The organism is Nonomuraea sp. NPDC049152 (assembly GCF_040648355.1).
GTDB lineage: Bacteria > Actinomycetota > Actinomycetes > Streptosporangiales > Streptosporangiaceae > Nonomuraea.
Window position 1 is genome coordinate 507419 of the sequence record NZ_JBEZDO010000002.1, and the last position, 57671, is coordinate 565089.

The following is a 57671-nucleotide window of genomic DNA, read 5'->3' on the forward strand; positions in this document are numbered from 1 at the left end:
CAAGCAGCTCCCGACACCGGCGCCGCCCGAACTGGCCAACCTGCTCAACGAGCTGGCCGTCACCTGCAAACATACCGGCCACTTCACCGAGGCCGAACAGCTCTACCACCAGGTCCTCGCACTCCTGGAGCGGGCGCTGAGCTCGTACCGTCTCGACCTGGCAGCCGTCCACCACAACCTCGGCGGGCTCGCCCACGCCAGAGGCGACTTCGCCGCCGCCGAACCGCATGCCCGCCGTTCGCTGGCGTTGAGCGAGCACGCCCTCGGCGCCGATCACCCCGTGACCGCCGCCGACCGCGCCGCCCTGGCCGCGATCCTGGACGCCCTCGGTCGGCACGACGAAGCGGAGACACTATTGCTGCAGGCGCTGGAGGTCTTCACCCGCGTCTACGGTGACGACCACTACGAAATCGCGGGCACCTGCAACAACCTGGCCGCGATCGCCTACCGGCGCGGCGAACTGGCCAGGGCCGAGCAGCTGTACCGGCGCTCCTTGGCCATCAAGGAACAGACGCTCGGCACTCTGCATCCCGAACTGGCGCCGACGCTCAACAACCTGGCGCTGCTCAAAGAAGATCAGGGGGACCGGCCAGAGGCCGCGGCGCTCTACCAGCGCGCCCTGGCGATCTTGGAGGGCTCGGTCTCACCTGACCACCCCGTGCTCGCCGCCTGCCGCGCCAACCACGCCGCGCTCCTAGGCGCGCAGCGCGGTCAGCGCCCAGTCTGGCCGGGCGGGGGGTAAAGGGGGTCGGGGGCCGTTCCTCGGGTGAACGGTCCCGGGGGCGGTTATAGGGAAGGTCATGCGATGCCCCAGAATGTCGCTCTTTGTGGCCCGGGTGTGCTCCTCGGGGCCGTTCGCCCAGGTTGGCGCCGCGATCCGCGCCTAGCGTTGAGACAGTACGCCGCCAACTCATGGTGACGCCCGAGCGAGGAACCGAGACTAATGAAACACATCGCGCTGGGCGGACTGGACGTCTCCCGCATCGGCCTCGGTGCCATGACGATGTCCGCCTACTACACCGGCGCCAACAGCGACGAAGCCGAGGCGATCCGCACCATCCACCGGGCGCTGGATCTGGGTGTGACGTTCCTGGACACCGCCGAGATCTACGGGCCCTACCTCAACGAGGAACTCGTCGGCAAGGCGCTCAAGGATCGTCGCGACGAGGTCGTCCTTGCCACGAAGTTCGGCCTGGTCTCGCATGAGGGCGGCGGGCCCGGCGTCCTGGACAGCAGCCCCGCGAACATCCGGATCGCGGCCGAGGGCTCGCTGAAGCGGCTCGGCACCGACCACATCGATCTGTACTACCAGCACAGGGTCGACCCGAACACGCCCATCGAGGACACCGTCGGAGCCCTTTCCGAGCTGGTCGAGGCCGGCAAGGTCCGCCACATCGGCCTGTCGGAGGCGGGCGTGGAGACGATCCGCCGCGCCCATGCCGTGCATCCGATCACCGCGCTGCAGACGGAGTACTCGCTGTGGACGCGTGACCCCGAGGCGGCATTGCTCCCGGCGCTGCGCGAGCTCGGCATCGGCTTCGTGGCGTACTCGCCGCTGGGCCGCGGCTTCCTGACCGGCTCGATCCGATCGACGGACCAGTTCGCCGCCGACGACTTCCGGAGGGACAACCCGCGGTTCACCGAGGGGAACTTCGAGCGGAACCTCCGCATCGTCGACGAGGTGGAGGCCGTAGCCCAGGAGGCGGGGGTCACGCCCGCGCAGGTGGCGCTGGCCTGGCTGCTGTCCAAGGGCGACGACATCGCGCCCATCCCCGGCACGAAGAGGGTGTCGCGGTTGGAGGAGAACGCAGCGGCGGACGCCGTCCGGCTGACGCCGGCGCAGATGGAGCGGCTCGACGCGATCACCCCGCCCGTGGGCGGCCGGTACCAGGACGAGCAGATGCGCGCGGTCGAGGACTAGCCCGGGATCGGGGGGCGGCCGGTGGGCGGCGCCCCCGGCCCATGCGTGGCGGGCATGGCAGCTGTGCGGGATGGTCGTTTGTCGGCCGCGGCCCCGGCCGCCTACCGTTGCCGGCATGAGCAAGATCGCATTGGTGACGGGCGCGAACCAGGGACTGGGCTTCGCCCTTGCAGAGGGACTGGCCCGGCGGCTCGGCCCCGGCGACGTCGTCTACCTCACCGGACGTGACGCGGGCAGGGTGGCGGAGGCGAAGGAACGGGTGTCGGGCGCGAAGGCCGAGGTCCGGGCGCGCCTGCTGGACGTCGGCGACGCGGACGCGGTGGCGGCCTTCGCGCGGGAGCTGCGGGACCGGCACGGGGGCGTGGACATCGTCTTCTCCAACCACTACCTGCGTACGGTGCCGCAGGACGTGCCGGCCGAGGTGATCGACGCCTACGTGGACGTCAACAACCTCGGCACGACGCGGATGACGCGCGCGTTCCTGCCCGTCCTGCGCCAGGGAGGCCGGTTCGTCGTCGTCTCGAGTTCCCTCGGCCGCCTGCGCGAGCTGCCCGAGGAGCTGCGGCCGCGCTTCGACGAGGCGGAGACTCCGGAGCAGATCGACGCGATCATGCTGGCGTGGCGCGACGCCGTACGGGAGGGGCGGGCGGAACAGGAGGGCTGGCCCGCGTTCATCAACATTCCGTCGAAGGTGGGGCAGGTGGCGGCGGTGCGGGCCGTCGCGCGGCGGCGGCGCGCCGAGGACCTGGCGCACGACCGGCTGGTCGTCGCGGTCTGCCCTGGCATGATCGACACCGCCTCGTCGCGGCCGTGGTTCGACATGACGGGGGCGCAGACGCCGGAGCAGGCGGCCGTCGCGCTCCTCGACCTGGCGTTGGAGCCGGGCTTCGACCCGGCGTTCTACGGCGAGCTGGTGCGTTTCGGCAAGGTGCTCTCCTGGCCGTGAGGCTAGGCCCGCTCTCCCCTGAGCGCCCTGACGATGGTGGCGGACGGCGTGGCGCCACGCGTCGACAGCCATGCCAGGTCGTTGCGCGTCGAGTACCACGACAGCTTGCGCGCGTCGAGCAGGCTGAGGCTGTCGGGATCGGCCAGTACCGCGGTGAGCGCGATCCGCCGCCACGCCTCTGCCGCGTCGATCGCGAGGACCTGCGCCAGCTGGCTGCGCGCGGCGCGGACGGCGGCGGCCAGTCGCCGCATGCGGCCCTCGCCCGCGGTGTGGGGCTCGATCGCGGCCAGCAGGTTGACCGTGTCGATCTCCGCGCCCGCCGCCGTGGTCTGGCGGAGCATCTCCACGTCGGTGGGCGACAGGCCCGAGGGGCTGAGAAGGACACTGAAGGTGACCGCGAGGTCCTTGTCCCGCCGCAGGTCGGCCAGCGCGCGGGCCCTGCGCCGTACGGCGGACAGGTCGCCGCCGTCGCGGATCTCGAACTCCACGAAGGAGACGCCGAAGGCGCCGATCACCCTGCGGTAGGCGGAGGTGAGCGCGCGCTGGTCGGCACAGGCGGCGGCCAGCTCCCTGCCCACGGGGCCGCCGAAGGCGAGGCCCGCGTGGCCACCGGCCGTCCGCAGTTCCGGGACGCGGTTGGCGACGGGGTTGCGGCCGGGGTCGAGCGTGCCGCCCCACTTGGGCGCGCAGCCGCTGGGGCCCGCCATCACCCGGCCGAGGGAGAACCACCGCACGCCGGTACGGCGGGCCGCTCCGGGCAGGTCGAACCCCGGGTTCACCGCCGTGTCGACGAAGGCCACGTAGCCGGAGGGGCTCGTCTCGGCGGGCCCGGACGGGGGAGGGGGCGAAGGGGAGGCGGCGGCCCGGCCGGGCGGCCTCGCGGCGGCCAGGGAAGCCGACCATTCGGGCGTGACCTGGGCCGGCAGGAACCAGACCGCCACGCCTGTCACCCCCGCCAGGCCGAGCCCTGCCAGCACCACGAGGGTGCGCGGCGGGGTGCCTGGCTCTCTGTGACGCGCCATGCTCACCTACCGTGTCAGGTTGATGACCGATGGTGAACGCTAGCAGGGCTCGGGGAGGGGTGGCCGGATAATGGCGGTATGAAGCTAAGGATCTTCACCGAGCCCCAGCAGGGCGCGACCTACGACGATCTGCTGGCGGTGGCGAAGGCCACCGAGCGGCTCGGATTCGACGCGTTCTTCCGCTCCGACCACTACCTGCGCATCGGCTCCGGCGACCCGGGGCCCGGCTCGACCGACGCGTGGATCTCCCTGGCGGGACTGGTCAGGGAGACCTCGACGATCAGGCTGGGCACCCTGGTCACGCCCGCGACCTTCCGCCTGCCTGGACCGCTGGCCATCAGCGTCGCCCAGGTGGACCAGATGAGCGGCGGACGCGTCGAGCTGGGCTTCGGCACCGGCTGGTTCGAAGGCGAGCACCTCGCGTACGGCATCCCCTTCCCGCCCCTCGGCGAGCGGTTCGCCCTGTGGGAGGAGCAGTTGGAGATCATCACAGGGCTGTGGACCGCCGACAAGGGCTACTCCTTCGAGGGCGCCCACTACCGCGTGGTCGACTCGCCCGCGCTGCCCAAGCCCGCCCAGCGTCCCCGCCCGCCGATCATCATCGGCGGGGTCGGCGCCAAGCGCACGCCGCGCGTGGCCGCCAGGTTCGCCGACGAGTACAACGTGCCCTTCCACTCGGTCGAGGAGACGGGCGCGGCGTTCGACAGGGTGCGGCGGCTCGCCGAACGCCCGATGATCTACTCCGTCGCCCAGACCGTCTGCGTCGGCGCCGACGAGGCCGAGGTGGAGCGGAGGGCGGCCGCCATCGGCCACACCGCCGCCCAGATGCGCGAGGGAGGTCTGGCCGGCACGCCCTCCGAGGTGCTCGACAAGATCGGCCGCTTCGCCGAGCTGGGCGCCGAGCGCATCTACCTGCAGATCATGGACCTGTCCGACCTGGAGCATCTCGAGCTGATCGCGGCGGAGATATCGGCGCACACCTGACGCCTCTTCCCGGACGGCACCCAGGTTGACGTCGGCCAGGGTGCCGTTCGAGCCCCCACGTGCATGTCGGCTGAATTATGAGATGGCGGCCGAAATCGGGCTACGGCACACTTGACGGGTGCTACTGACGATCTCGACCACCGCCACGCCGGCCACCGACCTGGGCTTTCTCCTCCACAAGCATCCCGACAGGGTGCAGCGGTTCGCCCAGTCCTTCGGAACGGCCACGGTGTTCTACCCAGAGGCGGGCGAGGACCGGTGCACCGCTGCGCTCCTGCTCGACGTCGACCCCGTCGCGCTGGTGCGCACCAGGGGCCGCACGTCGCCCGACTTCAGCCTGTCGCAGTACGTCAACGACCGCCCCTACGCCGCCTCCTCGCTGATGGCGGTGGCGATCGGCGACGTCTTCCGCACCGCGCGCAGCGGGCGCTGCAACGCCAGGCCCGAGCTGGCGGCGGGGACGCTCCCGCTGGAGATCACGCTGCCCGCGCTGCCGTGCAGGGGCGGTCCCGACCTGGCTCGCAGGCTGTTCGAGCCGCTCGGCTGGGAGACGGAGGCGAGGGCCGTACCGCTGGACGAGGCTTTTCCCGAGTGGGGTGACTCGCGGTACGTGCGGCTGCGGCTGCGCGGGCGGCTGCGGCTGGCCGACGCGCTCAACCACCTGTACGTGCTGCTGCCCGTCCTCGACGACGGCAAGCACTACTGGATCGCCCCCGACGAGGTGGACAAGCTGATCCGCGCGGGGGAGGGCTGGCTGGCTCAGCACCCCGAGCTGACGCTGATCACCCGCCGCTACCTCGGCCGGCGCAGAGCCCTGGAGCGTACGGCCTTCGCCAGGCTCGCCGAGCTCGGCGACGAGACCGAGGAGGCGCTCGAGCCGCGCATCGAGGAGGACAAGGGCGGCCCGCTGGAGGAGAAGGCAGTCCCGCTGAACACGCGCCGCCGCGAGGAGGTCGTGAAGACGCTGGAGGAGCTGGGCGCCTCCTCAGTCATCGACCTGGGCTGCGGCTCCGGCCAGCTGGTCGGCGCGCTGCTGGCCGAGCCGAGGTTCGCCAGGGTCGCCGGCGTGGACGTCTCGACGCTGGCGCTCGGCATCGCCGCCCGCAAGCTCAAGCTGGAGCGGATGCCGGACGCCAAACGGGCCAGGCTCACCCTCTTCCAGGGCGCGCTCACCTACACCGACCCGCGCTTCGCCGGATACGACGCCGCCGTGCTCATGGAGGTCGTCGAGCACGTCGACCCGCCAAGGCTGGCGGCGCTGGAGCGGGTGGTGTTCGGCCACGCGGCCCCGCAGCACGTGATCGTGACCACGCCCAACTCCGAGTACAACGTCAACTACGAGTTCCTGACCGGGATGCGCCACCCCGACCACCGCTTCGAGTGGACCCGCGCCGAGTTCGCCGCGTGGGCCGGCCGGGTCGCGCGGGAGTACCGCTACACCGTCACCTTCAAGCCGGTCGGCGACGAGGACCCCGACAAGGGTTCGCCGACGCAGATGGGAGTCTTCACCCGTGAGCACTGAGATCCGCATCCCCGAGCTGTCCCTCGTGGTGCTCGTCGGCGTCTCGGGCAGCGGGAAGTCGACGTTCGCCGCCAGGCACTTCAAGCCGACCCAGGTCATCTCCTCCGACTTCTGCCGTGGCCTGGTCTCCGACGACGAGAACGACCAGTCGGCCACGCAGGCCGCCTTCGAGCTGCTCGACCACATCGTCGCGACCAGGCTCTCGCGCGGCCTGCTGACCGTCGTCGACGCCACCAGCGTGCAGTACGGCCCGCGCCAGACCCTCATCGCGCTGGCCAAGAAGCACGACGTGCTGTGCGACGCGATCGTCCTGGACGTGCCCGAGGAGGTGGCGATCGAGCGCAACGCCGCCCGGCCCGACCGCGACTTCGGCGCCGGCGTGGTGATCAGGCAGCGCAAGGACCTGCGCCGCTCCCTCGGCAGGATCAACAGGGACGGCTTCCGCAAGGTCCACGTGCTGCGCGGCGTGGAGGAGATCGACACCGCCACCGTCGCCTACGAAAGGGCGTGGACCGACAAGAAGGACCTCACGGGCCCGTTCGACATCATCGGCGACGTCCACGGCTGCCGCGCCGAGCTGGAGTCGCTGCTCGCCGAGCTGGGCTGGGAGCTGACCCGCGTCGACGGCAAGGCGGTCACCGCCACGCATCCCGAGGGCCGCACCGCCGTGTTCGTCGGCGACCTCGTCGACCGCGGCCCCGACTCGCCCGGTGTGGTCCGCCTGGTCATGGGCATGATCGCAGCGGGAACCGCCGTCTGCGTGCGGGGCAACCACGAGGAGAAGCTGGTCAAGGCGCTCAAGGGCCGCAAGGTGCGCGTCGCCCACGGCCTGGAGCAGTCGCTCGAGCAGTTCGCCGCCGAGACGGAGGAGTTCACCCGCGAGGCGACCGCGTTCCTCGACGGGCTCATCAGCCACTACCAGCTCGACGAGGGCCGCCTGGTCGTCGCGCACGCCGGGCTGAAGGAGTCCTACCACGGCCGTGCCTCCGGCAGGGTCCGCTCCTTCGCGCTGTACGGCGACACCACGGGCGAGACCGACGAGTACGGACTGCCCGTCCGCTACCCGTGGGCGCAGGAGTACCGGGGCCGTGCCATGGTCGTCTACGGCCACACCCCGACGACCAAACCGGAGTGGATCAACAACACGATCTGCCTCGACACCGGCTGCGTGTTCGGCGGCAGGCTGACCGGGCTGCGGTACCCGTCGCGGGAGATCGTCTCGGTGCCCGCGGAGAAGGTCTGGTACGAGCCGGTCAAGCCGCTCACCGCTCCCGGCTACCGCGACCCGGTCAGCCTCGACATCGGCGACGTGCAGGGCACCCGGTACGTCGAGACGCGCTTCGGCGCCAGGGTCAAGGTCATGGAGGAGAACGCGGCCGCCGCCCTGGAGGTCATGAGCCGCTTCGCCGTCGACCCGCGCTGGCTGGTCTACCTGCCGCCGACCATGGCCCCGCCGGAGACCTCCCGGCTGGACGGCTACCTGGAGCACCCGCACGAGGCGTTCGAGGAGTTCGCCGCCCACGGGGTGCGCGAGGTCGTGTGCGAGGAGAAGCACATGGGGTCGCGGGCGGTCGCCGTCCTGGCCAGGACGGCTGAGGTCGCGGCCGAGCGTTTCGGCGTCACCGACGGCTCCGCGGGCGCCGTCTACACCCGCACGGGCCGGCCGTTCTTCGGCGACCTCGCCCCGCTGGTCGACCGGCTGCGGCAGGCGTGCGAGCCGTTGTGGGCCGCGCTCGGCTCCGACTGGGTGGCGCTGGACTGTGAGCTGCTGCCGTGGTCGGCCAAGGCGGGCGAGCTGATCCGCACGCAGTACGCCTCCGTGGGCGCGGCGGCGCGCGCCGCGGTGCCCGTGGCGGTGGAGGTGCTCGAAGCGGCGGCCGGGCGCGGGCTGGATGTGGGCGAGTTGCTGTCCCGCACCCGGCGTCGCGAGGACAACGCTGCCCGTTTTCGCGACGCCTATGCGCGCTACTGCTGGCCGGTCGACGGACTCGATGGTGTACGGCTCGCGCCGTTCCAGATCCTGGCTGTGGAAGGCCGGAACACCGCGCTCGAACCGCACGCGTGGCACCTGGAGCGCCTCGCCCTGCTCGACGACCCGATCATCACCCCCACCAGGCATCTGTTCGTCGACCTCGCCTCGGCCGAGTCGCGGCGGAGCGCGGTGGAGTGGTGGGAGGCGCTGACCGCGGAGGGCGGCGAGGGCATGGTCGTCAAGCCGGCCTCCGCCCACCCCGAGGGCCGGGTGCAGCCGGGTGTGAAGGTGCGCGGGCGCGAATACCTGCGCATCATCTACGGGCCCGACTACACCGAGTCGCTCGACACGCTGCGCCGCCGCTTCCTCGGCAAGAAGCGGTCGATGGCGCTGCGCGAGCACGCGCTCGGCCTGGAGGCGCTGGCCCGTCTGGCCGACGGCGATCCGCTGTGGCGCGTGCACGAGCCCGTCTTCGCCGTGCTGGCGATGGAGTCGGAGCCGGTCGACCCTCGCCTGTGATCGCCAAAGTTTCGCCGCGCCAAGCCGTGCTCGAAGGACATTTGGGTAGGGCTCGGACATGGCGAGCTCCCAGGGAATGCGACAGGAGAACATCGGTCACGTCGTGTTCATCACGGCGGCGGCCGCCATCGGTGGCTTCCTGTTCGGCTACGACAGCTCGGTGATCAACGGCGCGGTCACCGGCATCAGGAAGTACTTCCAGGTGGGCCCGGTCCAGACGGGCTTCGTCGTGGCCATCGCGCTGCTGGGCTCGGCGATCGGGGCATGGCTGGCCGGAGGCGTGGCCGACCGGTGGGGCCGCATCAGGGCGATGCAGCTGGCCGCGATGCTGTTCGCGGTCAGCTCGATCGGCCAGATGCTGCCCTTCGCCCTCTGGGACCTGGCCTTCTGGCGGGTGCTGGCGGGCGTGGCGATCGGCATGGCCTCGGTGATCGGCCCCGCCTACATCGCCGAGGTCGCCCCGCCCGCCTACCGTGGCAGGCTCGGCTCGTTCCAGCAGCTGGCCATCGTGCTCGGCATCGCCGTGTCGCAGCTGGTCAACTACGTCATTGCGCGCATCGCCGGCGGCAACGTCAACAACCACCTGTGGGGGCTGCAGGCCTGGCAGTGGATGCTCGGCGCGTGCGTCGTGCCCGCCCTGCTCTACCTGCTGTTCGCCTCGGTGATCCCCGAATCGCCGCGCTTCCTCGTCGCTGTCGGCAAGACCGCGCAGGCCAGGAAGGTGCTGGCCGAGGTCGAGGGCGAGCACGCCGACCTGGACGCCAGGGTGGCCGAGATCCACGACGTGCTGAAGACGGAGAAGCGCTCGACGATGCGCGAGCTGCGCGGTCCCGCGCTCGGCCTGCTGCCGATCGTGTGGATCGGCATCGGGCTGTCGGTCTTCCAGCAGTTCGTCGGCATCAACGTGATCTTCTACTACTCCTCCGAGCTGTGGCAGTCGGTCGGCATCAACCAGAGCGAGTCGCTGCTGTGGAGCTTCTCCACCTCGGTGATCAACATCATCGGCACGTTCATCGCCATCGCACTGGTCGACAAGATCGGCCGCAAGCCACTGCTGCTGATCGGCTCGACCGGGATGACGGTCTCGCTGGCCACGGCCGCGTGGGCCTTCAGCGCCGCAAGGACGGCGGGCGGGAAGGTCTCACTGCCCGACCTCCAGGGCGCCGTCGCGCTGATCGCGGCCCACACGTACGTGCTGTTCTTCGCCCTGTCGTGGGGCGTCGTGGTGTGGGTCCTGCTGGGCGAGATGTTCCCCAACCGCATCCGCGCCCTCGCCCTGTCGGTCGCGGCGTCCGCCCAGTGGCTGGCCAACTGGGCGATCACGGTGTCGTTCCCCAGCCTGTCGGCGTGGAACCTGCCGCTCACCTATGTGATGTACACGATCTTCGCCGCGCTGTCGTTCGTCTTCGTCGCCAGATGGGTCAAGGAGACGAAGGGCCGGAAACTGGAGGAGATGGGGTAGTACCTGTCCTCGCCGCGAGCGTCGGTCACCCTCCCTCGTCGAATAAAATTCGGAGAAGGAGCGGGAACGCTGACGGAACGCGCAGGACGTTCGCCTCGTCGGCGCGGGGCGAAGGGATCATCACGTGGACGCCGTCGATCAGGCGATCCTCCGTCGGCTGCAGCGCGACGGCAGGCAGACCAACCGCGAGCTGGCCGAGGCCGTGGGGGTGGCGCCGTCCACCGCGCTGGAGCGCACCCGCGCGCTGCGCGCCAGGGGCGTGATCACCGGCTTCCACGCCGCGGTGGATCCCGAGGCCCTCGGGCGCGGCGTGCAGGCCCTGATCTCGATCAGGATCAGGCCGCAGTCGCGCGAGGCCATCGAGTCGACGCGCGACACCATGGCCGCGCTGCCCGAGACGCTCGGAGTGTTCGTCGTGACCGGCAACGAGGACATCCTCGTGCACGTCGCCGTCCCGAGCACCCAGTATCTGCGGGACTTCGTCCTCGACCGCCTGGCGCGCCGCAAGGAGTTCGTGGACGTGCGCACGACCGTGGTCTTCGACTACGTGCAGCCGGTGGAACAGACCGAACTTCCTGTGGCCGAGCCGCGCGGACGCCGAACTCCGTACGCCTGACCCGCTTCCACCCAGCCGACCGTCGAAGGTCTGGCGGCCCTGACCGCATGGGCCGAAGGATCTTCGGCTTATGGGTAGCGCTTCCGCACGAACGCCTAGCGTCCGAGGTGTGAACCAACGAAACAACGCTTCTGGAAGCCTGCTGGTGCTCGGCGCCGGACTCCTGTGGGGAACGGTCGGTCCCGCCCAGGTCCTGGCCGACTCGGCCGCGAGCCCGGTGGCTCTCGGCTGCGCCCGGATCCTGTTCGGCGGCCTGCTCCTGCTGGCCTTTGTCCTGCTCACCGACCGCGCCGCCTTCCGGACCATCACCAGGACGGCCTGGCCGCCGCTGCTGTCGGCCGCCGCGGCCACCGGCGTCTTCCAGGCGGCGTTCCTGACCTCGGTCTCCAGGACCGGGGCCGCCGTGGCCACCGCGCTGGCGTTCGGCTTCGCGCCCGTCTTCACCGGGCTGTGCCAGCGGCTCGTCCTGCGCACCCCGCTCACCAGGACCTGGCTGGCCGGCACGGCCGCCGCGGTCGTCGGCGTCACGCTCATGTCGGCGCCGCCGGGCTCCGTGCGGGTCGATCCGCTCGGCCTGGTCCTGGGCGTCGTGGCCGGCGGCTGCTTCGGCGTCTACACCGTGTCGGCCAAGCGGCTCGTCGACGACGGAGTGGCGATGCCCGCGGCCGTGTCGCTGACCCTGCTGCTGGGCTCGGCGGTCACGCTTCCCTGGCTCGTCGTCGGGCTGGCCCCGCTCGCCGACGCTCGCTCGCTTTGGCTGGTGGCCTGGCTCGCCGGAGCCACCACGGCCCTGGCGTACATGTTCTTCGTCACCGGCCTGCGCAGAGTCAGCGCGGCGACCGCCGCCACGCTCAGCCTCGCCGAGCCGCTGGTGGCCGGCGTGCTGGGCGTCCTCGTGCTGGGCGAGCGCATGTCCGTGCCGGTCGCGGCGGGCGCGCTGATCCTGCTGGGCGGCCTTGCCGTCGTCAGCCTCCCCGCCCGTCGCGACCGGCGACCCGTTGCAATAGTGTGTGACACACACTATTGTGAGTCGCATGCTAAGCGATGAGCTTCTCTCCGTGCACCTGCAGGAGCTCCGGCGGGGAACCGTCGTGCTCGCGTGCCTGCTCATCCTGAGGCAGCCGAACTACGGGTACGCGCTGCTCGACCTGCTCGACCAGCGAGGCTTCGCCGTCGACGCCAACACCCTCTACCCGCTCCTGCGCCGGCTCGAGAAGCAGGGGCTCCTGACCAGCGACTGGAACACCGAGGAGTCCAGGCCGCGCAAGTTCTACCGCACAAGCGACGACGGCGTCGCACTCGCCGACACCCTGAGCCGCGACTGGGACGAGCTCCACACGGCATTCCGCACCCTGAAGGGCGAGTCATGACCACCGCGAGCACCCTCACCGACCGCTACGTCGAGGCGGCCCTGCACCGCCTGCCCGAAAGGCAGCGCCCCGACATCGAGAAGGAGCTTCGCGCCTCGATCGCGGACGCCGTCGACGACCGCCTCGACGCCGGAAGCGACCCCGCCGAAGCGGAACTCGCGGTGCTCACCGAACTCGGCGACCCCGCGCGGCTGGCCGCCGGCTACGCGGATCGTCCGCTCCAGCTCATCGGCCCAGCGCTCTACCTCGACTACACGCGACTGCTGACGGCGCTGTTGGCGACGGTCGTGCCCGCCGTCGCCGCGGCCGTCGGACTCGTACGGACCCTCCAGGGCGGTACCGCCCTCCCCGTGATCGGCGACACGGTCGGCGCGGCGTTCACGGCCGCCGTCCACCTCGCCTTCTGGACGACGCTCGTCTTCGCGATCATCGAACGCACCTCCGCCCCGCGCCGGACGCCGATCCGGCCCTGGACCCCCGCCGCGCTCCCCGAGCCGCCCAGCCGCCGCGCCCGGTACGGGGAGCTGGTCACCGAGACCGTGCTGTTCGTCCTCATCACGACCTTCGTGCTGCTCTCGCCGGTGGTGAGCACCGAGACGGACGCGCACGGCGAGCCCATCGGCGTGCTCTCGCCCTGGCTGTGGGAGACCGGCGTCGTGTACCTCTTCCTCGCCCTCGTGGTCGCGACCCTCGCTTTCTCCTTCGTGAGGTACTACGCACGCTGGAGCGTTCCCGTCGCCGTCACCGGGTCGATCGCCGACCTCGCCGCCGCGATCATGTTGATCTGGCTCGCCGCGACCCACCGGGTGCTCAACCCGGCCTTCGTCCAGGCGGCCGGGTGGCCGTCGAGCGTCCCGCAGTGGATCGACACGGGGCTCGTCGTGCTCTCCGTGGGCACGCTCATCCACATCGTCACCCAGGGGATCAGCCGGGCGCTTCGCCGCTGACCGGTCGCCGACCCACTCTCCACCTCGACCACGCCGTGCGTACCTCGCCGGCGCGATGCCCCCTGCCCGGAGATCGTCCAGATCCGCCACCGACATGAGGAGCACCCGTGAAAGCGATCGTCCACCAGGAGTACGGCCCGGCCGAGGTCCTGCGGTACACCGAGGTCGGCAAACCTTCCATCGGCGACGACCAGGTGCTCGTGCGGGTCCGCGCGGCCTCGATCAACCACGGCGACCGGGTCGCCATGACCGGCACACCCCGCATCGCGCGCCTCGCCTTCGGGCTCCGACGGCCGAGGCAGACCATTTTGGGTCGCGACATCGCAGGGACGGTGGAGCTGGCCGGGGCGAACGTGACCGGCCTCCAGGTCGGCGACGAGGTGTTCGGCGAGATGAGCCAGCGGGGTTTCGCCGAGTACGTGGCGGCGCCGGAACCGCACCTGGCCCCGATACCCGCGGGGGTGACGTTCGAGCAGGCGGCCACCCTGCCGGTGGCGGCGGCGACCGCGCTGCAGGCGCTGCGGCTCGGCCAGGTCGAACCCGGCCGGACGGTGCTCGTCAACGGGGCCTCAGGCGGCGTCGGCACCTTCGCCGTGCAGCTCGCGAGGACGCTCGGCGCGGAGGTGACCGGCGTCTGCAGCACACGGAACGCGGAGCTGGTGCGCTCGATCGGCGCCCACCATGTGATCGACTACGCCCGCGAGGACGTCACCCGTGGTGCGGGCCGCTTCGACGCCATCGTCGACCTCGCGGGCAACCATCGGCTCTCCGCCTTCCGCGGGATCCTCGCGCCGAAGGGGGTCTACGTCTCCTCCAGCGGCGTCGGCGGCGCCGTGCTCGGCCCGTTGCCGCGACTGTTCGCCATCGCGGTGACCTCGCCGTTCGTGAGCCAGAGGCTCCGTGGACTGACGGCGAAGCGGAGCGTCGATGATCTGACGTTCCTCGCCGGGCTCGTAGCGACGGGGAAGCTCACCCCGGTGATCCAGCGCACGTACCCCCTGAGCGAGACCGCGGACGCCATCCGCTTCATCGAGGCGGAGCACGCGCGCGGCAAGGTCGTGCTCACGGTGTGAACCGGGGCGACTCACGCTCCCGCTCGGGATCGACGCATGGCCGGTCTGAGCCATTGGCGGGGCTTTGGCTTTCGGGCCGGAGTCGCCGGTGATTTCCCTTGTCGTGCGAATCGAGCAATCGCGGAACCCGAGTCGCAGCGTCCATTACGGGGCTCGGAAACGGGCCGTCACATTGCGGATGAATATTCCATCGGACTTTCATCGCGGTGTATGGGTGGGTAATTAAGGGACGCGCACGGAAACACGAAGGAATCGCGGGGGAGTGTGGCAGGCCGGGTGCCCGACGCGTCGCTTCGTGAAGGTGGTCCCGGCGGGAATCTCAAACTCCGGGACCACCGACACGACATCGCATCGGGTCGACGCCGGCTCACTGCCGGCAGCCGGCCTTTGCTCGCCGTACCAGGCGAGCCGCCGCACTCCGCCCGCGATTACTCATCAGCTCAGAGGCGTATTCCGTAAGGCGACAGGTTTCTCCCCATGCTTCGGGCAGAGCGCGGGCCGGCAGTGCCGGCCCGCGCGTGATGCACCCTCAGTGCTTAGCTTTCCGTACCGTCGTGGTGGTGACGGGGGTCCTCGTTCTCGTTGTCGTTGTCGTTGTCGTTGTTGTTGGTGTTGTTGTTGTGGACGTTGACGTGGATCCTGTTGTGCACACGGCCGCCGTGACGCCCGCGGTTGCAGCAGCGACGGCCGAAGCCGCCCCAGCCGCCCCAGCCGCGGCCGCAGCCGCAGCCGCGACGGCCGAAGCCGAAGCCGCCGCAGCCCCCGCCCCAGTTGGTCTGGAAGGACACGGCAGTGGTGCTGGCGGCGGCCGCGGTGGTCGTCGCGCCGGCGGCGACGATTCCGCCGGAAGCGGCGGTGGCGAGTGCGAGACCTGCGATGACGCGCTTGAAGCTGGTCATTGGGTTTTCCTCCTGAAAGGACTGACTGCCCGTGAATGACGAATTCAGGGTGGTTGAAATGTTCTAAATGGTCACGAGCGACCATCCCTGCGATGTCATGATTTCCGGGCAGCATGCCAGACAAACGGGTCATCGCCCCATTTTGCTATACATTAAGATGCCTATTGCTCTAATTAAACATCTATCGATCCTTATAGGCCGATTTGCTCCGTTATAACGGGACTGGCGGCCGTGAAAAGTGGCATTTCGCACAAAAAGTACTAATAGGGATATATTCAGACATATCACCCCGGGATGGACTGTCCGCGCCGCCTGCCGGCGCCCCCATGATCGAGCCGCCGGGTATCCCACGCCTGTCCCGGAGCGGACGCCGAGACCCCGCCCCTCCCGAGGAATCCGACCGCCCGCACCGCAGTGCCGGTTCCGCGCCCACGCCGACGCGCCCGCCTCCTCGACGGCCCCGTGGTCCAGGAGGCGGGCGCGATAGCGGAGCGTCTCAGCAGGGACCCTCGCCGTCCTCACCCGCGGGGACCTCCGGTGTGGAGTCGACGATCATGGTCGACATCAGCGCAGTGCTCATCATCAGCGTTTCCTCGACGCTGCCGTCGATCTGCTTGAAGTCCTGGAAGGACCGCCAGCCGAGGAACTTGAAGGTCTCCGGCTCGAAGACGAGCTCCGCCCGTTCCTTGCCCTCGAGTCCGGTCCACGTGATCTCGGTTCCGATCCCGTGACGCCCCGGGGGGTCGGCGAGATCGTAGTTGACCGTCACGGACGGCGTGGTCGACAGCGCGCGGAAGACCGTGGCCCGGGTCTCGGGGGTGGCGAAGGGGATCTGGGCCAGCGAGAGGAGGTTGTAGACGACCTCGCCCTCGACCATGAGCGGAAACCGCTCGGCGGTCAGCGGTTCAAGGCCGTCGGTGAACGCGCGGACCCTTTTCTCGGCGTCCTGGCGGACCTTGGCCATGAGCGCGGCGGGGTCGGTGGGATACGCGGCGGCGTCCCGGTAGAGCGGGACGGTGCGGCACTGGTCGCCGCGGAAGTACTTCACCGTCCCCGCGGGGATCATCTACTTGAACGGCTTGCCGTGCAGCGGGACGTCCTTCTCGAAGATGGAGCGGGTCAGCGCCTCACCGGCGGGCCCTGCGGGAACCCAGAACTCGCGGCGGATGTCCTGCTTCCCGTCGAACCGGCCGGAAGGCCCCCAGGCGACGTAGTACTGGACGTCCTTGCGGTCCTGGTAGATGAACTGGTCGGGGCGGGGGCTGGGGTCCTTCAAGGACGCGGCGGCGGCGTACTGCAGCAGTTCGGCGGCGTTCGCGGGGCGGACCGAGAGCGGCGACGAGCCATCGCCCACCCCCACCACGACCACGCTCACCGCCGACACGAGCGTCACGACGACGCCCGCCCTGAACGCCAGGCGACGCAGGCCGCGACCCGGTGGGCGGGCCGGCCCGGCGAAGGGCGCCGCGTCGACCTCGGCCGCCAGCCGGTTCCACGCCCGCGCCGACGCCTTCACTGAGGGCCCGGTGAGGCTGTCGTGGTAGTCCTTGATCATTTCGAGGTCGTTCTTCACAGTTCCTCCTCAAAGGGTCCGATGACCTTGCGCAGCTTCTTGCGGGCGCGGCTGAGCCGGGAGCCGACCGTGCCTCTGGGGATGCGCAGGGCGTCGGCGACCTCCTCATAGCTCAGTTGCGCGCAGGCGACCAGCAGCAGGACGTCCCTGTCGCCCGCCGAGAGCTTGGCCAGTCCCGCGGCCGGCTTCGGCTGCGTGATCGCGGCGGTGACGCGGCCCGCCACCTGGTCGTCGTGACCGGCGTGGTCGGCCGGCTCGACGCTCCTGGCCATCGCCCTGAAACGGCGGGCCTCGCCGCGGGCGTGATCGGCGATCAGATTGGACGCGATGCCGTACAGCCAGCCGCGCGCGCTGGCCCTGGTGATGTCGAACTGCCTCCTGGCGCGAAAGGCGCGTAAGAAGGTCTCGGCGGCGATGTCGTCGGCGACCGACTCGCCCAGGCGCAGGTGGGCGTAGCGGTGGATGGCGTCGAAATAGCGGTCGAAGACGCCGCCGAAGCGTTCCGGCCGCTCCAGGGACCCGTGGATCAGGTCGGCGTCCGTCTCCTGGAGCACCGGCGGAGGATCTTGCGGGGGGCTGACACGCATAGTGGCCCTTCGGCAAAAGTAGGTGGACATGATTGGTACGGCGCAGCGCCGATGCGTATTCACGCCGAACCGGCGGCGCCGCCTCGGCCTCCGCGACCCCGCCGGCGGGCCGCCTGGCCCGCTCGCCTCGCCTCGGGTTGGAGTTCTTCCAGGACGGCACGCCGAGCGCCATGTCCTTGACCGAGGCCGACCGGCCCGTCACAACCGTCGCCCTCAGGTGCGCGCCGTTCGAGCTGCGCTTCCCCACGCTCGGCAAGGACCGCGCCATCACCACGATCTTCAACGACGGCAATGGGACGCCCATGGCCGAGCAGAGGCAGGACCTCTACCTGGCCGTCTTCGTGGACTTGGACGGGGACGGGGTGTTCAGGACCGCGGGCAGGGGCGAGTACGAGTACCTCGTCCTCGACTTCCCGTCCTGACCCCGAAGCGGATCTTGGCAGGATATGCAATGTTCGTGTCATTGACGCCATCGCGCCGGCGTGACCAGCATGAAAGACATGCAACGACGCGTCGTCATCGTGATCTACGAGGGGTTCCAGCTGCTCGACATGGCGGGCCCCGCCGACGTGTTCGCTCTGGCGGGCCTACTGGCCGGTGACGGCGGCTACCGGCTCGAGGTGACCGCCGTCCGGGCGGGCGGCGTGGCGGCGCACAACGGCATCGCGACCTTCGTGGACACGCCGCTGGGGAGCATCGCCGGGCCGATCGACACGCTGGTGGTCGTCGGCGGCCTGACCACCATGGACTTCCTGCCGGACGGGGAGCTGGTCGGCGGCGTCGGACGGCTGGCGGGTCTGTCCCGGCGGGTCACGTCCGTGTGCAGCGGGGCCCTGCTCCTGGCCGAGGCGGGACTCCTGGACGGCAGGCGCGCGACCACCCACTGGCTGGCCGCCGACACGTTGCGCGCCCGGTACCCGCGGGTCGAGGTGGACGCCGATCCCATCTACGTCAAGGACGGCGACGTGTGGACCTCGGCGGGCGTGACCGCCGGCATCGACCTGGCGCTCGCGCTCGTCGCCGAGGATCACGGGCACCGGCTCGCCAAGGACGTGGCCTGCGGGCTGGTGGTCTACCTGCACAGGCCGGGCGGGCAGAGCCAGTTCAGCATGCCGATGAGCGCGCTGCCGCCACGCAGCGAGCCGCTGCGCGACCTTCAGGCGTTCATCGACGCCAACCCGGCCGACGATCTGAGCGTGCTCGCCCTCGCCAGACACGCGGGGATGAGCGAGCGGCACTTCTCCCGCGTCTTCACCGAGCAGTCCGGCATGTCGCCGGGCCGGTACGTCGAGCGCAGCAGGGCCGACGCCGCCAGGCGGCTGCTGGAGGTCACCGACCACCCGCTCGAGCGCGTGGCCAGGGAGGCGGGGCTGGGCACGCCGGAGACCCTCTATCGCGTCTTCCGCCGCCACTGGCGGATCTCACCGGGCGCCTACCGTCGCCGTTTCCAGACAAAGGAGAGCTGACCATGCATGTCGCCATCCCGCTCTATCCGCGTTTCACCGCGCTCGACGCCGTCGGGCCGTACACCGTGATGGCCTTCGCCCCCGGCTGCACCGTCACGTTCGTCGCCGCCGAACCCGGACCCGTCACCGACGACCACGGCACGCTCACCCTGCAGGCGACGGCGGCCTACGGCGACCTGCCGGACCCCGACGTGGTCATCGTGCCCGGCGGCGTCGGGACCTTCGACGCGCTCGCAGACCAGGCCCTCGTCGACTGGATCGCCGCTGCGCACGCGCACACCCAGTGGACGACGTCGGTGTGCAGCGGATCGCTCCTGCTGGGCGCCGCGGGCCTGCTCCAGGGCAAGAAGGCCACCACGCACTGGGGCATCCTCGACTTCCTGGCCCAGTACGGCGCCGAGCCGGTGAGCGAGCGGGTGGTGACGGAGGGCAAGATCGTGACGGCGGCGGGGGTGTCGGCGGGCATCGACATGGCGCTCACCCTGCTGGCCCAGGCGAGCGACGTGGAGACGGCACAGGCGGTGCAGCTGGTCATCGAGTACGACCCGCAGCCGCCGTTCAACGCCGGTTCTCCGAAGACCGCGCCCGAGGGTATCGCCGAGCGGGCGATGAGCCTGCTCGTCTAGTCGTCGCGTTTCTCGACGGCCGGTCGGAGCTCGCCGGGGTCGTCCCCGGACGCCTACGAGGTGCGTTCGATGGCGATCTCGTAGGAGTAGCGGTCGCCGCGGTAGAGGGACTTGGCCACCTCCACCGCGCGGCCGCGCTGGTCGTAGGCCGTGCGCTCGACCAGCAGCGCGGGCGACAGGGCCATGGTCTGCAGCAGCTCCGCCTCCTCGGGATCCAGGACGGTGGCGCGGATGATCTGGTCGGCGCGCACGAGCCGGATCCTGAAGCGGGTCTCCAGCAGGGAGTACAGCGAGCCCTCCAGGGGGAGGTCGAGGAGGCCGGGCGCGAGGGCCAGGGGGACGTGGGAGGTCTCCAGGCAGATGGGGGCGTCGTCGGCCGTGCGGACCCGGCGGACGCGGAAGACGGGGTCGGCCGGGCTGATGGCCAGGGCGTAGCCGATGCGGGCGCCCGCGGGGGTCTCGACGGCGTCGAGGAGGCGGGATCCGGGGGACAGGCCCCGGCTGCGCATGTCCTCGCTGAAGGACGTGAACTCGATCGTCTTGGTGATGGGGCGCTGGCTGGCGAAGGTGCCTGCGCCCTGGACCCGGTAGACCAGGCGGTCGCTCTCGAGGCGGTCGAGCGCGCGGCGGACCGTCAGCCTGCTGACGCCGAACTCGTCGGCCAGCTCGCGCTCCGTGGGGAGCTTGTCGCCGGGGCGTAGCCGCTCGCCGACCAGCGCGTAGAGGTGCTCCTTGAGCTGATCGGTCTTGGTGAGCCTTTGGTCCGCACCAATTGTCGACATGTCCCGGATCGTAGCAGACGTATTGACGTCTCTTTCATGATTGGGCTATACCAATACCAACTTGGAGGTAGCCATGATCCGACCAATGCTCCGCACCGTCAGCGTCCTTGCGGGGTTAGCGCTGGTGTCCGCCTGTGGCGGCGGGACCGCCGACCCAGAAAAGGGCGGCCCAATCACCATCACCTTCTCCTACCTGTGGGGCGGCCAGGAGGCCCAGGCGCTGGAGAAGATCATCGCGGAGTTCAACGCGAGCCAGCGGAAGATCGTGGTCAAGGGCGTGTCCAGCCCCGACTTCCAGAAACAGCTGGCCTCGATGTCGAGCGCGAAGGGCTCCTTCGACATCTCCGACAACTTCGGCAACGGCGTCGGTTCGTGGGCGTCCAAGGGCATCCTCGAGCCGCTCGACACCTACATGGCCAAGGACGGCTTCGACAGCGCGGACATCGTCCCCGCCGCGCTGAAGCAGATGGTCTACGAGGGCAAGACCTACTCCCTGCCGATCGCCGTCCACTCCTTCCAGCTGCTCTACAACAAGAAGCTGTTCGCCGAGGCGGGTGTCGGGCAGCCGCCCAAGACCACCGAGGAGTGGGCGCAGGCCATCGCCAAGCTCACCAAGAAGGACGCCGCGGGCAACCTCACCCAGCTCGGCCTGGGCAATCCCGAGACCGGCACCACGTTCACCACGATGGGCTACATGTTCGGCGGCGACTGGTTCGACGCCGCGGGCAAGCCCACTCCGTCCAACCCCGGCAACGTGGCCGCGCTGCGCTTCTACACCGACAACGTGACCGCCAGGTACGGCGCCGACAAGGTGCTGAAGTTCACCTCGGGCTTCGGCGAGTACGCCTCGCCGCAGAACCCCTTCTACACCGGCAAGGTCGCGATGGTGATCGACGGTGAGTGGCAGCCGCGCTTCATCAAGGACAGCGCGCCCGACCTCGACTGGGGCGTCGCGCCGCTGCCGTACCCCTCGGGACAGCCGAACCTGGCGGGCACGACCCAGCTCACGGCCAGCACGCTGTTCATCCCGCGCAACTCCGCGCACAAGCAGGAGGCGTGGGAGTTCATGAAGTTCCTCATGGGGAAGAAGGCGATGCTCGACTTCTCCTACGCGTTGGGCAACCTGCCGGCGCGGCTGTCGCTGCTCGACGACCCCAAGTACGCCGACATCCCGCAGTTCAAGGCGTGGGCCGACGCGCTGAAGGCGCCGAACGTCAAGGTGCAGGCCAGCATGCCCTGGGGCCAGCAGTACTCCACCGACCTCAACGCCGCCTTCGACCAGGTGCTGCGCGGCGCCGCCGCGCCTGACAAGGCGCTGGCCGACGTCGCGGGTAAGACCGGCTCCTATGCCAAGTGACAAGCGCCGCCGGCTCCTGCTGGGGCTGGCGTTCGCCTCGCCGTGGCTGCTCGGGTTCGCGCTGCTGATCGGAGGCCCGATCCTCGCCTCGGCCGTCTACAGCCTGACCGACTTCAACCTCTTCCAGGAGCCGAACTTCGTCGGCCTGGCCAACTACCGCGAGATGCTCGGCGACGAGCGGTTCTGGAAGAGCCTGGCCAACACGGCGTGGCTGACCGCGATCGGCGTCCCGCTCAGCCTGGTGCTCTCGCTGGGCTGCGCGATGCTGCTCAACCTGCCGGTGCGCGGCCAGCCGTTGTTCCGCGCGGTCGTCTACCTCCCGACGATCCTGCCGATCGTGGTCACCACCTACGTCTGGCGCTGGCTGATGAACGCCCAGTACGGCTACGTCAACGAGGTGGCCGGCTGGATCGGCCTGGAAGGCCCCGCCTGGCTGGAGGACCCGTCGTGGACCAAGCCGGCGATCCTGCTCATGGGCGCGTGGGGCATCGGCAGCAGCTCGGTCGTCTACCTGGCCGCGCTGCGCGACGTGCCGCGCGAGTACTACGAGGCGGCCAAGGTCGACGGGGCGGGCGCGTGGTCCAGGTTCCGCAGGATCACCCTGCCCATGATCACCCCGGTCACGCTCTTCCAGCTGGTCACCGGCGTGATCGCCTACCTGCAGATCTTCACCCAGCCGTTCCTGCTGGCCCAGACCAGGCTCAATCCCACGGGCGGCGGGCCCGACGACTCGATGCTGAGCTACTCCATGTACCTGTTCCAGAACGCCTTCGTCTACCTCAAGATGGGCTACGCCTCGGCCATGGCCTGGGTGCTGTTCGTCGGCACGCTGGCGATCACCGCGGTGATCGTCCTGTCCGCCCGCCGGTGGGTGCACTATGGCCTCCGCTGAAGCCCTGGCGCGCTCGCGCCGGACGGTGCCGGTACGGCGGCGCCGCGGCGTGACGTGGGCCCGCGGCTACACGGGACTGGCCGTGATGACCGCCGCCTTCCTGCTGCCCTTCGCCATCATGGTGGCCACCTCGTTCAAGAGCCCGCAGGAGGTCTTCCAGTTCCCGCCCAGGCTGCTGCCCGAACGGTACGTGCTCGACAACTACGGCGAGGCCACGAGCGTCATGCCGTTCTGGCGCTACCTCGGCAACACCCTGACCCTGTGCGCGGTGACCGTGCTCGGCTCGGTGCTGTCGTGCCCGCTGGTCGCCTACTCGCTGGCCAAGCTGCAATGGCGGGGCAGGGGAGTGGTCTTCTTCCTGGTGGTGGCCACCATGATGCTGCCGCCGCAGGTCACGCTCATCCCCGTCTACCTGGTGTGGAACAAGCTCGGCCTGGCAGGCACCTACCTGCCGCTGGTACTGCCCAGCTTCCTCGGCACGCCGTTCTTCATCTTCCTGCTGCGGCAGTTCCTGGTGAACCTGCCCGACGAGCTGCTGGAGGCGGCCAGGATCGACGGCGCCTCCGAGTGGGGCATCTACTGGCGCCTCGTGCTGCCGCTGACCAGGCCCGCGCTCATCACCGTGGCGGTGTTCCAGTTCGTGTGGACCTGGACGGACTTCCTGTCGCCGCTCATCTACCTCAACGACACCAGCCAGTTCACCCTCTCCGTCGGCCTGTACAACTTCTTCTCCGAGCACGGCGTGGCCTGGGGGCCGCTCATGGCGGCCTGCGTGATGTTCGCCGCCCCCGCCCTGGTGATCTTCGTGCTCGGGCAGCGCTATTTCGTCGACGGCATCGCGACCAGCGGCCTCAAATGAAACGGAACTCTCGTGACGTATAAGAAGATCACCGGCACGTTCATCGACGAGATCACCGTCGACATCCCCTCCCAGAACTGGGGCCCCGAGGAGTGGGCGCGGGAGTTCGACACCTTCGTCGAGCTCGGCATGGACACCGTGGTGCTGATCAGGGCGGGCTGTGGCGAGCGGCTGGCCTGCCCGTCCAAGGCGGTCTCCGACCGGGTGGCGACGCTGCCGGTCTACGTGGACCTGGTGCGGCTCTTCCTCGACCTTTGCGAGGCGCGTGGCCTGGGCTTCCACTTCGGCCTCTACGACTCCAACCACTTCTGGTACCGCCACGACTGGCGGACCGAGGTGGAGATCAACAAGGGCTTCATCGCGGAGATGTGGGAGCGCTACGGCGACTCGCCCGCCTTCAAGGGCTGGTACCTGCCGCACGAGACCACCGACTCCAGCCTGCGCATCCTCGACATCAACACCGCGCTGGCCGAGGAGGTCAAGAACCTCACGGGGCTGCCCGTGCTGATCTCGCCGTACTACATGGGCCGCCAGGACATCGCGGGCAGCCTGCGCCCGCGCACGCCGGAGGAGCACCTGCGCGTGTGGGAGGAGATCTTCGCCCGCTACGAGGGGCTGGTCGACGCCTGCGCCTTCCAGGACGCCACCACCGACCTGCTCAGGCTGGAGGAGTACACCAAGGCCACGGTCGAGGCGGCGCGCGGGCGGGGCATCGCGATGTGGTCCAACGCAGAGACCTTCGACCGCGACATGCCGATCCGCTTCCCGCCGACCGACTGGCGCAAGCTCGCCCACCGGCTCGACACCGTCCAGCCGTACGTCGAGAAGATCATCACCTTCGAGTCGCCGCACTTCATGAGCCCCAACTCGATGTGGCCGTCGGCCAGGGCGCTCTACCGCCGCTACCAGGAGCTGATCGCGGACCGGACCCGATGACCGGCTCCCTCACGGCGATCCGCGGGGGTCTGGTGGTCTCCTGCCAGGCGCCTGACGGGCATCCGCTCCGCCGTACGTCGGTGATCGCGCTGCTGGCCGAGTGCGCCGAGCGCGGCGGCGCGGTCGGCCTGCGCGTCAACCATCCCGACGACGTGCGGGCGGTCAAGGACGTGGTCAGGCTGCCGGTGATCGGGCTGACCAAGGTGGCAAGGCCGGACGGGCGGGCGCTGATCACCCCGGAGTACGAGCTGGCCGAGCAGCTCGTCGCGGCGGGGGCCGACATGGTCGCCATCGAGGCCACCGAGGAGGTGGCGGCGCTGTACGGGGACCCGTGCGGGCTCGTCAAGCGGATCCGTGACGGGCTCGGCGTCCAGGTCATGGCCGACGTCTCGACCCTGCAGGAGGGGCTGCGGGCCTGGGACGCGGGGGCGGACGTGGTGTCCAGCACGCTGTCCGGATACACGCCCGCCTCCCCGGGCGCGGGCGACGAACCCGACCTGGGACTGGTGGGCAGGCTGGCGGCCAAGGGCGTCAGGACCGTCGCCGAGGGACGGCTCGCCACGACCGGGCACGTGACGACCGCCTTCGCGGCGGGCGCGTGGGCCGTGGTCGTCGGCGGGGCCGTGACCGACCCGCTGGCGATCACCCGGCGGCTGGCCGCGGCGACCCCGCGCGGGACGCCGCGATGAAGGCCGTGCTGGGGATCGACATCGGCGGCACCAAGATCGCGGCAGGGCTCGTGACCGCAGAGGGCGCCGTCCTGCACAGCCGCACGGCGCGCACGCCCGCGCGCGAGGGCGCCGCCGCCGTCCTCGCCCAGGCCTTACGGCTGGCCAGGGCGGTCTGCGCCGACGGGGTCGAGATCATGGCCTGCGGGGTGGGCAGCGCGGGCACCATCGACGCGCGGGGAGTCGTCACCCACGCCACCGGCGCCCTGCCCGGCTGGACCGGCACCGATCTGCGCTCGGCCTTCTCCTCGGCGCTCCGCCTGCCGGTCCAGGTGCTGAACGACGTGCACGCCTGGGCGCTCGGCGAGGCCCGCTTCGGCGCGGCAGCGGGGGCCGCGGACGCCCTGGTGGTCACGGTCGGCACCGGCATCGGCGGCGCGATCGTCCGCGAAGGCCGGGTCGTGCGCGGCGCGACGGGCTCGGCCGGCTCCATCGGCCACATCCCCGCCCCTTCCTCCGTCTCCGCCCCCGCCGCACGCTCCCGTCGCTGCCCGTGCGGGCGGATCGGGCACCTGGAGGCCTACGCCTCGGGGCCCGGCATCCTGGCCACCTTCAGGGAGCGCGGCGGCACGGCCGACGACCTGGCCACGATGGAGGGCGCCCTGGCCGACGAGGTGATCGACGAGGCCGCCACGCTGCTCGGCCGCGCCCTGGCCGGCGCGATCACCGTTCTCGACCCCGAGATCGTCGTCATCGGCGGCGGCGTCGCGCTGCTGGGCGACCGACTGATGCTCCCGCTGGCGCGAGCCGTCGGGCAAGAGGCCCTGCCCGGCCCGGACAGGGTCACCATCCGCCCCGCCGCGCTCGCACCGGCGGGCGGGATCGTAGGCGCCGCGACAGCGGCGATGTAAGGGAGAGATCCATGCGAAGAGCAGTCCTGGCCTTACTCCTGGCCGCCGGAACGATCACGATCGCGGCGCCGCCCGCGCAGGCGGCCGACACGGACCTGCTGGCCGGACGGGCCTACACCGCCTCCGTCGCGGCCGCCGCCGCCTACCCCGACACCGGCGGCACCGAGCTGACGGACGGCACCAGCGCGGCCGCCCTGCTGGCCGACGCCGCCTGGCAGGGACGCAACGGAGCGGCGAGCCACCAGTTCACCGCCGACCTGGGCACGACCTCCAAGGTCGGCTCGCACAGCGCCACCTTCTTCCAGTACACGAGCGCGGGCATCCTGCTGCCCACCCAGGTGACCTACCAGGACTCCCTCGACGGGACCACCTGGTCGACCGCCTGCACCGTGCCCCAGCAGAGCGCCACCGGCACCACCACCAAGGCCTACGCCTGCACGCCCGCCTCGCCGCGCACGGCCAGGTTCGTCAGGATGGTCGTGACCAGCCAGGCCGCGACCTGGTCGTTCGTCACCGAGTGGGACGCCATGGGCTCCTCCGCCTGCGGCACCGCTCCGCACCTGTCCGGCTCGTTCCTGCAGCCCGCACTGGGCGACACGTGGTCGACCGCGCAGTGGGCCACCGAACTCGGCTACCTCAACAGGGCCTGCATCGGTGAGCTCGCCCTGCAGTGGACCGCCGACAGCAAGGCCAAGACGACCGTCTACCCGACGAGCCTGCCCGGCTACACCAAGTCGACGACGAACGACGTGGTGGAGCGCACGCTGGCCGCCGCGGACGCCGCGGGCACCAAGGTCTACCTCGGGCTGCAGGTCAACGACGACTGGTGGCACAAGTTCGCCGGCGACACCGCGTGGCTGAACGGCGAGGCGGCCACGGCCAACGCCCTCGCCTCCGACCTGTGGAGCAAGTACGGCTCGCACCCCTCCCTCACCGGCTGGTACCTGTCGTTCGAGGTCGACAACTGGAACTTCACCACCCAGGCCGGTCAGGACGCGATGGCCGCCTTCTACACGACCGTCGCCGACCACCTGCACACCCTCACGCCGGGCAAGAAGGTGGTGATCTCCCCGTTCTTCAACACCGCGGGCGGCCTCACGGCCACGCAGTGGCAGGGCATGTGGACCTCGATCCTTTCCCAGAGCCCGATCGACGTCATCGCCCTGCAGGACGGCGTCGGAGCCGGACACGCGAGCACCGGGCAGCTGTCGGACTGGTTCGCCGCCACCAAGAACGCCATCAGCGCGGCCAGGCCGTCCACGCAGCTGTGGGCCGACACCGAGACCTTCAACCTCGACTTCCAGCCGATGGGTGTCAAGGACGTGGTGGCCGACATGCAGGCCGTGCAGGCCTCGGTGTCGAAGTACTGGAGCTTCTCCTATGACCACTACCAGAGCCCGCTCCAGGTTCCCGCGATGTACGACACCACCTACCGCGACTACCTGGCCACCGGCGCCGTCGAGAGCACCGCGCCGACCACCCCCACGGGACTGACCGCCACCGCGGCGAGTCCCCTGAGGGTCGACCTGTCGTGGACGGCCGCCACCGACGCCGTCGGTGTCGCCGGCTACCGCGTCACCCGCAACGGCAGCCTGGTCAAGACCCTGTACGGCACGGCCACCTCGTTCGCCGACGCGGGGCTCGACCCGTCCACCGCCTACACCTACTCGGTGGCGGCGTTCGACGCCGCGGGGAACGTCTCCGGCAGCGGCGCCCCCGCGTCCGCGACCACTCCTGCAGCGCCGAGCAACCCGGTCAACCTGGCCGCCGGCAAGCCGTACACCTCGTCGATGGCAGCGGACGCGGCCTACGCCGACGCGGGAGGCGAGCTGACCGACGGCGCCTACGGCACCACGGTCTATTCCGACGCCGCCTGGCAGGGTCGCAACACCGCGGCCGCCCACTCCTTCACCGTCGACCTCGGCGCCACCAAGGCGGTCAAGGAGCTGTCGTCGGACTGGCTGCAGGTGAAGGGCGTCTACATCTTCCTGCCGAAGAAGGTCACCTACGCGCTGTCGGCCGACAACGTCACCTTCACCACCGTGGGGACCGTTGACGCCCCGGCGGTCGCCGCGACCGACCAGTCCAGGAAGTACCGCCTGCTCGGGCTGTCGGCCAACGCGCGCTACGTCCGCGTGACGGTGGAGCCCGCCAGCAGCGCCTGGTCCTTGACCGACGAGATCGAGGTGCGCTCCACCACCCCCTGACCGCACGCGCGGGTTTCCCGTGGCCCGCCCCGGGAAACCCGCCCCGGCCATCCCGCCGCGCCGTTCTGCCGGGACCGCGAGACCGCGAGACGCACTGGTCTCCCGGCCTGACGTCTCGGGGTCTCGGGGTTCCGGAGTTTTAAGGTTGCGGGTCCCGGGGCCGGCCTCGGGGTCTTGGGGTTGCGGGGTTTCGCGGTCACGCGGATTCCCGGCCGCGTCGTCTCCCATGGGACGGTCGTGCTGGGCGGGTCGTCCTGGGGGAGGGGCGCCCGGTGGGGCGTCCCCCTGGTGGGTACTCCTCCTGGGTAGGAAGGTCCCGGGTTCGCGCCGTCGCCGAAGCCGGTTTCCCTCTCGCGGGTGGAGGGGAGGGGACAGTCGTCGGCGAAGTGGGGGAGCCGCCGTGACAAGCCGGGACCCTTGAGCGGGGTGCCGGGCTCCGGTGAGGGCCTTGGGCCGACCGCATTCGCAAACGGGCGGCAGGAGCGGGCCATGGGGTTCGAGGAGTTCAAGAAGCGGCAGAGCGTCGTCTGGGGCACGGGGCCGTACGAGCGGCTGCCCGAGCACTATCAGCCGCTGCTCGACCACGTGGCGCGGGCGCTCGAGGCGGCTCCGGGGGAGCGGGTCCTCGACGTCGGCACGGGGACGGGCGCGCTCGCGACCCTGCTCGCGCGTACCGGCGCGGAGGTCACAGGGGTCGACCTCGCGCCCGCGCTGATCGAGACCGCGAGACGGCTCGCCGCCGACGAGGGTCTCGACATCGGCTACGACGTCGGAGACGCGGAGCGCCTGCCGTACGAGGACGCGAGCTTCGACGGCGTCGCGTCCAGCGTCGGTTCGATCTTCGCTCCCGACCACGCCGCCGTCGCCAGGGAGCTGGCGCGCGTGTGCAGACCGGGCGGGCGCCTGGCGCTCGGTGTGTGGAGCGACGAGCGGGGCGTCGTGGACATGTTCAACGTGATGCGGCCCTTCATGCCCCCGACGCCGCCAGGGGTGGGCTCGCCGTTCCAGTGGGGCAGCCGCGAGTACGTCGAGCAGCGGCTGGGCGGGGACTTCGAGCTGCGCTTCGAGGACGGCGACGCCCCGCAGACCGCCGAGTCGGGCGAGGAGGTCTGGGAGCTGTTCTCCACGGTCTACGGGCCGACCAGAACTCTCGCCGAGTCACTCGAACCAGACCGGCGCGAGGAACTGCGCCGCGCGTTCGTCGAGTTCTACGAGGGCTACCGCACAGCGGACGGCGTGCGCCAGCCCAGGCCGTACCTCGTCGCCATCGGGATCCGCCGCTGAAACAGCAAGATCCCCGAATCCCCTGTGACCACAGTTACACATGTGTAGCTTTTTCACTTTATCCGGTGACTGTGGGGGTGGACATGTCGTCAAGTGGGGGGCTCGCCGAGGCCATGCGGCTGTGGGGAGAGGGCGATCTCGACGGTGCCGCCGTCCTTCTGCGGCAGATCGCCGCCACCGGAGACCCCGAGGGCTCGCACCACCTGGCCAGGCTGCTGGAGGAGCGGGGCGATCTCGAAGGGGCCGAGGCGGCGCACCGGTCGGTGATCCAGTCGGGCCACCCGGTGCTCGGGCAGCACTCGGCGATCTCCCTCGGCATGCTCCTGGTGGACGCGGGCGAGTGGGCCGCGGCCCACCGGGTGCTGACGGTCGCCTCGGACGGCGCCGACTTCGAGATCGCCGCCCTCGCCGACACCGCGCTCGTGCTGGTGCTCAACAAGCTCGGTGACCAGCAGGGCGCGCTGGAGGCGCTGGAAAGGGCGCGGCTGTCCGACAGCCCCTCGGTCGCCGAGCTGGCCGCGCGCCTCGAGTTGCCGGAGTTCGGCGCGCCCGACCCCGCCGCGGCGCGGGAGATGTACGAGCTGGCCAGGCAGATGGACGACGAGGACGCCTTCCGTCACCTGCTGACCTGCGGCGACCCCGAGATCGTGGCGCTGTCGGCGTTCCGGCTCTACACGATCTACGCCGACGGCGAGGACTACGAGGCCGCCCGCGAGGTGTGCGAGCGGGCGATCGCCGTCGGCCACCCCGACCATCTGACGATGGCCTACAAGCTGCTCGGCGCCGTGCTGGTCGACCTGGGGGAGTACACCGAGTCGCTGGAGGCCTACCGCAGGGCGGCGGAGGACGGCAGGCCGGAGCTCCGCCTGCCGGCGCTCATCGAGCAGGCGAAGGTGACCGCGCAGCTCGGCGACGTGGAGACGACGCGCGCCATCTTCCGCCGGGTGATCGCCAGCGGTAACCCGGAGTTCGCCGTCGAGGCGCACGCCTGCCTGGGCCAGATGGCCGTCGAGGCGGGACAGTACGCCGAGGCGATCGAGGAGCTGCGCGCGGTTCTCGACGCGGGGGAGTCGGAGTGGTCCTCGATCACCGTGACCATGCTGGGCATGCTGCTGGATCAGGCTCCGGGCCACCGTGAGGACGTCCTGGCGATCCTGCGCGCGGCCACGGAGCACGCGGACCAGGACGCGGCGTTCAGGGCGGCGCTCGTCCTGGAGCACGCCGCGTTCCAGGAGCCGCTCGCGGACCCGGTCGAGGAGCAGGCGCTCCAGGACACCGACGCGGGCTTGCACCTGCTGAAGGAGGGCGAGCTGGACGGGGCGCGCAGGCTGCTGCGCCGGGCGGCCGACTCGGGAGCGCGGGAACAGTCCGTGCGCGCCATGATCGCGCTCGCCGAGCTGGAGATGGCCGAAGGCGATCTGGAGCAGGCCGACGAGCTGCTGCGGTACGTCGCCGAGGGCGACGACATCCGCCAGGGCCTGGTCTGCGCCGTCTTCCTGCACCTGCTGGAGCAGCAGGGCGACGGGCTCCATCCCGTGCTGCGGGCGGTCGTGATCCATCAGCGGCTGGGCAGGCAGGAAGGACTCGCCGCCTACCAGGAGGCAGCCGAACACGCCGACCCCCGGGTGGCGGCGATCGGCACGGTCTTCCTCGCCCAGATCCTCGCCTCGTTCGGCTTCAACCTCTCAGACGCGGCCGAGCTGTTCGTTCGGGCCGCGGACTCGGGCGATCCGTTCGCCCTGTCCTATACGGCGCTGATCTACAGCGAGGTGCTGGCGGGACAGGAGAAGGACGAGGCGCTCGCGCTGCTGCGCCGCGCCCACGCCGACGGGCACCAGGCGCTCGCGCCATGGGTCGCCTACGAGCTGGGCCGGATGGTCGGCGACGACGAGGACGGCTGGGCCGAGGCCCGCGCCGCCTACGGTTCCGCGCTCGACGCGGGCCACGCGGGGCTGCGCTTCGAGTCGGCGGCCGCGCTGCTGCAGGTGCTGGAGAACCAGCAGGACCTGCTGGCCGCGTGCGCGCTGCACGAACGCGTGATCGCCCAGGGCGACCCGGTGCAGGCGCCACGCAACGCGCTGCTGCTCGGCCTGACACTGCTACGGCTGGACGAGGTGGAACGCGCACGCGCGGCCTTCGAGCTGGTGCCGGAGAGCCACGACGAGCTGTCGCACGATGGCGTCCACGCTCGCCGCCTGCTCGGCCGCGACTTCGGGGGCGCCTCCCGGGCGCTCGTCCTGGCGGGCGGCGGCTGGGTGGCGACCATGATCGCGATACAGACCGCGCACGCCTGGCAGCGCCGCGGCGAGATCGCGGCCGCCGACGGGGCGCTGTCGGTGGCGCTCGAGGCGGGTCACCCGTCCTTCCGGCAGGAGGCCGCCGTATACCTCGGCACGCTGCGGAACGACGCGGGCGACAGGCGCGGCGCGATCACCGCGTGGCGGCAGGGCGTCGACGGCGACAGCGAGCGGCTGACGAACCTGCTCCTGCACCGCATCGGCACCGCCGCGAACGCGCTGGGCGAGCACGACACCGCGGCGGAGGCCTTCAGCCGCGTGCTCGACGAGCAGGACGAGGATCACGCACGCGACGTCGCCGGCGGTCTCGGCCAGGCGCTGGTCGCCGCGGGCCGGATCGACGAGGCCCGCGAGGTGCTCTCGCGCGCCTTCGGCGACCAGGCGCCTTTCCACCTCGCCCCAGAGCTGGACAAGGCGGGACGCGTCGCCGAGGCGGTCGCGGAGTACCGGACGGTCGCCCATCACCCCGAGTTGGCCGGCCCCGCCTCGATGAACATCGCGGTCCTCCTGCGCGCTCACGACGACCTGCCCGGCGCCGTCGCCGCGGCCAGGGCGGCCGTCGCGCGCGCGACCGGCGAATGGATGGCGGAGGCGGCGCGGACACTCGGCTCGCTGCTGGCCGAGGCGGGCGATCCGGCGGGGGCGAGCGCGGCGTACGAGCGGGCCGCGCTGGCCGACCAGCGGTCGGCGGGCCAGAGCCTGCTGGAGCTGGGCCGTGTCCTGGAGGAGGCGGGGGAGCTCGAGGCCGCCAGGTCGGCCTACGAACGAGCGGCGGCGCAGGAGGACGACGAGCGGGCCGCGGCCATCGCCGCCTACCGGCTGGGCAGGGCCACGCCGCAGGAGCGTCCGTGGGCCATGCTGGCCGAGGGCGACAGGACCGGCGCCCTGGCGGGGCTCACCGAGCTCACCGGATCGGCGTCGCTTGCCGAGCTGCTCCTGGCCCTCGACGCGGACGACGTGCCCGAGGTCGGCAGGCTGCTGACCCCCGGCTCCGGCGAGGACTGCTTCGAGGAGACGATCCAGGCGGCCCGCGCGGGCGAGGACGACCTCGCACATGCGCTGCTGCGGCTGGTCATCGACCGCGGCGGACCGGTCCAGGCGGCGAAGGCCAGGCTGATCGTGGCGGGCATGCTGGCCGAGGACGGGCACCCGTGCAGGGCCGAGCTGTGCCTGATCCCCGTGACCGGGTGCGGCGACGCCGAGTTCGAGCGGTACGCGTGGAAGAACATCGGCGTCCTGCGCGAGCGGCGGGGCGACGTCGACGGCGCCATCGAGGCCTACAGGGCCGCGATGCCCGGCACCGTGTCTCAGGTGGTGCGGCTGCTGGAGGCGCGCGGCGACGAGGACGGCGTCCTCGAGACGCTGTACGGCGGCGCGGACGCGGGTGACCTGGAATCCCTGCGGTTCCTGCCGGGCCACCTGCTCATGCGCCAGGACCACGAGCGGGCCGCGGCCATGGCCGAGCGGGCCGTCGCCACCGGCGACACGGAGACCGTGGCGATGGGCTACTGGACGTGGGGCGACGTGCGCAAGGCGGAGGGCGATCCGGCGGGCGCGGTCGTGATGTACCGCAAGGGCATGGAGGCAGGCGACCCCGACAGCCTCGAACCCATCAGGGTCGACCTCGGGCAGGCGCTGCACGCCCAGGGCGACGTCGAGGGCGCGCGGCGGGAGCTGTGGCGGGCGATCGAGTCGGACGTCCCCGACGCCGTGGCCAGGGCTGGAGTCACGCTGGGCATGTGGTCCTACGAGGACGGCGACCTGCTCGGCGCCGCCAGGGCCTTCGCCCACGCGGCCGCCACGGAGAGCCCTTTCGCGCGGAACGCGCTGACCAATCTGAACGCCGTCGCCTACCAGGCGGCCGAACAGGGCGACCACGCGCTCGCGGTACAGGTGCTGGAGCTGGTGGGCGCGGACGCCGCCGGCACGGCCATGGACCTCGCCGCCGAGTGCGCCGACCCCGAGGCTGTGCGCGCCTACTACGCGGTGGCCGGCGCGGACCCGTACACCGAGCTGGGGCTAGCGGGGCGGCTCGCCGAGCTCGGCGAGAGCGGCCAGGCGCGCGCCGTCTACGAGCGGCTGCAGGAGCACGACGACCCGGAGATCAGGTTCATCGCCGGCAGCCAGGCGCTGTCGATGCTCGACAAGGACGAGGACGGCGAGGCCATCTACGAGCTCACCGCCCGGCGGGCAGGCGACGCCGACAGCCCGCTCCAGGACGTGTTCGGCAGCCTGCTCGGCCTCCTGCAGAGCGAGCGGGGCGACACCGAGGACTCCCTGCGCACGCTGCGGGCCGCGGCAGAGGGCGGCGCCCCGATGGCGCTCAGCGTGCTCGCGCAGGCGCTCGTCGCGGCGGGCGAGGTGGACGAGGCGCGCGAGGCCTACGCCCGCGTGGCCGAGGGTGACGACGCCGACCTGGCCGCCAGGGCCATGATCTCCATCGGGCAGACCTACCACGACGAGGACGAGGAGCGGGCGCGCGCCTGGTACCTGCGCGGGGTCGAGGCGGGGCAGGGCCACACGGGCGCGGTGGCCGCGATGTACCTGGGCGCGCTGGCCAAGCGCGCCCGCGACTTCCCCGAGGCGCTCACCTGGTACCAGCGGGTGCTCGACTCGGGTGACTCCGAGTCGGGGATGGCCGCGGCGCACCTGGGCGAGCTGTGCTACTGGCTGGGCGACAGGGACGGCGCGCTGCGCTTCTACGAGCTCACGCTCGCCCTCACCGAGCAGCCGGACCTGGTCGCCGAGGCCGCGCACCGGCTCGGCGAGATCCGCTTCGCGCATGGCGATCTCGCCACGGCCCGCCGCATGCTGGAGATCGCGGTCGAGACCGGCGACGCCGCCTTCGCGCCCCCGGCACGTGAGCTCCTGGCGCGCCTGCCCTACGCGTGATCTTCGATGTCCAGCGCGACGGCAGGACGCCCCCTCACCGGCAAGACGCCGATCCGCAAGAGCGTCGTCTACGAGGACATGATCTACCACGCCGGCGGCGGGACCGCCTGCTCCGGCCGAGGCCCGGATCCTGTACGGCCCGCGCGAGTCGCGCGGGCCGTACGGGAGATCACTTGCGCACCGGCAGCCGCACGGGCCGGTGGACCAGGTTGCCCTTGGTCCACGGCAGGTCGTCGGCCGGCTCGGTGAGCGTGACGCCCGGCAGCCGCTCCACCAGGACTCCCAGGATCTCCTGCAGCTCCATCCTGGCCAGGTTCGCGCCCAGGCAGAAGTGCGCGCCGCGGCCGAACGTGATGTGCTGCGGCCCCTTCCTGTCCAGCACCAGGGTCTGCGGGTCGGGGAAGATCGACGGGTCGTTGTTCGCGCCGACGAAGGCGGCGATGACCCCCTCCCCCTTGCCGATCGTGCCGGAGGGAAGCTCGACGTCCTCGGTGGCGACCCTGATCATCGCCCCCTCGCCCGGCGTCTCCAGGCGCAGCAGCTCCTCGACGGCGGTCGTGACCAGCTCGGGCTCGGCGGTGAGCCGTTCGTAGCCCTCGCGCGGGTCGAGCAGCCTGAGCATCGACCTGGCCAGCACCGAGCCCGTCGTCTCGTGCCCGGCCAGGAAGAGCCCGACGGTCATGCGTACGAGCTCGTCCTGGCTCAGCTGGTCGCCCTCGTCCCTCGCCTCGATCATCGAGGAGAGCAGGCCGTCACCGGGCTCGTCCCGATGGGCGGCGATCAGCTCGGCGGCGTAGGTGTAGAACTCCATGGCGGCCGCGAACTTCTGCTCCGAGGTCAGGCTCGAGGTCGACAGCATCGCGTCCGACCAGCCGCGCACCCGCTCGGTGTCGATCCCCGCCACCCCCATCACGTCGCAGATCATCTGGACGGGGAGCGGGAAGGCCAGCTCGCCGACGAAGTCGAACTCGTCGGGCAGAGCGTCGATCAGCTCGTGCGTGAGCGCCCGCAACCGCGGCCGCCAGGTGGCGACCTGGCGCGGGGTGAAGGTGCCCGACAGCAGCCTGCGCAACCTGGTGTGCTCGGGCGGGTCGGTGTTCATCAGGCTGCCGGGGGAGTCGGCGATGTTGTAGCCCTCGAACATCCTCGGCGCGCCCGGATAGTGCAGGTCGCGGCTGAACCGGGGGTCGCTCAGCACCGCCACGACGTCGTCGTACCTGGTCGCCAGCGCCACCACGTCGCCGCTCGGCAGCCGGACCCTGCCGAGCGGATCGCTCTCCCGCCGCTGCGCGTATCGCGCGTGAGGACACCCACGGGGGCCGGTCAGGAAGGGATAACTCTCGAGTTCGGCCATGATTCGGACGGTACCCAGCGATCTGCGGGCTGCCTAGCCTTCGCCCCGCTTCGGCGATCGTGTCGGGGCCGGCCCTCCGGCGGCTCGCCGGGTACGGCCGGCGGTCAGGGGCCGAGGCGGCGCGCGTGGAAGCGGCGGTGCGCGAAGCCGAACACCATCGCGGCCACCCATACGAAGAACAGCACCTTGAGCACCGTGAACCCGCCCACCGCGAGCCCGATGACGAGCGCGACGAGCAGGATGGGGGCGAGCGGGCCCGGCCCCCTGTGGTGGCGGTGGGCCCTCATGTGGGCCTGGCGCATGTGGCGCATCCGGTGCGCGTGCACGCGTCGCAGGTGCCGCTGGTGTTTCGGGTGTGCCATGGCCCAGTTCGGGCCGTATCCCTCGGGCCCCATGGGCCAGCCGTAGCCGAACTCCGCGGGGTCGGGGTGCCGGCCTGGCCCGCGCCGGTCGGCGTCGTACGCCGCCACGGGGTGGCGCCCTGGGCTCGGCAGATCGACGTGGACGCGGGACAGGTCGCCCACGGTCCGCGCCGACAGCGCGAGGTCGAGCCGCTCGTCGAGCTCCTCGCGGGTCAGTCGGCCCTGCGCGAAGTGCTCGCGCAACGCCTCCATCGTCTCGTCGCGCTCGGCGTCGCCGATGCGCAGCTGGTCATCGGTGCTCATGCGTGGCTCCTCTCAGGAGCTCCTTCCAGGGCTCCCGGCCTGCGCTTTGTCTGGACTCCATATGGCCTTTGCCCGGTGTGCGCGCGTCCCGAAGCGCTGCCTGAAGGGCCGCCTCGAACCGCGGATCCCGTACGGGCCCGCGGTTCGAGGCGGCGGGTCTCATCGGACCCGTCAGGGGTCGGGGCGCGGTGCCGCGGATCATGGCCAGGGGTCACTCGTCGTCGCCGTCGGCCAGGATCTGGTAGAGCTTGCGGCGCGTGTCGATCAGCGCCTTGCGCGCCTCGCGGATCTGCGACTCCGTGCCGCTGTGCAGGATCTGCATCATCGCGAACGCCGACTGCTTGGCGATGTCCATCAGTTCTGCCGAGTTGTCGTCGATGTCGGGACGCATCTCGTCCCACGGCGCGCGCACCTCGTCGGGGTGCTCGGCGATGTAGGTCGTGCCGGCCTCGGTGAGGCGGAAGGTCTTGCGGCCCTCGCTTTCCTCCGCGATGACCAGCCCCTCGTCGGTGAGCTGCTGGAGCGCCGGGTAGACGGCGCCGGGGCTGGGCTTCCAGCCGCCCTCGCTGCGCTCGGCGATCTCCTGGATGATCTGGTAGCCGTTGCGCGGCTCCTCGGCCAGGAGGGCGAGGATGGCGGCGCGGACGTCACCGCGCTTGGCCTTGCGGGTCCTGCCGCCGAACCCGTGGCGACCGAAGGGGCCGCCGGGGCCGCCCCACGGGCCTCGCCCGAACTCGAAGGGGAAAGGATTTCCTCGGCCCCTGCCGCGCTGCCTGTGGTCGTGCGGGCCGCCCTCGCCCGCGGGCTGCGGACCGCGCCGGGGGTGGTGGTGATGCCCGCCGTGTTGCTGCCACGCCTCGGACATCATCCGGAACGCCTCGCGCGCGGCGCGCCTCATCTCTCTGGCGTCGGCCCACTGGCCGCCGCCCGCTGCTTGTGCGGAAGTCATGCTGTTCTCCATCCGTCTGCGATCGACCTTCGAACGCTCTCGATGCTTCAAAGATATATCGCTAACGTGTCGACAGCAACCTTTCATTCCGCCGCACGTCACGCCTTGGCCAACAGAGTGAGCTAGATCACGAAAAAGTCGCGGAAATCGGGAACATGCTTGGGGATGGAGGCCGTTAACTAGAGCAGACGAGGTCGTTCCGCGTCGGCAGGGCTGGGGGGTGCTGTCGCCGTAGGTAACGACCTCGTCTTTTTGTCGTCCGAGGCCGGTGGCCGCGATCCCGCCCCTGTGAGCCCCGCGTGGCGCGGCGATTGTTCGAACGCGTGGCGCGCGCTTTGCCCTACGATGACGTAGCGTGATCTTGACATGATGGGGCACACGCACGCGATGACCGGAGCCGCCGCCTGGCTGGGCCTCGCGCCCGCGCTGGCCGTGCTCCCGTTGGTGAATGAGTCGAGCAGATTCATCGAGACCGGCATCATGGCGGGCGCGCTCAGCCCCGCCGAGATCATCGCGGGCGCGCTGGTGTGCGCGGGCGCGGCGATGCTCCCCGATCTCGACCATCCGAGCGCGACCATCGCGCAGACCTTCGGGCCCGTCACCTGGGTGCTGAGCAAGGCGGTCTCGTGGCTGTCGGGCGGGCACAGGGGGGCGACGCACTCCCTGGTGTTCGCGGTCGCGATGGGGTTCGGCGCGCACTGGCTGGCCGGCGCCTATCCGATCGGCAGGGACATCATGGTCGTCCTGCTCATCGGGCTCGCGTTACGCGCGATAGGGATCGGCATCCCCGGGAACAAGCTGGGCTCCGCGATGGTCAACATCGGGCTCACCGCGGGGTTGTACGTGGTGTTCATGTCGATGGGCGTGGGCTACGCCTGGCTCGGCCTGGCGGTGGCGATCGGCTGCCTCATCCACGTGGTCGGCGACTGCATGACCGAACGCGGCTGTCCCGTGCTGTGGCCCATGGCCTACAAGTTCATGCTGCCGTGGAAGATCGGCATCAAGACCGGCAAGAAGTTCGAGCAGAAGATTCTCGCGCCGATACTTTCCGTCGCCATTCTCGGACTCCTGTACTGGAGACTGGCCTACTAGCGGGTAACTTGATGTCGAGATACTTACCGAGATATCTTGATGTCGAGAGATCCGCCGCCACCTGCGAGTTAGGGTCACCTAACGTCGTGAGGGGTGCCCAAGTGCGGCAGGATCAGAACCGAGAACTTGTCTAACGAGGAGGCGAATCACCGTGTCCGCGAACAGCTTCGGCAGCCGTGACACGCTACGCGTCGGCGACGCGTCGTACGAGATCTTCCGGCTGGATGCCGTCGAGGGCGCTGCCCGCCTCCCGTACAGCCTGAAGATCCTGCTGGAGAACCTCCTTCGCACCGAGGACGGCGCCAACATCACCGCCGACCACATCAGTGCGCTGGGCCAGTGGGACCCGAACGCGGCCCCGAGCGTGGAGATCCAGTTCACGCCCGCCCGCGTCATCATGCAGGACTTCACCGGCGTGCCATGCGTGGTCGACCTGGCCACGATGCGCGAGGCCGTACGCGACCTCGGCGGCGACCCCGCCCGCATCAACCCGCTGGCACCCGCCGAGATGGTCATCGACCACTCGGTCATCGTCGACTTCTTCGGCCACCCCGACTCCTTCCGGCGCAACGTGGAGAGGGAGTACGAGCGCAACCGCGAGCGTTACCAGTTCCTGCGCTGGGGCCAGACGGCCTTCGACGAGTTCAAGGTGGTCCCGCCCGGCACCGGCATCGTCCACCAGGTCAACATCGAGCACCTGGCGCGCGTGGTCATGACCCGCGACGGCAAGGCCTACCCCGACACCTGCGTCGGCACCGACTCCCACACCACGATGGAGAACGGCATCGGCGTGCTCGGCTGGGGCGTCGGCGGCATCGAGGCCGAGGCCGCGATGCTCGGCCAGCCGATCTCGATGCTGATCCCGCGCGTGGTCGGCTTCAAGCTGACGGGCAAGCTCCCCGCCGGCGCGACCGCCACCGACCTGGTGCTGACCATCACCGAGATGCTGCGCAAGCACGGCGTGGTCGGCAAGTTCGTCGAGTTCTACGGCGAGGGCGTCTCCTCGGTGCCGCTGGCCAACAGGGCCACGATCGGCAACATGAGCCCCGAGTTCGGCTCCACCTGCGCGATCTTCCCGATCGACGGCCAGACCATCGACTACCTGCGGCTGACCGGCCGCTCCGAGGAGCAGATCGCCCTCACCGAGGCGTACGCCAAGGCCCAGGGCCTGTGGCTCGACCCCTCGGCCGAGGAGGCTGTCTTCTCCGAGTACATCGAGCTCGACCTGGCCACGGTCGTCCCCTCGATCGCCGGCCCGAAGCGCCCGCAGGACCGCATCGCGCTGTCGGCGGCCAAGACCACCTGGCGTCACGACGTCCTCAACTACGTCGTCGACGAGCTCGACGAGGAGGGCGAGGAGTCCTTCCCCGCCTCCGACGCGCCGGCCTCCAACGCCACCGCCAACGGCCGCCCGCACAAGAGCGTGCCCGTCACGCTCGCCGACGGCACCTCCTTCGAGATCGACCACGGCATCGTCTCGATCGCCGCGATCACCTCGTGCACCAACACCTCCAACCCGTACGTCATGCTGGGCGCCGCCCTGCTGGCGCGCAACGCGGTGGAGAAGGGCCTGACCCGCAAGCCGTGGGTCAAGACCTCGCTGGCCCCCGGCTCCCAGGTCGTCACCGGCTACTTCGAGCGCTCGGGGCTCCAGCCGTACCTCGACAAGATCGGTTTCAACCTGGTCGGCTACGGCTGCACCACCTGCATCGGCAACTCGGGCCCGCTGCCCGAGGAGATCTCCGCCGCCATCCAGGAGCACGACCTGGCCGTCACCGCGGTCCTGTCGGGCAACCGCAACTTCGAGGGCCGCATCAACCCCGACGTGAAGATGAACTACCTGGCCTCGCCGCCGCTGGTGGTCGCCTACGCGCTCGCGGGCACGATGGACATCGACCTCGACAACGAGCCGCTCGGCGCCGGCGCCGACGGCCAGCCCGTCTTCCTCAAGGACATCTGGCCCTCGCCCGAGGAGGTCTCCGAGGTCGTCAACTCCTCGATCGGCCGTGAGATGTTCGAGCGCGACTACGCCGACGTCTTCAAGGGCGACGAGACCTGGCAGTCGCTGCCGATCCCGACCGGCAACACCTTCGAGTGGGACCCCGCCTCCACCTACGTGCGCAAGGCCCCTTACTTCGACGGCATGCCGGAGAAGCCCGAGCCCGTCACCGACATCACCGGCGCCCGCGTCCTGGTGAAGGTCGGCGACTCGGTCACCACCGACCACATCTCGCCCGCGAGCTCGATCAAGGTCGGCACCCCCGCCGCGCAATACCTGCAGGCCAACGGCGTCGAGGTCAAGGACTTCAACTCCTACGGCTCGCGGCGCGGCAACCACGAGGTGATGATCCGCGGCACGTTCGCCAACATCCGCCTGCGCAACCAGATCGCCCCGGGCACCGAGGGCGGCTACACCCGCGACTTCACCCAGGCCGACGGCCCGGTGTCGTTCATCTACGACGCCTCGGTCAACTACGCCGAGGCAGGCACGCCGCTGGTGGTCCTGGCGGGCAAGGAGTACGGCTCCGGTTCCTCGCGCGACTGGGCGGCCAAGGGCACGGCGCTGCTGGGCGTCAGGGCCGTCATCGCCGAATCCTACGAGCGCATCCACCGCTCCAACCTGATCGGCATGGGCGTGCTGCCGCTGCAGTTCCCCGAGGGCCAGACGGCCGCCTCGCTGGGGCTGACCGGCGAGGAGAGCTTCGACATCACCGGTGTCGAGGAGCTCAACCACGGCTCGATCCCCGGCACCGTCCACGTCAAGGCGGGCGACGTCGAGTTCGACGCGGTGGTCCGCATCGACACGCCCGGTGAGGCCGACTACTACCGGCACGGCGGCATCATGCAGTACGTGCTGCGGTCGCTGCTGGCCAAGTAAGGCACTTCCCGCACCCGCGGCCCGGCCAACCGCCGGGCCGCGGGCCGGCGGGAGCCCGGCCTGAGGCCGGGCGGGCGCGACCTCAACGCGCCCCTCTCGGGGGAACCACCCGACCCGGCCGACGCCCCGCGCACCACCCCGCGCGGGGCGTCGGCGTCTCCGCTTCCGCGGCGTCTTGCTTCCGTACGGCGCCCTGCCTCCCGTACGGCGTCTTCGCTTCCGTACGGTGCCTTCCCTCCCGTACGGCAAGCCGGGCCCGGCCCACCGTGGTCACCGGGTGGCCGCCCGTCCATCACGCGTACTCCAGCGGGACTTCGGTTCCCGCCGCGACGTCGCCCGTACCGGCGACCCTCGTATCGGCCTCAGGAGATCTTGGACGACGGCACCGACCAGGTGTCGCACGCCGAAGGCGAGACCGCCGCGTACCCCCGCTTGAGCCAGGACACGCGACTGGCCCCCGACCCGTGGCTGCGCGGCCCCTCGGGGTCGTCCCCGCTGGCCCTGACGGCGTCGACCAGGGCCGTCCAGTCCTGCGCCGAGCGGCCGCCGAGCGAGCGCCACACGCTGCCGGCGAACACCCCGGACAGGCAGTCGGCCTGGAGCTCGTAGCGGCGGCCCAGCTCGGCCTGGTCGCCCCGGCGGGCGCGTATCAGTTTCTCGTAGGCGGCCCTGATGCCCGCCTGCTGTTGCACGTGGTGGCCGTACTCGTGGGCGGCGACCTTCAACGGGTACAGGTCGGTGCGCCCGTCGATCCACTGCCCTTCGAGGGGGAAGACGAGGGTGGCCCGGTCGGTGCAGTAGAACGCCGCCGCGCCGCCGGGCCAGCGCACCCCGCAGACCCGGTCCATGGGCTCTTCGACGTAGAGGACCTTGGGCCGGCTGTAGGTCAGCCTCGCCCTCCCGAAGTGCGCCGACCACCCCTTGTCCAGGCACTTCGTGATCGCGAGCAGGTACTCCTTCGGGCGCGGGATGCCGCCGGAGACGAGCGGCGGCTCAGGGCAGGAGGCGGCGCGCAACCTGCCGGTCCGGTAGAGCGAGCCTCCCGGCGCACCGAGGGGGACGGCGCCAGGGGGGACCGCTCTGGACGCGACGACTCTGGTGGCGACGGAGTTGGGTGAGGGGGCGCCTTGGGTGGCGGGGCCTGAGGTGATGGGTCTGGCGGTGACGGACCTGGGTGAGGCGGGGGCTGAGGTGATGGAGCGTGCGGTGACGGAGGGAGAGACCACTTCGGAACGGGCCGAGCTGGAGGTGGGCGGTCCGAGGAGGGGCAGGGCGGGGGCGGCGGGCGTGGCGGCCGTCAGGAGGGTGGCGGCGAAGGTGGTGGCCGAGAGGAGGGGGAGTCGCACGATCATGCAGCATAGAGCCCATGACTCCTGAGGCTTTGGTCCTGTTATTGGCTGGTTTGGCGGTATTTGTGGGGGCGATCGTCCAAGGCGCCGTCGGCTTCGGGCTGGGCCTGGTCGCCGCGCCCGTCGTGACGATGCTCGACCCCGGCCTCATGCCGGGCTCGATCCAGGTGGTCAACGCCACGTTGCCGCTGTTCACCCTGGCCGTCGAGTGGCGCAGGATCGACTGGCGAGGCCTCGGGTTCGCCGTTCTCGGCCGCCTGCCCGGCAGCGCGATCGGCGCGCTGATCGTCGTCTACGTCTCCACCCGGACGCTCGGGGTGTTCGTCGGCGTCATGGTCCTGATCGCCGTCGCGCTGACCGCCCGCGCCGTCGCCGTGCGGAGGAACGGGTGGACGGTCACGGCGGCCGGTTTCACCTCCGGCATCACCGGCACCGCCACCGGCATCGGCGGGCCGCCGGTGGCGCTGGTCTACCAGAACGCCAGGGCCCGCAGATCCGCGCGACGCTGGCCGCCTTCTTCTTCCTCGGCGCCACCCAGTCGCTGATCATCCTCTGGCTCGTCGACCGCCTGCCCTCCAGGGCGCCGGCGTCGGGGGCGCTGCTGATCCCGTTCCCGGTCGCGGGCTTCCTCGTCTCGGGCCCGCTGCGCCGCTATCTCGACGGGAGCGGGGTCAGGGGCGCCGTCCTCGCCGTGGCCGCCCTTTCCGCCCTGGCGTTTGTCCCGTTCAGGCGAAGATGTCCTCTCGCCCTGTCGTAGACCTGTGAGATGTCAGGTTAGTTCGAACGACGGTTGCCAGGACTGTTCGGAATGACCTTGCATTTTCGGTGAGAGCCCCTGCTCTGAAGCGGGGGCGCTTTCTGCATTTTGGACGGCCCTGGCGTTGTCTGGCAGAAGCCAGTGCGGAACGTGGCGATGTTTTCTGAATTCTTGGCGGGCTTTGCGCTGGCGCTCCAACTCGTGGAAGCTCAGTCTCCCGGTCGGCGTGCCGTCCACGGTGCGACCTCGCGTGTGAGGGAAGGTGGCGCCGGGTTCGACCTGCTCGGAACCGACAACTCCGGCCAGCCACCGCTCAAGCACGTAGGAGTCCCAAATGCCCATCCCTGTGCGGCCCAAGAGCTGGTTGAGTTGCTTGGCCACGGGTTCGACCTCGGGTGTGAACTCGTCGCCCGAACTGATGATCTTCTCTGCGGACAGGCGCCAGGCGGGAGAGAGGAAGAGTTCAGTGATCTGGACGGCCTCTGGGTAGAACGCTGCGATGAACAGCGGCCCATCAAACGACTGGGAGCGCACGCCAAGCCGCTCCATCCGGACCAGCCGCTCAAGCCGAACCCACGCGTCGGCCAAGTCCACGCGAGTCTCCACGCCGTCCGCCGTCACGTACGCGAATTCGAAGTCGCACGCTAACGCAGGATCCCCACCAGCCACAGGAGTTGTCATGATCGTCATCTTCCTTTGTCAGGCTGCTCCCCGGTGCAGGGTTAACCCGGACATTGCGCGATCGTTGGCAATGTACGTCCGTGTTGGGCGCGGAGAAGATGGGCTTTGACCCACACTGGTGAAGTTACGTGGTCACCGGTGTGACGGGTTGGCCGAGGCGCGGGCCAGCCAGGTCAGGCCCATGGCCTGTGCCCACGCGGCCGCTATTAGAAGAAAACGCGTAGCCGGCTGCCACCAGGGAAGCCCCGCGTCATAGCCGGGCGCGTCGTAGATGCCGGCCTGCACGGGGTTGAGCAAGGCCAGTGCGAGGATGGGCAGATAGGGTACGGCGACGACCCAGGCCGCTGTCAGGAGGCTGGTCCGGCCGCGGCCGCGCAGCCGGAGGAGAAGAGCGCCGATGACGATCAGCGCGACGCCCACCAGCCCCGCCCCGAGGGTGATCCACCAGGTCATCATCCACGCGTTCTCGGCCACAGAGCTCATCTCATCGGTCAGCGGGACACTCCCCTCCCACTCCGGCCCCCGACGCAGCGCTTCTTCACCCATCCGGATGGCCCTGTAGTTGAGTGCCGCGTACACCGGCGCCAGCGCCAACCCCAGCGCCAGCAGGACAAGACCTTTCCTGACATTGATCACCACCAAAGCATCCTGTTTTCCCTTCCCGCCTGACAACCCGGCGACGGCCCTGGGCCTGCCCACGGCGTCACCGAGAGTGGGTCAGAGCCTTTCATTCCAGCCGCGCCTCACTGAGATTCCACCCGCGTTCAGCAGCTCCCCGGTGCAGGGTTAACCCGGACGTTGCACGATCGTTGGCAATGTACGTCCGGACGCGGCAAGGTTCGCGTACACACGACAGCGTTTGTCCGTTCCAGATGATGTTGGCGGATGGGGCAGGGTTTGACCTGCGGCACGACACCTCGATCCGGACGGTTTCGAGGGAAGCCGTTCAGGTTTTCTTGTCAGTCGGGAGAGGATGTCTGTGAGGGGTCAACCGTCCACAAACGATCTTTCAGCCATGAAAGATCAAGTAGCGGTGCTCAGTCTCGGTGCCTGCCTATGCAGGCGTCGTGGGCAGCGCCACCAGCTATCGACCACGACTCCTGGTCAGCAGTTCAGGGCGCGGCGGCAGGCCTCCATAAACTCCGGACGATTGCGAGCCAGCTCGCCCAGTGCGAACAGGATGACCGCCCCGGAAATGAGCACCACGGAAGTTCCGGAATAGACGGCGACGGCCGGGCAACTACCCGTGAACCCGAGTCTGTCGACGACCAGCGAGGAAGCATGGAAGGGGGGCAGACCAAGTAAGCCAGAAAGGGGCACGCCGCAGGTCAGGGGTCATTCCGGCGCTTGAGAGGTGACCGCAGTGCTGGTCTTCCGGTAGCGGGCGGTCCGGTCCTCATGTGCGGACCGTGCGGTACGGCTGCACGCGGGGACCGGAAGACCCGCGCCGTGGCCAAGACGGCCCTGCACCGGCTGCTGTCGCGCCGTGACATCCCGCTCCGGGAGAAGACCCTGTGGCGGATGCTCTACGAAACAGCCGCCCGAGCAACGGAGATTCTCGCGCTCAACGTCGAAGACCTCGACCTGGACAACCGGCGCGCCCCCGTCACCTCCAAGGGCGGCGCGATCGAGTGGGTGTACTGGGACAGCGGGACCGCCCACCTGTTGCCCCGCCTGCTGCGCCTGCCGGACGGCACCTCACGCACCCGCGGTCCGCTGTTCCTGTCCGAGCGTCGCCCGGTCCCTGCCCGCCGCCCCGCCGCGAAAGACATCTGCCCGCACACGGGCCGGGCCCGGCTCGGCTACGACCGCGCCCGCGTGCTGCTCGACACCTACGCCGGACTCGACCTCCACCAACTCCGGCACAGCGCCGCCACCCATCTCGGCGACGCCGAGGTCCCACTCCAGCTCATCATGGGCAAGACCCGGCACAAGAACCCCCGCACCGCCATGCGCTACGTCAAACCCGGCGCCGAGGCCATCGCGGCCGTCACTACCCACCTCGCGCCGCCCCGCCGTACCCACTGACCAGCTCTTTTCCTGGAGAGAAGGGGGCACTGCCCCTTTCAGGCGTACTTGGTCTGCCCCCCTGGAACGGGAGGAGTGGCGCGGTGGCGGCGACGGTCAAGCAGAGCGCCGCAAGCCAGGTGAGTCGTGCCGGGTTGCGCCCGAGAGACGGCTGCCCTTGGAGGAACGATCGAAAGAGCCGATACAGCAGGACGCCCGCCGCAAACGCGCAGATACCCATCAGAAGGTCATCGCCGTGTGAGGCGACCTGCTCGGCGACGGTGGAGTTCGCTGCCAGCAGCGTGCCACCCCCAATTTTGTACAAGGCGCCTGCCGCTGAGATGTCCGAGCCCATCGACACCTCAAGAGGAAGCTTGTCGGGTATGTCCCGGCAATGCACGGCCACGACTCCGTGCGCCTGTCCAGCGCCTTTGATCGCAGACGCCAGTCCCCAGATCGCCGCAGCGATTCCCGCCAGCAGAGGCCGGCGAACCACCCCACAAGCGCGCGACTCACGCGATCTCCCCGGCCATCGCATCCATCCCGTTCGCCCGCGAACACGACTTCGTCAAGGTCGAGCTGCTTCGCGTGGCGGTGCACTGGCGGCCTGGCGTCTGCCGGCGAGGTAGACGGTGATCACAAAGACGGCCAGGGCTGCACACACCACGACGATCCCCTGCGTGACGCCGGTACTGGATCCCTCCGCCCACCACGACCACATCGCTACAAAGAGAACGCCCATCAGCACAACGGGAAGAAAGACGGGGGCGAGCAGCACGATGCTCCTGCGTCCCCGCGGGGATCGTGCGGCCATCCCACAGATGATCGCCGTCAGACAGGGCGGAACCAGCATCCCCGACAGAAGTCCCCCGGCTGGCCACAGTTGACTGGTTGTGATGGCCCCCAGAACGATGGCGAACCAGATCAGGATTCTGCGTCGGCCAACTAGTTGCACTCCGAGCTGTGGACGGGTGGTGCCCGTCAGGAGTACGGCCACGGCCACGTACGGAAGGAGGAGCAGCCCAAGAGGGAGCAGCTGACTGAAACGCCAGCTGTATGAATTCGGAATGATCATGTCTGCGCCGAACCAGGTGGCCCATGCCCAAGCCAGGCCGGCCGCGATCCACCTGTAATCATGCCAGGCGAGCACCGTGACCACGACGTAGACCAGTAGCCCGAGCGTCTGCTCGACGACGGTGCCCGTCGATAGCACCCCTGGCTCCGGTCCTCGCTGGATATACCGCCCAATGTCTCGGACAGCCGCGGGGAACTGCTGGATCAGCAGTACCAGCGGTCCGAGGACGGCGGCGACGCGGGCCGCATCGCGCCACCACATCAGAGATTGCGGACTGATGGGTCGGCGTAAGCGAATGGCGGCCGCTCCACCGATCAGGTCGGCCACGTCTTGCGGATGCGGAGGGCGGCGGCCGGGCTCCGCCGCCGCCATGAGCACGCCGAGCATCTCCTCCTCGTGCCTGGCTCGGTGATCGCGAGGGTAGAGGCGGAGAAGCCGGCGGTAGTGGCGTTCCAGGTCGCTCACGCGGTCCCTCCGGCCTGGTGGGTACGCAGCCGGGTGACCGCCGTTCGGGCGTTGCGCTGCAGTCGCGCCGCCTCCGCGGCCAGGCGCCGGCTACCTTCCTCGGTGAGCCGGTAGTAGCGGCGAAGCCGCCCGTCGACGATCTCCTCCCGGTCTTCGGCGATCAGCCCCTCGGCCTGCAGCCGGTCCAGGGCGGCGTACAGGGTGCCGGCCCTCAGCCGAATCTCACCCTGGGAGATGCGCTCGACGTCGGTGATGATGCCGTAGCCATGCTGGGGCTCGTGTGCCAGCGAGGTCAGGATGAGGAACGAAGGCTCCTGTAATGCGCGTAACTTAGACACAGGATCTTTATATACCGATAGTCGGCATATGGGAAGGGCGAAGGAGCTGACTCCCACATCCTCGGCGAAGCCGCGTAGCAGCGCCTCCACGCCAGCATCATCCTGAAACGGCTCCATACCGCTGACCGTCTAGGGAACGGCTTTGAACCGGTCCATGGTGCGTTGACTTTGCCAGATCGCGCCGGCGAAGTGTTCCATCTGGGTGCTCCACTCCCTAATGACGACCGGGTGGACCGTGCGATGGTGCAGGATCACCTGGCCGGGGCGCCGCTTGCGGGAGAACCACAAAACGGCCTTGTCGTGGCGCTCGCGGTTGGCCCGGGTGACAGTCGTGTCCAGGTGGCCAGGCCGGCGATGCCCGGGAGCGGCGGCGAACGTGGTCGGGGGCGGGCTGGGCGGCCGCCAGCAGTCCTGCTCGATCCAGGACGCGCTGAAGGTCTCCTGCTCGGTGTTCTTCGGGATGAAGACGAACGAGCGGACGTTCCGGACGGCCTGGTTGAGAGCCATGCCGGGGTTGTCGTCGGGGTCCTGTTCCCAGAGATGGGCGCAGATCATGAAGGCGGTCAGGACGGCGTCGTAGGCGGCGGCCCAGCCGTGGCGGCGGACCAGGCGGAGATGTTGCCGTTGGGCGGTGACGATGTCAGGGAAGATCTCCAGGTTTGGTCCGGGATGGTTGATGTCGGGCGGTCCGATCCAGTACTGGTGCCGGGTGCAGACGTAGCGGTGGTGCGGGAAGATGCGGAACACCGGGCCGCCGGGGTAGTGGGCGTCGCAGCGGGGGCAGTCGATCTGCGGGATGTGACGGAACGCTTCCCAGGTTGGGGGCGGGTCGCGGAGCTCGAGTAACGCGCCGGCCAGATGGCTGGGCGGGCGGCCGGTGAGCGCGGAGAGCTGGTGGATGTCGATGGTTCGCCGGGCCGGGCTGGGCGTGGGGACGCTGACTCGTTTCCAGAGTTCGTCGCCGTCCAGGCCGTGCAGTGCGGCCAGGCGAGCGAGGTAGGAGGCGCTGGTTTCGTGCCGTGCCGGTGGGACCGCGATCGGCAGCGTGCGTGGTCGCATCAGCTTGCGGCGTCGGCGGCCGCGCGGGCGGCGCGAGCGCGGGCGGGGATGTGCGGCTGGGACGCGGCGCGTTCGGCGGCGTAGTCGACCGGGACGACGTCCAGGAGCTCCTGGGTGATGCGTTCGGTGCCGGTCTCGATGGCCAAGATGACTGCTCCGCGCACCAGCTGGGACAGGCTGCCGATCATTCCGCCGCTGCGCCGGTAGAGGTATTCGGCGAAGGCGACCAGGGCGCCGGCGGGCTGGTCGTGTAGGCGCAGCAGGCTCTCCAAGGTGGCGATCAGTGAGCGCCAGGTCTCGCGCTGCTCGGCGGTGCCGTAGGCGAACGGGGCGGCGGGGATGACGGTGAATCGTCCGGCGATCTGACGGCCCCGCACCCCGGCGAACAGACCTTGGGCTTCGACGTCGATGCCCGCGTAGACGAACGTGGCCGGCAGCCGTTCGGCGAAGTACTTCAACTGGTCCGACACCTCGGCGCCGGTGCGGGTGGCGATGCTGATGTTGTGGATCTCATCGACACAAACCAGTCCGACATGGGTGTGCGCGGCCGTGTGGCAGACCGCGTTGACGATGTCGGTGATGTTGGCGCGGGAGGGCAGTTCCAGCCCGAGGAAGCGGGCGAACTCGACCGCGACCATCCGGGCGGTCGCCGCTGGCGGGACGGTGACGTAGATGACCGGCAGACGGTGCCGGTCACTGCGGTGGCGTTTGCGGATGTGACGTTCGTGCGTGCGGCCCAGCTGGGTCAGCGCGGTGGTCTTCCCAGTGCCGGACGCGCCAGAGATGATGACGCCGCGCCGCGCCGACACCTGCCGCCGGTTCAGCTGGACCAGCAACCGGCTGGTGTTGATGACCTGCCGGATCGTCGGGGTGTTCACCAACGGCAGGTCGCCGTGGTAGTCGCGGCGAGCCTCGTCATAGGCGGCGCGTTCCCGACGTGACAGCGCCAGCAGCTGGTCGGGGGCGAGCAGCACCGGCGGGGTCGGCTGGTAGTCGACGAAGATCCGCCAGCCCTCCTTGGTGGTCAGCGGCGCATCCGGAGGAACCTCATCGTCGCCTCCGCCGGTGGCATCGGAAAAGGCCGGCCAGGGGTCGAAACCGCGCGTCATATCCACCTTTCCGCTTCCGCTTCCGCATCGAAGATCCCCAGCGGGACCACCGTGCCGGTCAGCGCCTCGCCGGACTCCTCGACCGCCTCGGGCAGCTCGGGCGGCTGCCCGCCGGCGGGCTCCAGCGCTGGAGGGCGGTGAGCGGCCGCGGCGACGCGCGTGCGGGCCACGATGCGCGCCCCGGCACCGTCGAGAAGCCCAGCCCCGTCGTCGGCCGGGCCGGCCTGGGCTCGGGTCAGCAACGCGTCCAGGACCCGGGCCACCACGGTCTCATTGGTGTCGTCCAGCCCGGCTTCGGCGGCCAGGTGGCGGGCGTAGCGCCAGGTGAAATCCGCGAACGGCGCGGCGACCATCGGTAGGTGCGTCCACGGCGCGCTTACCCAGCCGTCCGGCGTGCGTACGAACACCTGCGACAGGTCGTAGGGGTCGTAGTGGATCTCCCATAGGCCGTTCTTGGCGGCCACCCCCGAGTGCTGCAACCGCCACGGGCCCAGCTCGGGGCAGTCGTAGGTGCGGTAGTCGATCTGGATCCCGTAGGCGTTGATCTTCTGCCACTTCACCGGCAGCAGCTCCAGATAGTCCTCACCCGACAGCACCAGCGGCAGGTAGCCCGCCGCGGCGACCAGCGCGGCGTAGCGCTCGTTGGGCGACATCGCCCGGCGCGGCGCGAACGGATCGCGCAGCGCGTCGTGCGGGCGATGCTGCCAGCCTGCGATCAGCCACTCATCCAACAGATCCTGCAGCTGCGGGACGGTCCAGGCCGCCTCCACCGCAGAGCCACGCAGCGTCGGATTGGACCCGGTGTAACCCGCGACATGCTGACAAAACAGCGAGTTGATCGACCCTAGCGTCGCCTCGACGATCGCCTTGTCGGTCGGCGTGCCCGGACGGCATGGCTGCACCGAGACGCCCAGCCGCTCACACGCCTGGACGAAGGTGTGCGAGACGAACACCTTGCCCTGGTCGATCACGATGGTGTCCGGCACGATCACCGGCCGGGCGGCCGCCATCTCCATCCGCGCATCGATGTCGACCAGGCGCTGATGCGGCAGCTGGGAGGAGGCCATCCGCAGCGCGTTCGACCAGCCCGGCCGCATCGGCTCGGGCACCAGCATCCGGGCCAGCAGAAGTGCGGCGTCGACTGCTTTGGTGCCCACCGGTCGTAGCACCGCCGCGCAGATGGTGCGTGTGGCGACGTCGACCGCGATCGTCAAATCCGCCCGGACCGGCAGCCCGGTGTCGGCCAGCACCATCACGTCGATCGGCGTGGAGTCGATCTGCACCTGCTCGCCCGGGCGGGCCGCCAGCGTCGGTGTGAACGCCCCGGCGGGCCGGTTGGCCGTCTGCCGTCGCGTCACCGCCGAGCCGAAGGTGTGCCGTCCGGTGGCCAACCGGTCGATCAGCTTGTAAAAGGTACTGCGGCCTGGCAACGGCACCACCCCGGGACCGTGGGTGTCCTCCACCGTTTTGACCACCCGGCGGATCAACCGCGACCGCGTCCCGGTCGAGGTGTGCGTCTCGGCGTCCAGCACCTCCTGGATCGCCGCGACCAGGCGGGCATCGGCTCGCCCGGTCGGCTCCCCGGCCCTGACGGCCCGCTGATCCACCAACCCCCACAGCCCCTGCTGTTGGTACCGCGCCCGCATCCGCTCCACCGTCCGCGCGCTCACCCCCAGCTCGGCCGCCTTGCTCGTGATGCGCTGCACCAGCGAACGCGCCACAGGGTCGTACTCGGGCCGCGGCTCCGCCTCCGGCCCTGCCTCCAGCGGCAGCCCCGTCTCGACCTCCACCACATGCCGCTGCCACTGCTTGGCGGCGGCGAGCACATCGTCGGGCAGCCCTTCCAGCAGCCCCATCGGCTCGATCGCCGGAAGCGGTGCGCCGTCCACGAGGCCGAACCCGGGCGATGCCATCAAGTACGACGCCAGCACCACCGACTCGGCGCCATCGCTGGAGCGCAACCGCACCGACGTACCCGCCAGTGCCACGACCTGGTGCTCACCGCCGTCAAAATGCACCCAGTCGCCGGGCCGCAGCACCGCACCCATCAGACCTCCCGCCCGGTCGCCGAAATGTGCGTCAGCGGATGCAACGGCACCGACAGATCCGCCGCCAGCTGGTGCCGCCACAGCAGGTGAAACAGCACCGGTAGCACCGCGATCGGATCACTCACCGACTGTGCGCCGGCCATCAACTCCGCCGGCTCGGTGAAGGCCGCCAACAGCGCGGCGGCGACGTCCTCGCGTGCATGCCGTGGATGCCGATATCCCGACAGCCACCGCACGTTCGCAGCCACGACCCCATCCACCGCGCCCACGACGTGGTAGTCCCATCCCAGCCGCTCGCACGCCCGCCGAGTGGCCTCGAACTTCACCGCATCCCGCGGCTTGATCCGCTCCAGCGGCCGGCAGTCCACCACCACCGCCGAACCGTCCGCGCGCCGGGCGAAATAGTCCGGCGCATGCGAGCGCACCTTGCCCTCCGCGGTCGACCACGACAGCCAAAACGGCTGGGAGGAGATCCCGACGACCGCAGGGTCGAAGTCCAGCAGCATCAGATGATCGCGTTCCAGCCAGGACTCATAACCGACGTGTCCGCCGACGGTCGCCGACCACCACAACCCCGGAAAGTTCCGCTGCCCCTTGTAAGAGACGAACGCCCGCGCCGGCGCCACCGCCTCGAACCGCATCCTGCCCACCTCGTTGAGCGGGACGCGCTGCAGCCCGCCGCCCTCAGCGACGTACCGAACCTCGAACTCCCCGTCCCGGGGAGGCACATCCATCCCGCCGGCCAGCGCGCGCAGAGCCGTCATGGCTGAGCATTCCGCACCACCAAGATCGGAGCCGAAAGCCGAATCCGACAATTCAAGCTGGACACCGACACGAGCACCGACAACAACACGCGGACACCGACAGCTTCATCTGCAACCGACAGCGTTGATCGCACAGACCTTGATCGGTTAACGGGGCGTTTCTGGATTGTTACCCGCCACAACAAACTCGCCCGGTTGGGGGTCTTCCAAAGCAGGCCGCCCGCGGAATACGTTGCCGCAAACAACATTCACCGGGTAGGGCAGGCGCCGCCGTACCGCGGGTGGATCCAACCCCCCGTCCATTCCCCAGAAAGGACCTTGCACCATGCGCAAGGGGATCCTCAGCCTGACCGCCGTGGCAGCGGCGACCACCCTCGGTCTCACCGCGTGCGGGGGCGACAGCGGTGGCACCACCCAGGCCAGTCCTGCCCAGTCCAGCGCGGCGCCCGCCTCCAGCGCGGCCGCCACGGGCAAGATCGGCGTCATCCTCCCCGACAGCAAGTCCTCGGCCAGGTGGGAGACCGCCGACCGCAAGTACCTGGAAGAGGCCTTCAAGGCCGCCGGCGTCGCCTACGACATCCAGAACGCCCAGGGCGACAAGAACGCCTTCCAGACGATCGCCGACCAGATGATCACCAACGGCGCGACCGTGCTGATGATCGTGAACCTGGACTCGGGCACCGGCAAGGCCGTGCTCAGCAAGGCCAAGTCGCAGGGCGTGGCCACGATCGACTACGACAGGCTCACGCTCGGCGGCGGCGCCGCCTACTACGTGAGCTTCGACAACACCAAGGTCGGCACCCTGCAGGGCGAGGGCCTGTCCAAGTGCCTGACCGACAAGAAGGCCGACAAGCCGATCGTCGCCTACCTCAACGGCTCGCCGACCGACAACAACGCCACGCTGTTCAAGCAGGGCTACGACGGCGTGCTCAAGCCGAAGTTCGACGCGGGCGAGTACGTCAAGGGCCCGGACGAGTCGGTGCCCGACTGGGACAACGCCAAGGCCGGCACGCTTTTCGAGCAGATGCTCACCGGCGAGTCGAAGATCGCCGGCGTGCTCGCGGCCAACGACGGCCTCGGCAACGCCGCCATCACCGTGCTGAAGAAGAACAACCTCAACGGCAAGGTGCCGGTCACCGGCCAGGACGCCACCGTCCAGGGCCTGCAGAACATCCTCGCGGGCGACCAGTGCATGACCGTCTACAAGGCGATCAAGAAGGAGGCCGACGCGGCCGCCGCGCTGGCCGTCTCCCTGGCCAAGGGCGAGAAGCCCGCCGCCACGGGCAGCGTCAAGGACACCGAGAGCGGACAGGACGTTCCCGCCGTGCTGCTCGACCCCCAGGCGATCTTCTTCGACAGCGTCAAGGACGTCGTGGCCGACGGCTTCGTCACCAAGGACGAGCTCTGCAAGGGCGAGTTCGCCAGCAAGTGCACCGAGGCCGGAATCCAGTAACACGCGGCCAGGGGTACGGCCGGCGACGGCCGTACCCCTGCGGAGGACGCAGAATATGAACCCCGTTCTTGAAGTCCGAGGGATCGACAAGAGCTTCGGTCCCGTGCAGGTCCTGCACGACGTCGCCTTCTCCGCCTACCCCGGCGAGGTGACCGCGCTGGTCGGCGACAACGGCGCAGGAAAGTCCACCCTGGTCAAGTGCATCGGCGGGATCCACCCGATCGACGCGGGCGACTACTACTTCGACGGCAAGCAGGTGCAGGTCAGCGGCCCGCGCGACGCCGGCGAGCTGGGCATCGAGATCGTCTACCAGGATCTCGCGCTCTGCGACAACCTCGACATCGTCCAGAACATGTTCCTGGGCAGGGAGCGCAGGAGCGGCCTGGTGCTCGACGAGGCCACGATGGAGGAGATGGCCCAGCAGACCCTCTCCAGCCTGTCGGTCAGGACCGTCAAGTCCATCAGGCAGCAGGTCTCCAGCCTGTCGGGCGGCCAGCGGCAGACCGTCGCCATCGCCAAGGCCGTGCTGTGGAACAGCAAGGTCGTCATCCTCGACGAGCCCACGGCGGCGCTCGGCGTGGCACAGACGGGCCAGGTGCTCGAACTGGTCCGCAGGCTCGCCGACAAGGGCCTCGCCGTCGTGCTGATCTCGCACAACATGAACGACGTCTTCGCCGTCTCCGACCGGATCGCGGCCCTCTACCTCGGGCGGATGGCCGCCCAGGTCAAGACCTCCGACGTGACCCACGCGCAGGTCGTCGAACTGATCACCGCAGGCCGCAGCGGAGACCTGGGCCTCAAGAACGGGGTCTCGGCATGAGCAAGATCCTCACCAGCGAACCCGCCGAGGACGGGGCGATCGTCACCGCGGCGCGCCAGCCCTCGGTCGGCAACAGCGCCCGTGCCTACCTGGAGCGGGTCCGCGGCGGCGACATGGGCGCCCTGCCCGCCGTGCTCGGCCTGGTCGTCCTCTGCACCGTCTTCACCGTGCTCAAGCCGGTCTTCCTCACCCCCGTCAACTTCGCCAACCTCTTCCAGCAGGGCGGCCAGGTCACCGTCATCGCGATGGGGCTGGTCTTCGTGCTGCTGATCGGCGAGATCGACCTGTCGGCCGGTTTCGCCAGCGGCCTGTGCGCGGCCGTGCTGGCCGTCTCGCTCACCAACATGGGCCTGCCGTGGTACGTCTGCGTGCTGGCGGCCATCCTCACCGGCGTCGTCATCGGCCTCGTGCTCGGCGTGCTGGTGGCCAAGCTCGGCATCCCCTCCTTCATCGTCACGCTCGCCGGCTTCCTCGCCTTCCAGGGCGTCCTGCTGGCGATCCTCGAAGAGGGCACCAACATCTCCATCCGTGACGAGACCATCCTCGCCATCGCCAACAAGAACCTGCCCGCGGCGCTGGGCTGGGGCCTGTGGCTGGTCGGCGTCGGCGGCTACGCGGCCGTCCAGGTCGTCAGGTCGGTCAAGCGCGGCAGGCGCGGCCTGGTGGCCGACCCGGTCTCGCTGATCGCCGCCAGGGTCGCCACCCTCGCGGTGCTCGCGGGCGTCGCCGTCTTCGTGCTCAACATGGAGCGCAGCCGCAACCCCGCGGTGGCGTCGCTGAGCGGCGTGCCGATCGTCGTCCCGATCGTGCTGGCCCTGCTGGTCGTCTGGACGTTCGTGCTCAGCAGGACCCGCTTCGGCCGCCACCTCTACGCGGTCGGCGGCAACGCGGAGGCCTCCCGCAGGGCCGGCATCAACGTCGACCGGATCAAGGTCAGCGCCTTCGTCATCTGCTCGGCGATCGCCGCCGTCGGGGGGATCATCGCCGCCTCGCGCGGCGCGTCCGTCGACCCGAACACCGGCGGCAGCCAGGTCCTCCTGTACGCCGTGGGCGCGGCCGTCATCGGCGGGACCAGCCTGTTCGGCGGCAAGGGCAGGGTCCTGGACGCCGTCCTCGGCGGGGCCGTCATCGCGGTCATCGACAACGGCATGGGCCTGCTGGGGTTCGCCTCCAGCGAGAAGTTCATGGTGACCGGCTCGGTGCTGCTGCTGGCGGCGGGGGTCGACGCCCTCGCACGTCGTAGGGCCGCCGCCGCTGGTCTAAGGTGATCAGCGACTTCGGCACTGCAAAGGATTTACGGACGATGCGAGCGGGCCCCTCTCAGGAGGAGATCAGGCGCCACAACCTGGGCGCCCTGCTCCGCCATGTCCATCTCGGAGGGCCCACCTCGCGTGCCGAACTGACCTCGAGGATGGGCCTGAACCGCAGCACGATCATGGCGCTGACCTCCGACCTGACCGCGGCAGGCCTGGTGCGAGAGGAGCTGCCGCGCGAGACGGGCCGCGCGGGCAGGCCGTCCCTGGTGGTGCGGCCCGAATCGTCGCGGGTCTACGTCTTCGCCTTCGACCTGGGCCCCGACCGGCTGGTCGCCGCCCGCGTCGGCCTCGGCGGCGTGATCCTCGACCGGCGCGAGGCCGTACGGCGGCGCGGCGCCTTCGACCTCGACGAGGTCGTGGGCGCGCTGGCGGGCTTCGCCAGGCAGATGCACCGCAAGACCCGCGCCGACACCGTCTGCGTCGGCGCGGCCGCCGCGGTCGCCGGCGGGGTCCGCAAGAGCGACGGCGTCGTCAGGTACGGGCCCAACCTGCTGGCCGTGGACGTGCCGTTCGGCGAGGCGCTGAGCAAGAAGCTGGCCCTAGGGCTTCCGGTCACCGTCGGCAACGACGCCAACCTGGGGGCGCTGGCCGAGCACACCAGAGGCGTGGGCGCGGCCGTGCGAGACCTCATCTACCTGCACGGCGACGTCGGTGTGGGCGGGGGCGTCATCGCGGGCGGTCACCTGCTCGGCGGCCACGAGGGCTTCGGCGGCGAGGTCGGCCACATGGTCGTCCACCCCGGCGGGCGCCTGTGCGGGTGCGGCTCCCACGGCTGCCTGGAGGCGGAGGTGGGGGAGCGGGCGCTGCTCGAAGCGGCGGGCAGGGCCCCCGACGGCCTGGCCGAGGGACCGCTCGGCCGCGACGCGGTCAGGGCCGTCGTCGACGCGGCCGACAGGGGCGAC

At 70.3% G+C, this 57671-nt stretch carries 50 protein-coding genes (2 of these 50 running past the window's edge); 32 read left to right on the forward strand and 18 right to left on the reverse strand.

The window, feature by feature from the left end; genetic code table 11:
- The 3 genes from AB0B45_RS06145 to AB0B45_RS06155 all read left to right on the forward strand — a co-directional run.
- Positions 1 to 742: the 3' portion of a tetratricopeptide repeat protein gene (locus AB0B45_RS06145; protein WP_358126075.1), read on the forward strand. It extends 380 nt beyond the left edge of the window; 742 of the gene's 1122 nt are visible here — the last part of the coding sequence; the start codon falls outside the window, past its left edge; it ends in the stop codon at positions 740 to 742.
- Between the two features lie 201 nt (positions 743 to 943).
- Positions 944 to 1921, forward strand: coding sequence for an aldo/keto reductase (locus AB0B45_RS06150; protein ID WP_358126078.1), 978 nt, complete (start codon positions 944 to 946; stop codon positions 1919 to 1921).
- Positions 1922 to 2036: 115 nt separating this feature from the next.
- The gene (locus AB0B45_RS06155) at positions 2037 to 2867 is read left to right on the forward strand and encodes an SDR family NAD(P)-dependent oxidoreductase (protein ID WP_358126080.1); all 831 of its coding nucleotides are present in this window, start codon (positions 2037 to 2039) and stop codon (positions 2865 to 2867) included.
- A gap of 2 nt (positions 2868 to 2869) precedes the next feature.
- Here the strand turns inward: AB0B45_RS06155 and AB0B45_RS06160 are convergent, their stop codons facing one another.
- Positions 2870 to 3889 (reverse strand): hypothetical protein, encoded by a 1020-nt coding sequence (locus AB0B45_RS06160; protein WP_358126083.1) that lies wholly within the window; start codon positions 3887 to 3889, stop codon positions 2870 to 2872.
- Positions 3890 to 3967: 78 nt separating this feature from the next.
- On the opposite strand from AB0B45_RS06160, the gene AB0B45_RS06165 reads away from it, so the two are divergent.
- From AB0B45_RS06165 to AB0B45_RS06205, 9 genes are all read left to right on the forward strand, one after another.
- On the forward strand, positions 3968 to 4873 hold the full coding sequence (locus tag AB0B45_RS06165) for an LLM class F420-dependent oxidoreductase (RefSeq protein WP_358126086.1): 906 nt from the start codon (positions 3968 to 3970) through the stop codon (positions 4871 to 4873).
- A gap of 118 nt (positions 4874 to 4991) precedes the next feature.
- The gene (locus AB0B45_RS06170; RefSeq protein ID WP_358126089.1) at positions 4992 to 6395 is read left to right on the forward strand and encodes a 3' terminal RNA ribose 2'-O-methyltransferase Hen1; all 1404 of its coding nucleotides are present in this window, start codon (positions 4992 to 4994) and stop codon (positions 6393 to 6395) included.
- A complete protein-coding gene (locus AB0B45_RS06175) occupies positions 6385 to 8886 on the forward strand; it encodes a polynucleotide kinase-phosphatase (RefSeq protein ID WP_358126092.1) in 2502 nt (833 codons plus the stop codon). The genes AB0B45_RS06170 and AB0B45_RS06175 overlap by 11 nt, the downstream gene beginning before the upstream one ends.
- 58 nt (positions 8887 to 8944) lie before the next feature.
- On the forward strand, positions 8945 to 10348 hold the full coding sequence (locus tag AB0B45_RS06180) for a sugar porter family MFS transporter (protein ID WP_358126095.1): 1404 nt from the start codon (positions 8945 to 8947) through the stop codon (positions 10346 to 10348).
- A gap of 124 nt (positions 10349 to 10472) precedes the next feature.
- Positions 10473 to 10964: an Lrp/AsnC family transcriptional regulator gene (locus AB0B45_RS06185; protein ID WP_358126097.1), complete on the forward strand. Its 492-nt coding sequence runs from the start codon at positions 10473 to 10475 to the stop codon at positions 10962 to 10964.
- Between the two features lie 109 nt (positions 10965 to 11073).
- Positions 11074 to 12012, forward strand: a complete 939-nt coding sequence (locus AB0B45_RS06190; protein ID WP_358126100.1) for an EamA family transporter — start codon at positions 11074 to 11076, stop codon at positions 12010 to 12012.
- On the forward strand, positions 11999 to 12334 hold the full coding sequence (locus AB0B45_RS06195; protein ID WP_358126103.1) for a PadR family transcriptional regulator: 336 nt from the start codon (positions 11999 to 12001) through the stop codon (positions 12332 to 12334). Before AB0B45_RS06190 ends, AB0B45_RS06195 begins: the two co-directional genes overlap by 14 nt.
- Entirely contained in the window at positions 12331 to 13281 is a 951-nt protein-coding gene (locus AB0B45_RS06200; RefSeq protein ID WP_358126106.1) for a permease prefix domain 1-containing protein, read from the forward strand. The genes AB0B45_RS06195 and AB0B45_RS06200 overlap by 4 nt, the downstream gene beginning before the upstream one ends.
- A gap of 107 nt (positions 13282 to 13388) precedes the next feature.
- A complete protein-coding gene (locus AB0B45_RS06205) occupies positions 13389 to 14354 on the forward strand; it encodes an NAD(P)-dependent alcohol dehydrogenase (RefSeq protein ID WP_358126109.1) in 966 nt (321 codons plus the stop codon).
- A 536-nt stretch (positions 14355 to 14890) separates the two neighbouring features.
- Here AB0B45_RS06205 and AB0B45_RS06210 read toward each other — a convergent pair.
- From AB0B45_RS06210 to AB0B45_RS06225, 4 genes are all read right to left on the reverse strand, one after another.
- Entirely contained in the window at positions 14891 to 15253 is a 363-nt protein-coding gene (locus tag AB0B45_RS06210) for a hypothetical protein (protein ID WP_358126111.1), read from the reverse strand.
- A gap of 496 nt (positions 15254 to 15749) precedes the next feature.
- Positions 15750 to 16319, reverse strand: coding sequence for a hypothetical protein (locus AB0B45_RS06215; RefSeq protein ID WP_358126113.1), 570 nt, complete (start codon positions 16317 to 16319; stop codon positions 15750 to 15752).
- Positions 16320 to 16826, reverse strand: coding sequence for a hypothetical protein (locus AB0B45_RS06220; RefSeq protein ID WP_358126116.1), 507 nt, complete (start codon positions 16824 to 16826; stop codon positions 16320 to 16322).
- Positions 16823 to 17380, reverse strand: coding sequence for an RNA polymerase sigma factor (locus AB0B45_RS06225; protein WP_358126119.1), 558 nt, complete (start codon positions 17378 to 17380; stop codon positions 16823 to 16825). The genes AB0B45_RS06220 and AB0B45_RS06225 overlap by 4 nt, the downstream gene beginning before the upstream one ends.
- 65 nt (positions 17381 to 17445) lie before the next feature.
- On the opposite strand from AB0B45_RS06225, the gene AB0B45_RS06230 reads away from it, so the two are divergent.
- From AB0B45_RS06230 to AB0B45_RS06240, 3 genes are all read left to right on the forward strand, one after another.
- Entirely contained in the window at positions 17446 to 17835 is a 390-nt protein-coding gene (locus tag AB0B45_RS06230) for a hypothetical protein (protein WP_358126122.1), read from the forward strand.
- Between the two features lie 78 nt (positions 17836 to 17913).
- Positions 17914 to 18879, forward strand: a complete 966-nt coding sequence (locus AB0B45_RS06235; protein ID WP_358126124.1) for a DJ-1/PfpI family protein — start codon at positions 17914 to 17916, stop codon at positions 18877 to 18879.
- 2 nt (positions 18880 to 18881) lie between these two features.
- Positions 18882 to 19505 carry a DJ-1/PfpI family protein gene (locus tag AB0B45_RS06240; protein WP_358126127.1) on the forward strand — a complete coding sequence of 208 codons (624 nt, stop codon included), beginning with the start codon at positions 18882 to 18884 and terminating at the stop codon, positions 19503 to 19505.
- Between the two features lie 53 nt (positions 19506 to 19558).
- Here AB0B45_RS06240 and AB0B45_RS06245 read toward each other — a convergent pair whose 3' ends face one another.
- Positions 19559 to 20287 (reverse strand): GntR family transcriptional regulator, encoded by a 729-nt coding sequence (locus AB0B45_RS06245; protein WP_358126130.1) that lies wholly within the window; start codon positions 20285 to 20287, stop codon positions 19559 to 19561.
- Between the two features lie 85 nt (positions 20288 to 20372).
- Here AB0B45_RS06245 and AB0B45_RS06250 point away from each other — a divergent pair, with 85 nt between their 5' ends.
- The 9 genes from AB0B45_RS06250 to AB0B45_RS06290 all read left to right on the forward strand — a co-directional run bounded on the left by AB0B45_RS06250 (position 20373) and on the right by AB0B45_RS06290 (position 34590).
- Positions 20373 to 21644, forward strand: a complete 1272-nt coding sequence (locus tag AB0B45_RS06250; protein ID WP_358126133.1) for an ABC transporter substrate-binding protein — start codon at positions 20373 to 20375, stop codon at positions 21642 to 21644.
- The gene (locus AB0B45_RS06255) at positions 21634 to 22536 is read left to right on the forward strand and encodes a sugar ABC transporter permease (RefSeq protein ID WP_358126135.1); all 903 of its coding nucleotides are present in this window, start codon (positions 21634 to 21636) and stop codon (positions 22534 to 22536) included. The genes AB0B45_RS06250 and AB0B45_RS06255 overlap by 11 nt, the downstream gene beginning before the upstream one ends.
- The gene (locus AB0B45_RS06260) at positions 22523 to 23395 is read left to right on the forward strand and encodes a carbohydrate ABC transporter permease (protein ID WP_358126138.1); all 873 of its coding nucleotides are present in this window, start codon (positions 22523 to 22525) and stop codon (positions 23393 to 23395) included. The genes AB0B45_RS06255 and AB0B45_RS06260 overlap by 14 nt, the downstream gene beginning before the upstream one ends.
- A gap of 12 nt (positions 23396 to 23407) precedes the next feature.
- Positions 23408 to 24331: a DUF4434 domain-containing protein gene (locus AB0B45_RS06265; RefSeq protein WP_358126141.1), complete on the forward strand. Its 924-nt coding sequence runs from the start codon at positions 23408 to 23410 to the stop codon at positions 24329 to 24331.
- Entirely contained in the window at positions 24328 to 25020 is a 693-nt protein-coding gene (locus AB0B45_RS06270; RefSeq protein WP_358126144.1) for a putative N-acetylmannosamine-6-phosphate 2-epimerase, read from the forward strand. The genes AB0B45_RS06265 and AB0B45_RS06270 overlap by 4 nt, the downstream gene beginning before the upstream one ends.
- Positions 25017 to 25910 (forward strand): ROK family protein, encoded by an 894-nt coding sequence (locus tag AB0B45_RS06275; protein WP_358126147.1) that lies wholly within the window; start codon positions 25017 to 25019, stop codon positions 25908 to 25910. The genes AB0B45_RS06270 and AB0B45_RS06275 overlap by 4 nt, the downstream gene beginning before the upstream one ends.
- An 11-nt stretch (positions 25911 to 25921) precedes the next feature.
- Positions 25922 to 28117: a DUF4434 domain-containing protein gene (locus AB0B45_RS06280; RefSeq protein ID WP_358126149.1), complete on the forward strand. Its 2196-nt coding sequence runs from the start codon at positions 25922 to 25924 to the stop codon at positions 28115 to 28117.
- A 489-nt stretch (positions 28118 to 28606) separates the two neighbouring features.
- Entirely contained in the window at positions 28607 to 29401 is a 795-nt protein-coding gene (locus AB0B45_RS06285; RefSeq protein WP_358126152.1) for a class I SAM-dependent methyltransferase, read from the forward strand.
- A gap of 83 nt (positions 29402 to 29484) precedes the next feature.
- A complete protein-coding gene (locus AB0B45_RS06290) occupies positions 29485 to 34590 on the forward strand; it encodes a tetratricopeptide repeat protein (RefSeq protein ID WP_358126155.1) in 5106 nt (1701 codons plus the stop codon).
- Positions 34591 to 34759: 169 nt separating this feature from the next.
- On the opposite strand, the gene AB0B45_RS06295 is transcribed toward AB0B45_RS06290, so the two are convergent.
- The 3 genes from AB0B45_RS06295 to AB0B45_RS06305 all read right to left on the reverse strand — a co-directional run bounded on the left by AB0B45_RS06295 (position 34760) and on the right by AB0B45_RS06305 (position 37558).
- Positions 34760 to 35944, reverse strand: a complete 1185-nt coding sequence (locus AB0B45_RS06295; RefSeq protein ID WP_358126157.1) for a cytochrome P450 — start codon at positions 35942 to 35944, stop codon at positions 34760 to 34762.
- Positions 35945 to 36048: 104 nt separating this feature from the next.
- Positions 36049 to 36609 carry a DUF1707 domain-containing protein gene (locus tag AB0B45_RS06300; protein WP_358126160.1) on the reverse strand — a complete coding sequence of 187 codons (561 nt, stop codon included), beginning with the start codon at positions 36607 to 36609 and terminating at the stop codon, positions 36049 to 36051.
- A 211-nt stretch (positions 36610 to 36820) separates the two neighbouring features.
- The gene (locus AB0B45_RS06305; RefSeq protein WP_358126163.1) at positions 36821 to 37558 is read right to left on the reverse strand and encodes a PadR family transcriptional regulator; all 738 of its coding nucleotides are present in this window, start codon (positions 37556 to 37558) and stop codon (positions 36821 to 36823) included.
- 366 nt (positions 37559 to 37924) lie between these two features.
- Here AB0B45_RS06305 and AB0B45_RS06310 point away from each other — a divergent pair, with 366 nt between their 5' ends.
- Together AB0B45_RS06310 and acnA are read left to right on the forward strand one after the other, a co-directional pair.
- The gene (locus AB0B45_RS06310) at positions 37925 to 38650 is read left to right on the forward strand and encodes a metal-dependent hydrolase (protein WP_358126165.1); all 726 of its coding nucleotides are present in this window, start codon (positions 37925 to 37927) and stop codon (positions 38648 to 38650) included.
- A 145-nt stretch (positions 38651 to 38795) separates the two neighbouring features.
- Positions 38796 to 41528: an aconitate hydratase AcnA gene (gene acnA / locus AB0B45_RS06315; protein WP_358126273.1), complete on the forward strand. Its 2733-nt coding sequence runs from the start codon at positions 38796 to 38798 to the stop codon at positions 41526 to 41528.
- Between the two features lie 362 nt (positions 41529 to 41890).
- Here acnA and AB0B45_RS06320 read toward each other — a convergent pair whose 3' ends face one another.
- Positions 41891 to 42874 carry a neutral zinc metallopeptidase gene (locus AB0B45_RS06320; RefSeq protein WP_358126168.1) on the reverse strand — a complete coding sequence of 328 codons (984 nt, stop codon included), beginning with the start codon at positions 42872 to 42874 and terminating at the stop codon, positions 41891 to 41893.
- A 56-nt stretch (positions 42875 to 42930) separates the two neighbouring features.
- On the opposite strand from AB0B45_RS06320, the gene AB0B45_RS06325 reads away from it, so the two are divergent.
- The gene (locus tag AB0B45_RS06325) at positions 42931 to 43422 is read left to right on the forward strand and encodes a sulfite exporter TauE/SafE family protein (protein WP_358126171.1); all 492 of its coding nucleotides are present in this window, start codon (positions 42931 to 42933) and stop codon (positions 43420 to 43422) included.
- A gap of 224 nt (positions 43423 to 43646) precedes the next feature.
- Here the strand turns inward: AB0B45_RS06325 and AB0B45_RS06330 are convergent, their stop codons facing one another.
- A complete protein-coding gene (locus AB0B45_RS06330) occupies positions 43647 to 44315 on the reverse strand; it encodes a hypothetical protein (RefSeq protein ID WP_358126174.1) in 669 nt (222 codons plus the stop codon).
- 132 nt (positions 44316 to 44447) lie between these two features.
- Entirely contained in the window at positions 44448 to 44954 is a 507-nt protein-coding gene (locus AB0B45_RS06335) for a hypothetical protein (RefSeq protein WP_358126177.1), read from the reverse strand.
- Positions 44955 to 45764: 810 nt separating this feature from the next.
- On the opposite strand from AB0B45_RS06335, the gene AB0B45_RS06340 reads away from it, so the two are divergent.
- Positions 45765 to 46343 (forward strand): site-specific integrase, encoded by a 579-nt coding sequence (locus tag AB0B45_RS06340; protein WP_358126180.1) that lies wholly within the window; start codon positions 45765 to 45767, stop codon positions 46341 to 46343.
- Positions 46344 to 46890: 547 nt separating this feature from the next.
- Here the strand turns inward: AB0B45_RS06340 and AB0B45_RS06345 are convergent.
- The 6 genes from AB0B45_RS06345 to AB0B45_RS06370 all read right to left on the reverse strand — a co-directional run bounded on the left by AB0B45_RS06345 (position 46891) and on the right by AB0B45_RS06370 (position 53180).
- The gene (locus AB0B45_RS06345) at positions 46891 to 47862 is read right to left on the reverse strand and encodes a hypothetical protein (RefSeq protein WP_358126183.1); all 972 of its coding nucleotides are present in this window, start codon (positions 47860 to 47862) and stop codon (positions 46891 to 46893) included.
- Complete coding sequence (locus tag AB0B45_RS06350; protein ID WP_358126186.1) at positions 47859 to 48200, reverse strand: helix-turn-helix transcriptional regulator; 342 nt, start codon at positions 48198 to 48200, stop codon at positions 47859 to 47861. Before AB0B45_RS06350 ends, AB0B45_RS06345 begins: the two co-directional genes overlap by 4 nt.
- A gap of 129 nt (positions 48201 to 48329) precedes the next feature.
- On the reverse strand, positions 48330 to 49259 hold the full coding sequence (locus tag AB0B45_RS06355) for a TniQ family protein (RefSeq protein ID WP_358126189.1): 930 nt from the start codon (positions 49257 to 49259) through the stop codon (positions 48330 to 48332).
- Positions 49259 to 50368 (reverse strand): TniB family NTP-binding protein, encoded by a 1110-nt coding sequence (locus AB0B45_RS06360; protein WP_358126192.1) that lies wholly within the window; start codon positions 50366 to 50368, stop codon positions 49259 to 49261. Before AB0B45_RS06360 ends, AB0B45_RS06355 begins: the two co-directional genes overlap by 1 nt.
- Positions 50365 to 52416 (reverse strand): Mu transposase C-terminal domain-containing protein, encoded by a 2052-nt coding sequence (locus AB0B45_RS06365; RefSeq protein WP_358126194.1) that lies wholly within the window; start codon positions 52414 to 52416, stop codon positions 50365 to 50367. Before AB0B45_RS06365 ends, AB0B45_RS06360 begins: the two co-directional genes overlap by 4 nt.
- Positions 52416 to 53180, reverse strand: coding sequence for a TnsA-like heteromeric transposase endonuclease subunit (locus AB0B45_RS06370; RefSeq protein ID WP_358126197.1), 765 nt, complete (start codon positions 53178 to 53180; stop codon positions 52416 to 52418). The genes AB0B45_RS06365 and AB0B45_RS06370 overlap by 1 nt, the downstream gene beginning before the upstream one ends.
- Positions 53181 to 53505: 325 nt before the next feature.
- On the opposite strand from AB0B45_RS06370, the gene AB0B45_RS06375 reads away from it, so the two are divergent.
- The 4 genes in view from AB0B45_RS06375 to AB0B45_RS06390 are tightly spaced (at most 55 nt apart) and all read left to right on the forward strand, a layout consistent with a single transcriptional unit that may run on beyond the window.
- A complete protein-coding gene (locus tag AB0B45_RS06375) occupies positions 53506 to 54633 on the forward strand; it encodes a substrate-binding domain-containing protein (protein ID WP_358126200.1) in 1128 nt (375 codons plus the stop codon).
- Positions 54634 to 54688: 55 nt separating this feature from the next.
- A complete protein-coding gene (locus tag AB0B45_RS06380) occupies positions 54689 to 55453 on the forward strand; it encodes an ATP-binding cassette domain-containing protein (RefSeq protein WP_358126203.1) in 765 nt (254 codons plus the stop codon).
- Positions 55450 to 56721, forward strand: coding sequence for an ABC transporter permease (locus AB0B45_RS06385; RefSeq protein ID WP_358126206.1), 1272 nt, complete (start codon positions 55450 to 55452; stop codon positions 56719 to 56721). Before AB0B45_RS06380 ends, AB0B45_RS06385 begins: the two co-directional genes overlap by 4 nt.
- A gap of 35 nt (positions 56722 to 56756) precedes the next feature.
- Positions 56757 to 57671, forward strand: the 5' portion of a protein-coding gene (locus AB0B45_RS06390) for an ROK family transcriptional regulator (RefSeq protein WP_358126209.1). It continues 303 nt past the right edge of the window; only the first 915 of its 1218 coding nucleotides appear in the window; it begins with the start codon at positions 56757 to 56759; its stop codon lies off the right edge, out of view.

Excerpts from the sequence above, each read along its gene's own strand:
- AB0B45_RS06200 (WP_358126106.1), top strand. The coding sequence starts at position 12,331 with ATGACCACCGCGAGCACCCTCACCGACCGCTACGTCGAGGCGGCCCTG.
- AB0B45_RS06290 (WP_358126155.1), top strand. The coding sequence starts at position 29,485 with ATGTCGTCAAGTGGGGGGCTCGCCGAGGCCATGCGGCTGTGGGGAGAG.
- AB0B45_RS06355 (WP_358126189.1), bottom strand. The coding sequence starts at position 49,259 with ATGCGACCACGCACGCTGCCGATCGCGGTCCCACCGGCACGGCACGAA.
- AB0B45_RS06260 (WP_358126138.1), top strand. The coding sequence starts at position 22,523 with ATGGCCTCCGCTGAAGCCCTGGCGCGCTCGCGCCGGACGGTGCCGGTA.
- AB0B45_RS06165 (WP_358126086.1), top strand. The coding sequence starts at position 3,968 with ATGAAGCTAAGGATCTTCACCGAGCCCCAGCAGGGCGCGACCTACGAC.
- AB0B45_RS06310 (WP_358126165.1), top strand. The coding sequence starts at position 37,925 with ATGATGGGGCACACGCACGCGATGACCGGAGCCGCCGCCTGGCTGGGC.
- AB0B45_RS06330 (WP_358126174.1), bottom strand. The coding sequence starts at position 44,315 with ATGACAACTCCTGTGGCTGGTGGGGATCCTGCGTTAGCGTGCGACTTC.
- AB0B45_RS06210 (WP_358126111.1), bottom strand. The coding sequence starts at position 15,253 with ATGACCAGCTTCAAGCGCGTCATCGCAGGTCTCGCACTCGCCACCGCC.
- AB0B45_RS06180 (WP_358126095.1), top strand. The coding sequence starts at position 8,945 with ATGGCGAGCTCCCAGGGAATGCGACAGGAGAACATCGGTCACGTCGTG.
- AB0B45_RS06275 (WP_358126147.1), top strand. The coding sequence starts at position 25,017 with ATGAAGGCCGTGCTGGGGATCGACATCGGCGGCACCAAGATCGCGGCA.
- AB0B45_RS06155 (WP_358126080.1), top strand. The coding sequence starts at position 2,037 with ATGAGCAAGATCGCATTGGTGACGGGCGCGAACCAGGGACTGGGCTTC.
- AB0B45_RS06285 (WP_358126152.1), top strand. The coding sequence starts at position 28,607 with ATGGGGTTCGAGGAGTTCAAGAAGCGGCAGAGCGTCGTCTGGGGCACG.
- AB0B45_RS06195 (WP_358126103.1), top strand. The coding sequence starts at position 11,999 with ATGCTAAGCGATGAGCTTCTCTCCGTGCACCTGCAGGAGCTCCGGCGG.
- AB0B45_RS06160 (WP_358126083.1), bottom strand. The coding sequence starts at position 3,889 with ATGGCGCGTCACAGAGAGCCAGGCACCCCGCCGCGCACCCTCGTGGTG.
- AB0B45_RS06365 (WP_358126194.1), bottom strand. The coding sequence starts at position 52,416 with ATGGGTGCGGTGCTGCGGCCCGGCGACTGGGTGCATTTTGACGGCGGT.
- AB0B45_RS06250 (WP_358126133.1), top strand. The coding sequence starts at position 20,373 with ATGCTCCGCACCGTCAGCGTCCTTGCGGGGTTAGCGCTGGTGTCCGCC.
- AB0B45_RS06255 (WP_358126135.1), top strand. The coding sequence starts at position 21,634 with ATGCCAAGTGACAAGCGCCGCCGGCTCCTGCTGGGGCTGGCGTTCGCC.
- AB0B45_RS06300 (WP_358126160.1), bottom strand. The coding sequence starts at position 36,609 with ATGAGCACCGATGACCAGCTGCGCATCGGCGACGCCGAGCGCGACGAG.
- AB0B45_RS06380 (WP_358126203.1), top strand. The coding sequence starts at position 54,689 with ATGAACCCCGTTCTTGAAGTCCGAGGGATCGACAAGAGCTTCGGTCCC.
- AB0B45_RS06215 (WP_358126113.1), bottom strand. The coding sequence starts at position 16,319 with ATGATCCCCGCGGGGACGGTGAAGTACTTCCGCGGCGACCAGTGCCGC.
- AB0B45_RS06305 (WP_358126163.1), bottom strand. The coding sequence starts at position 37,558 with ATGACTTCCGCACAAGCAGCGGGCGGCGGCCAGTGGGCCGACGCCAGA.
- AB0B45_RS06240 (WP_358126127.1), top strand. The coding sequence starts at position 18,882 with ATGCATGTCGCCATCCCGCTCTATCCGCGTTTCACCGCGCTCGACGCC.
- AB0B45_RS06370 (WP_358126197.1), bottom strand. The coding sequence starts at position 53,180 with ATGACGGCTCTGCGCGCGCTGGCCGGCGGGATGGATGTGCCTCCCCGG.
- AB0B45_RS06375 (WP_358126200.1), top strand. The coding sequence starts at position 53,506 with ATGCGCAAGGGGATCCTCAGCCTGACCGCCGTGGCAGCGGCGACCACC.
- AB0B45_RS06150 (WP_358126078.1), top strand. The coding sequence starts at position 944 with ATGAAACACATCGCGCTGGGCGGACTGGACGTCTCCCGCATCGGCCTC.
- AB0B45_RS06295 (WP_358126157.1), bottom strand. The coding sequence starts at position 35,944 with ATGGCCGAACTCGAGAGTTATCCCTTCCTGACCGGCCCCCGTGGGTGT.
- AB0B45_RS06385 (WP_358126206.1), top strand. The coding sequence starts at position 55,450 with ATGAGCAAGATCCTCACCAGCGAACCCGCCGAGGACGGGGCGATCGTC.
- AB0B45_RS06270 (WP_358126144.1), top strand. The coding sequence starts at position 24,328 with ATGACCGGCTCCCTCACGGCGATCCGCGGGGGTCTGGTGGTCTCCTGC.
- AB0B45_RS06245 (WP_358126130.1), bottom strand. The coding sequence starts at position 20,287 with ATGTCGACAATTGGTGCGGACCAAAGGCTCACCAAGACCGATCAGCTC.
- AB0B45_RS06280 (WP_358126149.1), top strand. The coding sequence starts at position 25,922 with ATGCGAAGAGCAGTCCTGGCCTTACTCCTGGCCGCCGGAACGATCACG.
- AB0B45_RS06235 (WP_358126124.1), top strand. The coding sequence starts at position 17,914 with ATGCAACGACGCGTCGTCATCGTGATCTACGAGGGGTTCCAGCTGCTC.
- AB0B45_RS06360 (WP_358126192.1), bottom strand. The coding sequence starts at position 50,368 with ATGACGCGCGGTTTCGACCCCTGGCCGGCCTTTTCCGATGCCACCGGC.